The sequence below is a fragment of the Xanthomonas prunicola genome, from assembly GCF_002846205.1.
GTDB classification, from domain to species: domain Bacteria; phylum Pseudomonadota; class Gammaproteobacteria; order Xanthomonadales; family Xanthomonadaceae; genus Xanthomonas; species Xanthomonas prunicola.
In genome coordinates this window covers 1,308,515-1,363,239 of the sequence record NZ_PHKV01000001.1, presented here as the reverse complement: position 1 = coordinate 1,363,239, position 54,725 = coordinate 1,308,515, and the positions used below count along the sequence as shown (strand labels likewise).

Annotated in this window: 56 protein-coding genes, 1 tRNA gene and 1 pseudogene (2 of these 58 running past the window's edge); 25 read left to right on the top strand and 33 right to left on the bottom strand. The window is 65.6% G+C overall.

Features of this window, described 5'->3' with window-relative positions:
* From rhlB to rpoH, 6 genes are all read left to right on the top strand, one after another.
* On the top strand, nt 1-1,041 hold the 3' portion of the coding sequence (gene rhlB, locus XpruCFBP8353_RS06170; protein ID WP_101362352.1) for an ATP-dependent RNA helicase RhlB. 684 nt of this gene lie to the left of the window's left edge; the window shows 1,041 of its 1,725 coding nt (coding positions 685-1,725); its start codon lies beyond the left edge, outside the window; its stop codon occupies nt 1,039-1,041.
* Nucleotides 1,042-1,116: 75 nt separating this feature from the next.
* A complete protein-coding gene (gene ftsE / locus XpruCFBP8353_RS06165) occupies nt 1,117-1,803 on the top strand; it encodes a cell division ATP-binding protein FtsE (protein WP_003484499.1) in 687 nt (228 codons plus the stop codon).
* Entirely contained in the window at nt 1,800-2,750 is a 951-nt protein-coding gene (gene ftsX, locus XpruCFBP8353_RS06160; RefSeq protein ID WP_101362351.1) for a permease-like cell division protein FtsX, read from the top strand. The genes ftsE and ftsX overlap by 4 nt, the downstream gene beginning before the upstream one ends.
* 8 nt (nt 2,751-2,758) lie before the next feature.
* Nucleotides 2,759-3,601, top strand: coding sequence for a response regulator (locus XpruCFBP8353_RS06155; protein WP_162300956.1), 843 nt, complete (start codon nt 2,759-2,761; stop codon nt 3,599-3,601).
* Nucleotides 3,598-4,323 carry a uracil-DNA glycosylase gene (ung, locus tag XpruCFBP8353_RS06150; RefSeq protein WP_101362350.1) on the top strand — a complete coding sequence of 242 codons (726 nt, stop codon included), beginning with the start codon at nt 3,598-3,600 and terminating at the stop codon, nt 4,321-4,323. The genes XpruCFBP8353_RS06155 and ung overlap by 4 nt, the downstream gene beginning before the upstream one ends.
* Nucleotides 4,324-4,520: 197 nt before the next feature.
* On the top strand, nt 4,521-5,396 hold the full coding sequence (gene rpoH, locus XpruCFBP8353_RS06145; protein ID WP_101362349.1) for an RNA polymerase sigma factor RpoH: 876 nt from the start codon (nt 4,521-4,523) through the stop codon (nt 5,394-5,396).
* A gap of 144 nt (nt 5,397-5,540) precedes the next feature.
* Here the strand turns inward: rpoH and XpruCFBP8353_RS06140 are convergent, their stop codons facing one another.
* Nucleotides 5,541-6,155, bottom strand: a complete 615-nt coding sequence (locus XpruCFBP8353_RS06140) for a trimeric intracellular cation channel family protein (RefSeq protein WP_101362348.1) — start codon at nt 6,153-6,155, stop codon at nt 5,541-5,543.
* Between the two features lie 52 nt (nt 6,156-6,207).
* Nucleotides 6,208-7,500 carry an NAD(P)/FAD-dependent oxidoreductase gene (locus XpruCFBP8353_RS06135; RefSeq protein WP_101362509.1) on the bottom strand — a complete coding sequence of 431 codons (1,293 nt, stop codon included), beginning with the start codon at nt 7,498-7,500 and terminating at the stop codon, nt 6,208-6,210.
* Between the two features lie 118 nt (nt 7,501-7,618).
* On the opposite strand from XpruCFBP8353_RS06135, the gene XpruCFBP8353_RS06130 reads away from it, so the two are divergent.
* The 3 genes from XpruCFBP8353_RS06130 to XpruCFBP8353_RS06120 are packed head-to-tail and all read left to right on the top strand — an operon-like array spanning nt 7,619 to nt 9,656.
* On the top strand, nt 7,619-8,170 hold the full coding sequence (locus XpruCFBP8353_RS06130; protein ID WP_101362347.1) for a hypothetical protein: 552 nt from the start codon (nt 7,619-7,621) through the stop codon (nt 8,168-8,170).
* Nucleotides 8,167-8,997: an NYN domain-containing protein gene (locus tag XpruCFBP8353_RS06125; RefSeq protein ID WP_101362346.1), complete on the top strand. Its 831-nt coding sequence runs from the start codon at nt 8,167-8,169 to the stop codon at nt 8,995-8,997. Before XpruCFBP8353_RS06130 ends, XpruCFBP8353_RS06125 begins: the two co-directional genes overlap by 4 nt.
* Before the next feature lie 35 nt (nt 8,998-9,032).
* The gene (locus XpruCFBP8353_RS06120; protein ID WP_279327708.1) at nt 9,033-9,656 is read left to right on the top strand and encodes a glutathione S-transferase family protein; all 624 of its coding nucleotides are present in this window, start codon (nt 9,033-9,035) and stop codon (nt 9,654-9,656) included.
* Between the two features lie 146 nt (nt 9,657-9,802).
* Here the strand turns inward: XpruCFBP8353_RS06120 and XpruCFBP8353_RS06115 are convergent, their stop codons facing one another.
* Nucleotides 9,803-12,025 carry a primosomal protein N' gene (locus tag XpruCFBP8353_RS06115; protein ID WP_101362345.1) on the bottom strand — a complete coding sequence of 741 codons (2,223 nt, stop codon included), beginning with the start codon at nt 12,023-12,025 and terminating at the stop codon, nt 9,803-9,805.
* A 468-nt stretch (nt 12,026-12,493) separates the two neighbouring features.
* Between XpruCFBP8353_RS06115 and XpruCFBP8353_RS06110 the strand changes: the two genes are divergently transcribed.
* A complete protein-coding gene (locus XpruCFBP8353_RS06110) occupies nt 12,494-13,531 on the top strand; it encodes a hypothetical protein (RefSeq protein ID WP_101362344.1) in 1,038 nt (345 codons plus the stop codon).
* Nucleotides 13,515-14,117 (top strand): DUF3106 domain-containing protein, encoded by a 603-nt coding sequence (locus XpruCFBP8353_RS06105; RefSeq protein ID WP_101362343.1) that lies wholly within the window; start codon nt 13,515-13,517, stop codon nt 14,115-14,117. Before XpruCFBP8353_RS06110 ends, XpruCFBP8353_RS06105 begins: the two co-directional genes overlap by 17 nt.
* A gap of 191 nt (nt 14,118-14,308) precedes the next feature.
* Here XpruCFBP8353_RS06105 and XpruCFBP8353_RS06100 read toward each other — a convergent pair.
* Nucleotides 14,309-15,523 (bottom strand): annotated as a pseudogene (locus XpruCFBP8353_RS06100) (DUF3667 domain-containing protein).
* A 12-nt stretch (nt 15,524-15,535) separates the two neighbouring features.
* On the opposite strand from XpruCFBP8353_RS06100, the gene XpruCFBP8353_RS06095 reads away from it, so the two are divergent.
* Complete coding sequence (locus XpruCFBP8353_RS06095) at nt 15,536-16,912, top strand: MATE family efflux transporter (protein WP_101362342.1); 1,377 nt, start codon at nt 15,536-15,538, stop codon at nt 16,910-16,912.
* 84 nt (nt 16,913-16,996) lie between these two features.
* Nucleotides 16,997-18,898: a signal peptide peptidase SppA gene (gene sppA, locus XpruCFBP8353_RS06090; protein ID WP_101362341.1), complete on the top strand. Its 1,902-nt coding sequence runs from the start codon at nt 16,997-16,999 to the stop codon at nt 18,896-18,898.
* A gap of 180 nt (nt 18,899-19,078) precedes the next feature.
* Here the strand turns inward: sppA and XpruCFBP8353_RS06085 are convergent, their stop codons facing one another.
* The gene (locus XpruCFBP8353_RS06085; RefSeq protein WP_101362340.1) at nt 19,079-19,294 is read right to left on the bottom strand and encodes a hypothetical protein; all 216 of its coding nucleotides are present in this window, start codon (nt 19,292-19,294) and stop codon (nt 19,079-19,081) included.
* A gap of 106 nt (nt 19,295-19,400) precedes the next feature.
* Between XpruCFBP8353_RS06085 and XpruCFBP8353_RS06080 the strand changes: the two genes are divergently transcribed.
* Nucleotides 19,401-20,177: an SDR family oxidoreductase gene (locus XpruCFBP8353_RS06080; RefSeq protein WP_101362339.1), complete on the top strand. Its 777-nt coding sequence runs from the start codon at nt 19,401-19,403 to the stop codon at nt 20,175-20,177.
* Nucleotides 20,178-20,338: 161 nt separating this feature from the next.
* Here the strand turns inward: XpruCFBP8353_RS06080 and XpruCFBP8353_RS06075 are convergent, their stop codons facing one another.
* The 9 genes from XpruCFBP8353_RS06075 to XpruCFBP8353_RS06035 form a co-directional block, all read right to left on the bottom strand.
* Nucleotides 20,339-20,986: a DUF4124 domain-containing protein gene (locus XpruCFBP8353_RS06075; RefSeq protein ID WP_207759598.1), complete on the bottom strand. Its 648-nt coding sequence runs from the start codon at nt 20,984-20,986 to the stop codon at nt 20,339-20,341.
* A 23-nt stretch (nt 20,987-21,009) separates the two neighbouring features.
* A complete protein-coding gene (locus tag XpruCFBP8353_RS06070) occupies nt 21,010-21,783 on the bottom strand; it encodes a hypothetical protein (protein WP_101362337.1) in 774 nt (257 codons plus the stop codon).
* A 221-nt stretch (nt 21,784-22,004) separates the two neighbouring features.
* A complete protein-coding gene (locus XpruCFBP8353_RS06065) occupies nt 22,005-22,568 on the bottom strand; it encodes a Sua5/YciO/YrdC/YwlC family protein (protein WP_101362336.1) in 564 nt (187 codons plus the stop codon).
* A 10-nt stretch (nt 22,569-22,578) separates the two neighbouring features.
* Entirely contained in the window at nt 22,579-25,071 is a 2,493-nt protein-coding gene (locus XpruCFBP8353_RS06060; protein ID WP_101362335.1) for a DNA topoisomerase I, read from the bottom strand.
* Between the two features lie 182 nt (nt 25,072-25,253).
* Complete coding sequence (locus XpruCFBP8353_RS06055) at nt 25,254-26,531, bottom strand: RDD family protein (protein WP_101362334.1); 1,278 nt, start codon at nt 26,529-26,531, stop codon at nt 25,254-25,256.
* Between the two features lie 41 nt (nt 26,532-26,572).
* Nucleotides 26,573-27,295 carry a pilin gene (locus XpruCFBP8353_RS06050; protein ID WP_101362333.1) on the bottom strand — a complete coding sequence of 241 codons (723 nt, stop codon included), beginning with the start codon at nt 27,293-27,295 and terminating at the stop codon, nt 26,573-26,575.
* A gap of 40 nt (nt 27,296-27,335) precedes the next feature.
* Nucleotides 27,336-27,809: a DUF494 family protein gene (locus XpruCFBP8353_RS06045; RefSeq protein WP_003484452.1), complete on the bottom strand. Its 474-nt coding sequence runs from the start codon at nt 27,807-27,809 to the stop codon at nt 27,336-27,338.
* Nucleotides 27,810-27,851: 42 nt separating this feature from the next.
* Complete coding sequence (dprA, locus tag XpruCFBP8353_RS06040; protein ID WP_101362332.1) at nt 27,852-28,997, bottom strand: DNA-processing protein DprA; 1,146 nt, start codon at nt 28,995-28,997, stop codon at nt 27,852-27,854.
* A gap of 71 nt (nt 28,998-29,068) precedes the next feature.
* Nucleotides 29,069-30,205 carry a LysM peptidoglycan-binding domain-containing protein gene (locus tag XpruCFBP8353_RS06035; protein ID WP_101362331.1) on the bottom strand — a complete coding sequence of 379 codons (1,137 nt, stop codon included), beginning with the start codon at nt 30,203-30,205 and terminating at the stop codon, nt 29,069-29,071.
* 131 nt (nt 30,206-30,336) lie between these two features.
* Between XpruCFBP8353_RS06035 and def the strand changes: the two genes are divergently transcribed.
* The 5 genes from def (at nt 30,337) to XpruCFBP8353_RS06010 (ending at nt 36,701) form a co-directional block, all read left to right on the top strand.
* The gene (def, locus tag XpruCFBP8353_RS06030; RefSeq protein ID WP_101362330.1) at nt 30,337-30,849 is read left to right on the top strand and encodes a peptide deformylase; all 513 of its coding nucleotides are present in this window, start codon (nt 30,337-30,339) and stop codon (nt 30,847-30,849) included.
* 394 nt (nt 30,850-31,243) lie between these two features.
* Nucleotides 31,244-32,167 carry a methionyl-tRNA formyltransferase gene (gene fmt, locus XpruCFBP8353_RS06025; protein ID WP_101362329.1) on the top strand — a complete coding sequence of 308 codons (924 nt, stop codon included), beginning with the start codon at nt 31,244-31,246 and terminating at the stop codon, nt 32,165-32,167.
* Nucleotides 32,167-33,477: a 16S rRNA (cytosine(967)-C(5))-methyltransferase RsmB gene (gene rsmB, locus XpruCFBP8353_RS06020; protein ID WP_101362328.1), complete on the top strand. Its 1,311-nt coding sequence runs from the start codon at nt 32,167-32,169 to the stop codon at nt 33,475-33,477. Before fmt ends, rsmB begins: the two co-directional genes overlap by 1 nt.
* 50 nt (nt 33,478-33,527) lie before the next feature.
* A complete protein-coding gene (locus tag XpruCFBP8353_RS06015) occupies nt 33,528-35,249 on the top strand; it encodes an ArnT family glycosyltransferase (RefSeq protein ID WP_101362327.1) in 1,722 nt (573 codons plus the stop codon).
* A gap of 165 nt (nt 35,250-35,414) precedes the next feature.
* Nucleotides 35,415-36,701 (top strand): O-antigen ligase family protein, encoded by a 1,287-nt coding sequence (locus XpruCFBP8353_RS06010; RefSeq protein WP_101362326.1) that lies wholly within the window; start codon nt 35,415-35,417, stop codon nt 36,699-36,701.
* A 201-nt stretch (nt 36,702-36,902) separates the two neighbouring features.
* Here the strand turns inward: XpruCFBP8353_RS06010 and XpruCFBP8353_RS06005 are convergent, their stop codons facing one another.
* Nucleotides 36,903-37,727 (bottom strand): glycosyltransferase family 2 protein, encoded by an 825-nt coding sequence (locus tag XpruCFBP8353_RS06005; protein WP_101362325.1) that lies wholly within the window; start codon nt 37,725-37,727, stop codon nt 36,903-36,905.
* Between XpruCFBP8353_RS06005 and XpruCFBP8353_RS06000 the strand changes: the two genes are divergently transcribed.
* Nucleotides 37,728-38,786: a CDP-glycerol glycerophosphotransferase family protein gene (locus XpruCFBP8353_RS06000; protein WP_101362324.1), complete on the top strand. Its 1,059-nt coding sequence runs from the start codon at nt 37,728-37,730 to the stop codon at nt 38,784-38,786. It begins immediately after the preceding gene.
* Between the two features lie 160 nt (nt 38,787-38,946).
* Here XpruCFBP8353_RS06000 and XpruCFBP8353_RS05995 read toward each other — a convergent pair whose 3' ends face one another.
* From XpruCFBP8353_RS05995 to ribA, 3 genes are all read right to left on the bottom strand, one after another.
* Nucleotides 38,947-40,452, bottom strand: coding sequence for a PH domain-containing protein (locus XpruCFBP8353_RS05995; protein ID WP_101362323.1), 1,506 nt, complete (start codon nt 40,450-40,452; stop codon nt 38,947-38,949).
* Nucleotides 40,449-40,925, bottom strand: a complete 477-nt coding sequence (locus XpruCFBP8353_RS05990) for a PH domain-containing protein (RefSeq protein WP_101362507.1) — start codon at nt 40,923-40,925, stop codon at nt 40,449-40,451. Before XpruCFBP8353_RS05990 ends, XpruCFBP8353_RS05995 begins: the two co-directional genes overlap by 4 nt.
* A 138-nt stretch (nt 40,926-41,063) precedes the next feature.
* Entirely contained in the window at nt 41,064-42,197 is a 1,134-nt protein-coding gene (ribA, locus tag XpruCFBP8353_RS05985; protein WP_101362322.1) for a GTP cyclohydrolase II RibA, read from the bottom strand.
* Nucleotides 42,198-42,441: 244 nt separating this feature from the next.
* Between ribA and XpruCFBP8353_RS05980 the strand changes: the two genes are divergently transcribed.
* On the top strand, nt 42,442-42,963 hold the full coding sequence (locus XpruCFBP8353_RS05980) for a GNAT family N-acetyltransferase (RefSeq protein ID WP_101362321.1): 522 nt from the start codon (nt 42,442-42,444) through the stop codon (nt 42,961-42,963).
* Nucleotides 42,964-43,011: 48 nt separating this feature from the next.
* On the opposite strand, the gene XpruCFBP8353_RS05975 is transcribed toward XpruCFBP8353_RS05980, so the two are convergent.
* A complete protein-coding gene (locus XpruCFBP8353_RS05975) occupies nt 43,012-44,028 on the bottom strand; it encodes a lauroyl acyltransferase (RefSeq protein ID WP_207759576.1) in 1,017 nt (338 codons plus the stop codon).
* Between XpruCFBP8353_RS05975 and dtd the strand changes: the two genes are divergently transcribed.
* The 4 genes from dtd to XpruCFBP8353_RS05955 all read left to right on the top strand — a co-directional run bounded on the left by dtd (nt 44,027) and on the right by XpruCFBP8353_RS05955 (nt 47,485).
* Nucleotides 44,027-44,467, top strand: a complete 441-nt coding sequence (dtd, locus tag XpruCFBP8353_RS05970; RefSeq protein WP_101362319.1) for a D-aminoacyl-tRNA deacylase — start codon at nt 44,027-44,029, stop codon at nt 44,465-44,467. The genes XpruCFBP8353_RS05975 and dtd overlap by 2 nt on opposite strands.
* 107 nt (nt 44,468-44,574) lie before the next feature.
* Entirely contained in the window at nt 44,575-46,449 is a 1,875-nt protein-coding gene (gene rpoD / locus XpruCFBP8353_RS05965; RefSeq protein WP_101362318.1) for an RNA polymerase sigma factor RpoD, read from the top strand.
* A gap of 219 nt (nt 46,450-46,668) precedes the next feature.
* Nucleotides 46,669-46,962 carry a hypothetical protein gene (locus XpruCFBP8353_RS05960; RefSeq protein ID WP_243391048.1) on the top strand — a complete coding sequence of 98 codons (294 nt, stop codon included), beginning with the start codon at nt 46,669-46,671 and terminating at the stop codon, nt 46,960-46,962.
* Nucleotides 46,963-47,409: 447 nt separating this feature from the next.
* Nucleotides 47,410-47,485, top strand: a tRNA-Ile gene (locus XpruCFBP8353_RS05955).
* Between the two features lie 67 nt (nt 47,486-47,552).
* Here the strand turns inward: XpruCFBP8353_RS05955 and XpruCFBP8353_RS05950 are convergent.
* The 14 genes from XpruCFBP8353_RS05950 to XpruCFBP8353_RS05885 all read right to left on the bottom strand — a co-directional run.
* On the bottom strand, nt 47,553-48,740 hold the full coding sequence (locus tag XpruCFBP8353_RS05950) for a site-specific integrase (protein WP_101362316.1): 1,188 nt from the start codon (nt 48,738-48,740) through the stop codon (nt 47,553-47,555).
* Entirely contained in the window at nt 48,740-48,964 is a 225-nt protein-coding gene (locus tag XpruCFBP8353_RS05945) for a hypothetical protein (protein WP_016849275.1), read from the bottom strand. The genes XpruCFBP8353_RS05950 and XpruCFBP8353_RS05945 overlap by 1 nt, the downstream gene beginning before the upstream one ends.
* Complete coding sequence (locus XpruCFBP8353_RS23805) at nt 48,961-49,170, bottom strand: DUF7696 family protein (RefSeq protein WP_042826460.1); 210 nt, start codon at nt 49,168-49,170, stop codon at nt 48,961-48,963. Before XpruCFBP8353_RS23805 ends, XpruCFBP8353_RS05945 begins: the two co-directional genes overlap by 4 nt.
* On the bottom strand, nt 49,167-49,439 hold the full coding sequence (locus XpruCFBP8353_RS23800; protein WP_026006879.1) for a hypothetical protein: 273 nt from the start codon (nt 49,437-49,439) through the stop codon (nt 49,167-49,169). Before XpruCFBP8353_RS23800 ends, XpruCFBP8353_RS23805 begins: the two co-directional genes overlap by 4 nt.
* Nucleotides 49,436-49,660: a hypothetical protein gene (locus XpruCFBP8353_RS23360; protein WP_008572787.1), complete on the bottom strand. Its 225-nt coding sequence runs from the start codon at nt 49,658-49,660 to the stop codon at nt 49,436-49,438. Before XpruCFBP8353_RS23360 ends, XpruCFBP8353_RS23800 begins: the two co-directional genes overlap by 4 nt.
* Entirely contained in the window at nt 49,657-49,929 is a 273-nt protein-coding gene (locus tag XpruCFBP8353_RS05925; RefSeq protein ID WP_040260175.1) for a hypothetical protein, read from the bottom strand. Before XpruCFBP8353_RS05925 ends, XpruCFBP8353_RS23360 begins: the two co-directional genes overlap by 4 nt.
* Nucleotides 49,922-50,104, bottom strand: coding sequence for a hypothetical protein (locus XpruCFBP8353_RS05920; protein ID WP_101362315.1), 183 nt, complete (start codon nt 50,102-50,104; stop codon nt 49,922-49,924). The genes XpruCFBP8353_RS05925 and XpruCFBP8353_RS05920 overlap by 8 nt, the downstream gene beginning before the upstream one ends.
* On the bottom strand, nt 50,097-50,522 hold the full coding sequence (locus XpruCFBP8353_RS05915; RefSeq protein WP_162300953.1) for a hypothetical protein: 426 nt from the start codon (nt 50,520-50,522) through the stop codon (nt 50,097-50,099). Before XpruCFBP8353_RS05915 ends, XpruCFBP8353_RS05920 begins: the two co-directional genes overlap by 8 nt.
* 78 nt (nt 50,523-50,600) lie before the next feature.
* On the bottom strand, nt 50,601-50,873 hold the full coding sequence (locus XpruCFBP8353_RS05910; RefSeq protein WP_101362313.1) for a hypothetical protein: 273 nt from the start codon (nt 50,871-50,873) through the stop codon (nt 50,601-50,603).
* Complete coding sequence (locus XpruCFBP8353_RS05905; protein WP_101362312.1) at nt 50,873-51,160, bottom strand: hypothetical protein; 288 nt, start codon at nt 51,158-51,160, stop codon at nt 50,873-50,875. Before XpruCFBP8353_RS05905 ends, XpruCFBP8353_RS05910 begins: the two co-directional genes overlap by 1 nt.
* Nucleotides 51,157-51,375 (bottom strand): hypothetical protein, encoded by a 219-nt coding sequence (locus XpruCFBP8353_RS05900; protein WP_015472861.1) that lies wholly within the window; start codon nt 51,373-51,375, stop codon nt 51,157-51,159. The genes XpruCFBP8353_RS05905 and XpruCFBP8353_RS05900 overlap by 4 nt, the downstream gene beginning before the upstream one ends.
* 323 nt (nt 51,376-51,698) lie before the next feature.
* A complete protein-coding gene (locus tag XpruCFBP8353_RS05895) occupies nt 51,699-54,395 on the bottom strand; it encodes a toprim domain-containing protein (RefSeq protein ID WP_162300952.1) in 2,697 nt (898 codons plus the stop codon).
* 9 nt (nt 54,396-54,404) lie between these two features.
* Nucleotides 54,405-54,617 (bottom strand): hypothetical protein, encoded by a 213-nt coding sequence (locus XpruCFBP8353_RS05890; protein WP_101362311.1) that lies wholly within the window; start codon nt 54,615-54,617, stop codon nt 54,405-54,407.
* Nucleotides 54,614-54,725, bottom strand: the final stretch of a protein-coding gene (locus XpruCFBP8353_RS05885) for a hypothetical protein (RefSeq protein WP_101362310.1). 167 nt of this gene lie beyond the right edge of the window; only the last 112 of its 279 coding nucleotides appear in the window; the start codon falls outside the window, past its right edge; it ends in the stop codon at nt 54,614-54,616. The genes XpruCFBP8353_RS05890 and XpruCFBP8353_RS05885 overlap by 4 nt, the downstream gene beginning before the upstream one ends.

Here is a 54,725-nt window from a genome sequence, read left to right as displayed (position 1 = left end):
GCCGCGCGGGTGCGCCAGCGCATCTACTTCCCGTCCGACGAGGAGAAGCAGACGCTGCTGTTGGGTTTGTTGTCGCGTAGCGAAGGCGCCCGCACGATGGTGTTCGTCAACACCAAGGCGTTCGTCGAGCGCGTGGCGCGCACCCTGGAGCGCCACGGTTACCGGGTTGGCGTGCTGTCCGGCGACGTGCCGCAGAAGAAGCGCGAGTCGCTGCTCAATCGCTTCCAGAAGGGCCAGCTCGAAATCCTGGTTGCCACCGACGTGGCCGCGCGCGGTCTGCACATTGACGGCGTCAAGTACGTCTATAACTACGATTTGCCGTTCGACGCCGAAGACTACGTGCACCGCATCGGCCGCACCGCGCGTCTGGGCGAGGAGGGTGATGCGATCAGCTTCGCTTGCGAGCGTTATGCGATGAGCCTGCCGGACATCGAGGCCTATATCGAGCAGAAGATCCCGGTGGAGCCGGTGACCTCCGAGCTGTTGACGCCGTTGCCGCGTGCAGCACGCGTGCCGGCGGAAGGCGAAGAGGCCGACGACGACGCTGGCGACAGCGTGGGCACGATCTTCCGCGAAGCGCGCGAGCAGCGTGCTGCCGAAGAACAGCGTCGTGGTGGCGGGCGCAGTGGCCCCGGCGGCGGATCGCGCAGCGGCAGTGGCGGCGGTCGCCGCGATGGCGGCAGCGCCGGTGCCGATGGCAAGCCGCGTCCGCGCCGTAAGCCGCGGGTGGAAGGGCAAGCGCCTGCAACTGCGGCGCCGACCGAACATCCGGTGGTTGCGGCAGCAGCGGCCCAGGCACCTTCCACCATCGTGGCCGATGCCGAGCGCGCACCGCGCAAGCGTCGGCGGCGCCGCAACGGTCGTCCGGTCGAAGGCGCCGAGCCGGCAGTGGCCTCCACGCCGGTCGCCGCGCCTGCCGCGCCGCGCAAGCCCACCCAGGTGGTCGCCAAGCCGGTGCGTGCCGCGACCAAGCCGTCGGGCAGCCCGTCGCTGCTCAGCCGGATCGGCCGCCGACTGCGTTTGCTGGTCTCCGGCAACTGACCGTTTGCGGCACTGATCGCATCGCCGCGCATCGGCGATGCGACGCAAGCACTGGCGCTCCGGCATAATCGCTGAATGACCGTTCTGCGTTTCGACAACGTCAGCAAGCACTACGCCGGTGGCCACCAGGCGCTGACCGATGTCAGCTTCGAAGTGGCCGATGGCGAGATGCTGTTCGTGACCGGCCACTCCGGCGCCGGCAAAAGTACCTTGCTGAAACTGATCCACCTCAGCGAACGCCCGAGTCAGGGCGCGGTGCTGCTGGGCGAACGCAACCTGCTCAAGGTGCGTGGCCGGCAGATTCCGTTACATCGGCGCCAGGTGGGCGCGGTCTATCAGGACCACCGCCTGCTCAACGACCGCAGCATCGCCGAGAACGTGGCCTTGCCGTTGATCCTGCGCGGCACTCGGCGCGCCGAGATCGGCAAGCGCGTGCGCTCCGCGCTGGAACGTATCGGTCTGGCCCATCGCGAGAAAGCCTTGCCGTCGCAGTTGTCTGCGGGCGAGCAACAGCGGGTGGGCATCGCGCGTGCCATCGTCGGCGAGCCGCGCCTGCTGGTGGCCGATGAGCCCACTGGTAACCTCGATCCGGCACTGGCCGCAGAAATCATGCAGTTGTTTGCCGAACTTCCTGCGCGCGGCACCAGCGTGCTGGTGGTCAGCCACGACCTCGCCCTGCTCAAGCAGATGCGCAAACGCGTGCTGATTCTGGATCACGGCCGCCTGGTCGACGACATCTCGCCGCAGGACCTGGCCGAATGAGCAAGCCCACCAATACCGAAACCGTCGCGCCGTCGCGATTGGGCGTATGGATCGACCACCATCTGCACAGCATCGCCTTCAGCCTGGGCCGTGCGATGCGCAAGCCGTGGGCGACCTTGTTGACCATCGTGGTGATGGCCTTGGCGCTGGCGTTGCCGTTGGGGCTATCGATCGCGCTGGACAACGTCAAACTGCTGGCCGGCAGCGTGCAGCAGTCGCGCGAAATCAATCTGTTTCTCAAGGTCGAGGTGGCCGCCGATGCGGCGCAGGCGCTGGCCGGCGAGCTGCGCGCGCGTCCGGACGTCGCCAAGGTCACCTTGCGCACGCCCGAGCAGGGTTTGGCCGAGCTGCGCGAGAGCGCCAAGCTCGACGAGGCCGCCGATGCGCTGGGCGATAACCCGCTGCCCACCTTGCTCATCGTCACCCCCGCCGATCCGGCCGACGACGCGCAACTGGCCGGTGCCCTGCAGGCGCTGCCGCAGACCGATCAGGTGCAGCACGATGCGCTGTGGCGTAAGCGCCTGGATGGCTGGTTGCACTTCGGCGAGCGCCTGGTGCAGGTGCTGTCGGCCTTGCTTGGCATCGGTGCGGTGTTGGTGGTTGGGAACACCGTGCGCCTGGACATCCAGTCGCGGCGCGAAGAAATTGGCGTGCTGCAGTTGCTCGGTGCCAGCGATGGCTTTATCCGTCGCCCGTTCCTGTATCTGGGTGCGTGGTATGGGCTCGGTGCCGGCGCCGTTGCGCTCGCTCTGATCGCCGCCTCGGGCCTGGCGTTGCGTGCGCCCCTGGCGACATTGGCCGACAGTTACGCCAGTTCTTTTACCCTGCACGGGCTGGATCTGTTGCATTCTGCGATGGTGCTGGTCGGCACACTTGTGCTGGGATGGTTGGGTGCCTGGCTGGTGACCGGCCATTTCCTTCGCCAGACCCGTCCCACCGAGACCTGAGACCTGCCATGCATCCACCAGATCTCAAACACCTGATCAGCGACGCGCCGCGCGTGATGGTGGTCGATGGCTCCAAGCTGGTGCGCAAGCTGATTGCCGACGTGCTCAAGCGCGACCTGCCCAACGTGCAGGTGATCGGCTGTTCCAGCATTGCCGAAGCGCGTGAGGCACTGGAGGCCGGCGCAGTGGATCTGGTGACCACCTCGCTGTCGCTGCCCGATGGCGACGGCCTGACCCTGGCGCGCAGCGTGCGCGAGACTGCCGGGCAGGCGTATGTGCCGGTGATCGTGGTGTCCGGCGATGCGCAGCAGCATCTGGTGGAGCGCCGCTTCACCGAGTACGTCACCGATTATTTCGACAAGGCGTTGGGGCATGAAGCCCTGGCCACCTTCATCCGCGGCTACGTGCAGCCCGAGCCGGTGGTGGGTGCAACCGTGCTCTACATCGAAGACAGCCGCGTGGTGGCCGAGGCGACCAAGCGCATGCTCGAGCGCCAGAGCCTGAAAGTGGTGCATGTGCTCACCGCCGAAGATGCATTTGCATTGCTCACCGCCGAATCGCTGGGCCGCACCGAGCGCCGCATCGACGTGGTGCTGACCGACGTCACCCTGAAAGGCGAGCTCAACGGCCGCGACGTGGTCGAGCGTATCCGCATCGATTTCGCCTATGGCAAGCGGCGCCTGCCGGTGCTGGTGATGACCGGCGATACCAACCCGCGGAATCAGTCCGAATTGCTGCGCGCCGGTGCCAATGATCTGGTGCAAAAACCGATCGAAGAGCGCCTGCTGGTAACCAAGGTGTTGTTCCAGCTGCGCTTGGCGCGCTTGGAGGATCAGGCTGTCACGCTATGACTGAAGTGGAAGCACGTATCCAGCTGGAACCGTCGTGGAAGGCAAAGGTGGGCGACTGGCTGCTGCGCCCGGAAATGCAGGAGCTGTCCGCATTCCTGCGCCAGCGCAAGGCGGCCGGGGCGCGAGTGTTTCCGCCGGGCCCGCAGATCTTTGCGGCCTTCGACGCCACCCCGTTCGAGCAGGTCAAGGTGGTGATCCTGGGCCAGGACCCGTATCACGGTGAAGGCCAGGCGCATGGGCTGTGCTTTTCGGTGCTGCCCGGCGTGCCGGTGCCGCCGTCGCTGCTCAACATTTATAAAGAGATCCAGGACGATCTGGGTATCGCGCGGCCGGACCACGGCTACCTGATGCCCTGGGCGCGCCAGGGTGTGCTGCTGCTCAATGCCGTGCTGACGGTGGAGCAGGGCCGCGCTGGCGCGCATCAGAACAAGGGCTGGGAAGGCTTCACTGATCATGTGGTGGACACCCTCAACCGCGAGCGCGAAGGGCTGGTGTTCCTGCTCTGGGGCAGTTACGCGCAGTCCAAGGGCAAGGTCATCGACCAGGCGCGCCACCGCGTGTTCAAGGCGCCGCATCCCTCGCCGTTGTCGGCGCACCGCGGCTTCCTGGGCTGCCAGCATTTCTCCAAGACCAACGCGCATTTGCAGCGACGCGGGATCAGCCCAATCGACTGGTCGCTGCCGCCGCGCAGTGCGCTGCAGCCCACCCTCGCCAGTGCCTGAACAGTGCTGCCGGCAGCCCGTTTCGCAACCAAATTGTCACGGTTTACAGCGGGGCTGGTGGTAACGTAGGTGTCGAATTTCGAATGCCGGGCTGTAGAACACCGATGTCTTCAAAAGCTCTAACGTTCTATAAATAGAATTCTGGGAACTCTTTCTATACCCGGCAGTCCAATAGTTCGACTGCTAAGATGGTGCCTATGAACCAGACTACCTCGACTGCCCTTGTGGCAAACAATCTCCCGATTCCCAGTGCGCTCGGTTCGCTGGACGCCTACATCGGTGCCGTGCACCAGATTCCGGTGCTGTCGGTCGATGAGGAACAGGATCTGGCCCGCCGCTTCCGCGACGAGCTGGACCTGGACGCCGCGCGTGAACTGGTCCATTCCCACCTGCGCTTCGTGGTGCATGTGGCCCGCGGCTACAACGGCTACGGCCTGCCGCTGGGCGACCTGATCCAGGAAGGCAATATCGGCCTGATGAAGGCGGTCAAGCGCTTCGACCCTGAGATGGGCGTGCGCCTGGTCAGCTTCGCAGTGCACTGGATCCGTGCCGAAATGCACGAGTTCATCCTGAAGAACTGGCGCATCGTCAAGGTCGCCACGACCAAGGCGCAGCGCAAGCTGTTCTTCAACCTGCGCAAGTCAAAGACCCGCCTGGGCTGGCTCAATGCGTCCGAGGTGACTGCGGTCGCCAAGGACTTGAACGTCTCCGAGCGTGAAGTGATGGAGATGGAATCGCGTCTGTCCGGTCGCGATATCGGTTTCGATGCGTCGTCGGACGACGACGACGATCACGGCCCGCCGTCGCCGGTCAGCTACCTGGTGGCCAACGAGGAAGATCCGTCGCAGGCCTACGAGCGGCACGACAGCGAAGACAACCAGCTGCAGTTGCTGCGCGAAGGGATGGCCGGTCTGGATACGCGTTCGCGCGACATCGTCAAGCGTCGCTGGCTGGATTCGGATTCGAAGGTAACGCTGCAGGAGTTGGCCGACGAATACGGCGTGTCGGCCGAGCGTATCCGCCAGATCGAAGCGAACGCGCTGAAGAAGATGAAGGCGCTGTTCGTCGCCTGATCGGTTCGACAAAACGACATGTTGCAAAAAACGGCCCGGTTCTCCGGGCCGTTTGCGTTGCAGGCGTGCAGGATTCAGGTCCTTCAAGACGCTGACGAACTGTCCGGAGCATGCGGCCGGGATCGTCGCTTTGGCCGACGGCGGCTATTCCGGCAGGCGCGCCACCGGCAGATGCCAGCCATAGCGGATGGCCATGAAGCGCAGGCCGAAACACACGCCGGCGCCGGTTGCCAACGACCAGGCTTGCGGCACGCCGAGCACATGGCCGATGGCCACCAGGCCGCCGCCGGCAAGCGCGGCCACCGCATACAGTTCGGCCTGCAACACCACTGGCGTGCGTGCGACCAGTAGGTCGCGCGCGATACCGCCGCCGATACCGCTGAGCATGCCCAGCAGCGTCGCGCTGAGTGGACTGAGGTGATAGTCCAGCGCCTTGCTGGTGCCGTAAACCGCAAACAGCGCCAGCCCGGCCGCGTCGAAGATCTGCACCGGGTTGCGCAGACGCTCCACCGCTGCGTGCCAATAGAACCCGGCAACGCCGGCCAGGCAGGCGACCAGCAGATACTGTGGATGCACCAGCGCGGCCGGTGGGGTGGCGCCGATCAGCACATCGCGCACGATGCCGCCGGACACCGCCGCCGCGCACGACAGCACCAGCACGCCGAACAGATCCAGGCGGTTGCGCACCGCCACAGTCGCGCCGCTCAGGGCAAACACGAAGGTGCCGAGCAGATCCAGCAGGAACAGGACGGTTGCCACGATCAGGTCGTCGAATCAGGCCGCACAGCATCGCGCACGGCCTGCGCCGCTGTCACCCGTCCTTGCTGTTGGGCGGCGGGTCGTCGGTGGCGCCACCGAAGATGATGCGGGCGGCGCGCTGGTAGCTCCAGTACGCCATCGCCCAGTTCACCAGCACCACGAAACGGTTGCGGAAGCCGATCAGGAAGTAGACGTGTGCGGCCAGCCAGAACCACCAGGCGACGATGCCGGAGAGCTTGAGTTTGCCGACATGCACGATGGCGGCCATGCGGCCGATGGTCGCCAGGTTGCCGAAGTCCTGATAGCGGAACGCGGCCGCGGCCTGGCCGCGCTGACGTGCGCGGATCGCCTTGGCGATGTGCTTGCCCATCTGCTTGGCCGCCGGCGCCACGCCCGGCACCGGGCGACCGTCCTGCTGCACCGACGCCAGATCGCCGCCGACGAAGATCTCCGGGTGGCCGGGCACGCTCAGGTCCGGCTCCACCAGCACGCGGCCGGCGCGATCCAGCGGCACGCCCAGCGTGCGCGCTAGCGGTGAGGCCGCCACGCCGGCGGCCCATACCACGGTGCGCGCCGGCACGAACGTGTCGCCCAGCTGGTAGCCCAGTGCATCGATATGCGTCACCGGCGTGCCGGTGTGCACTTCCACGCCCAGTCGCTCCAGCTGCTTGCGCGCCTTGTCGGTAAGATCGTGCGGGAACGATGGCAGCACGCGCGGGCCGGCTTCGACCAGGCGCACGCGCGCCTGGCGCGGGTCGATCTGGCGGAATTCGTTCTTGAGCGTGTGGCGGGCGATCTCGGCCAGGGTGCCGGCGAGCTCGACCCCGGTGGGGCCGCCGCCGACCACCGCAAAGCTCAGCCAGGCCGCGCGGGCGGCGGGGTCGGATTCGGCCTCGGCGCGCTCGAAGGCCAGCAGCAGTTTGCGGCGCAGGACCAGCGCGTCGTAGAGGGTTTTCAGGCCGGGCGCATGTTCGGCCCACTGGTCGTTGCCGAAGTAGGCATGGGTGGCGCCGGTGGCCAGAAGCAGCATGTCGTAGCCGAGCGTCTTGCCATCGGCGAGCAGCACTTGACGACGGGTTGGAACGATTTCGGCCACATCGCCCAGCAGCACTTCGACGTTACGTTGCTCGCGCAGGATGTGCCGCAGCGGTGCGGCAATGTCCGGCGCTGACAGGCCGGCGGTGGCGACCTGATACAGCAGCGGCTGGAACAGATGATGATTCTGACGGTCGATCAGGGTGATGCGGATGTTGGGGTCATCGAGCGCACGGGTCGCCCATAAGCCGGCGAAACCGCCACCAACCACAACAAGATGCAGCGGAGCTTGGGAGAGGGGAGAGGTCATCGTAAGGTCCGATGGATTGCGACGCGGGCTCGACAGCATGCCGCATCGGCAATGAACACGCCGCGTCAGCGCGGCCCTGCTGCGGCATCATGTCGCATCTCCCGCTTCCGGTTACCGCATGTCGTCGCTACCGCCCCCGTTGCCGCCATTGTCGTCTGTGCCGCCCGCTGCGCCGCCGCTGGCTTCATCAGCGCCTGCCGCCAAAAAGTCACTCAGTGGCGTTGCGATCGGGCTGATCGGCGTGGTGACCTGTGTGGTGCTGTTCGGGATGCTGGTGCTCGGCGCACTCATCTGGCTGATGGCGATCGGCTGGTCGTTGTTTGCCGATCAGGCACGGAGCGCGCTGCAGGCCGATGCCGTGGTGCAGGAACATATCGGGCAGATCCGCGACATGCGGGTGGATCTCTATCGCACCAGTCTGACACCGGGTAGCGACGAGTTTGTATTCGATGTGGAAGGCGATCGCGGCACCGGGCGCGTGCATGCCACTTGGATCAGTGACGGCGCAGAACGCGAGATCCTGAGCACGGGTGTGCTCACGCTGCGCGATGGCACCGAGTACACCTTGCCGGCAGAGGCGGACGTGGACGCCGACGAAAGCGACATGGAGACAGACGCCGACAGCCAGACCGATATCAAGACCGAATCTGCTGAATCACTGGAGCAATGAGCATGATCGACAATCCCGACAAACGCATCGCGCTGCTGATCGACGCCGACAACGCGCCTGCCGGCAAGATCGACGTGGTGCTGGCCGAAGTGGCGCGCTACGGCGCGGCCAACGTGCGCCGGGCTTACGGCAACTGGAAGAGCCCGCACCTGAAAGGCTGGGAAGCAGCGTTGCACGATTACGCGATCCGGCCAATCCAGCAATTTGCCTACAGTTCCGGCAAAAATGCCTCGGACATGGCAATGGTGATCGATGCGATGGACCTGTTGTACGCGCGCAATCTGGATGGATTCGCAATCGTCTCCAGCGATGCCGATTTCACGCCGTTGGTCATGCGGCTGCTGACCGACGGCATGAAGGTGTATGGCTTCGGTGAGAAGAAAACACCGGCGCCGTTCGTCAATGCGTGCTCCAAGTTCACCTACGTCGAAGCGCTCGGCGAACAGGCTGCTGCTGCCAGCGGGACCGCTGCTGGCCGCAAGGACGCCACCGCATTACGCAGCGATACGCGCCTGGTGCAGATGCTGCGCAACGCGATCGTCAGTGCCTGCGAAGACGATGGCTGGGCACTGCTGAGTGCAGTCGGGAAACAGGTCGCCAACCAGGCCTCGTTCGATCCACGCAACTACGGCTATCGCAAGCTCAGCGATCTGGTGCGCGCGATCGGCTTGTTCGAGATCAAGCAAGACGAACAGGCATTGTGGGTGCGCGACACCCCCAAGGGTGGGAGCGCCAAACCAGTGCAGCCCGCCGCTGCGAAGGCGCAACCGGCAACGGCTGCCAAGCGTCCGGCGCGCGCGCCAGCCAAACCTGCAGCAGAGGGCTGAGCATGACGCAGAACGCACATGTGCCCACCGCAGCGATGCCTGCCATCACGATCTGGGGTCGGCGGAATTCCAGCAATGTGCGCAAGGTGGTGTGGTGCGCCGAAGAAGCCGAGGTGGCCTACACCTCGATCGAAGTGGGTGGCGCGTTCGGTGGCAACGACACGCCCGCCTATCGTGCCTTGAATCCGAATGGCGTGGTGCCGACGTTGCAGGATGGCGCGCTGGTGCTGTGGGAATCCAATGCGATCGTGCGCTATCTGGCCGCGCAGTACGCGCCGGCGTTGTATGCGCACTCGCCGGCCGAGCGTGCGCTGGGTGATCGCTGGATGGACTGGACCACCTCCACCTTCGCCGGCGTGTTTCGCGATCTGTTTTGGGGCGTGCTGCGCACCCCGGAGGCCGAGCGCGATCACGCACGCATCGCTGCGGCGCTGACCCGGTCGGGCGAGTTGCTCGCACGCGCGGATGCGGCACTGGCGCAGCAGCCGTATCTATCCGGCGAGCAGTTCGCGATGGGCGATATTCCACTGGGGAGCTTTATCTACGCATGGTTCGAAATGCCGATCGAGCGTCCCCAATTGCCGCATCTGCACGCATGGTACGAACGCTTGCGCGCGCGGCCGGCGTACCAGCGCGCAGTGATGACGGCATTGACCTGAACCGGCTAACAAGACGTGCTGAGCAGTCGCCGGTAGGAGCGCATTCGTGCGCGAAGGCACTGCGGGTAACGCGGTAACGCTGCATCGCACGCAAGCGTGCTCCTACAACACGTGAGCACACCGCACGGTGGTCAATACGCCGTGCGCTAATACAAATCGATCGGGTCCACATCCAGCGACCAGCGCACGCGGCGGGCTTGCGGTAGCGCATAGATCGCCGGCAGTTGCGTATCGAGCAGGCGATGCAATGCCGAGCGTTGTTGTGCCGACAACAACAGCTGGGTGCGCTGGAAACCGGCGCGGCGCGGCATCGGTGCCGGCATCGGGCCGTAGCATTCCACTGCGGCCAATGCCGGCGATTGCGGACTGGGGTCGGCGCTGGTCAAACCACGCACCGCCAGCAGGAACTGATTGGCCGCCGCCACATCCTTGGCTTCGGCACGGAACAAGGCCAGGTGCGCGAACGGCGGAAATCCGGCCGCTTCGCGCTGCTGCAGTTCGGCATCGGCAAAAGCGTGGTAGCCGCCATTGACCAGGGTCTGCAGCAAGGGGTGTTCGGGGTGATGGGTCTGCAGCCAGACCTCGCCCAGGCGATCGGCACGCCCGGCGCGTCCTGCCACCTGGATCAACTGCTGGGAGAGCTTTTCTGCGGCGCGGAAGTCGGCCGAGAACAGCCCTTCGTCGATGCCGACCACCACCACCATGGTCAGCCGTGGCAGATCGTGGCCTTTGGCCAGAATCTGCGTGCCGACCAGGATGCCGGCTTCGGTGCCGAGCCGGGCGAGCTGGGTTTCCAATGCGTCGCGGCGCTGGGTGGTGCTGCGGTCGATGCGCACGACCGGGACGTCGGGAAACGCCTCGGTCAGGCGTTCTTCCAGCCGCTCGGTGCCGATGCCCTGCGGCTGCAAGGCCAGGCTGGCGCAGGCCGGGCAGGCCAGCGGAGCCTGCTGGCGCGCACCGCAGTGATGGCACTGCAGGCGCCGGCCGCCGGCATGCACGGTCATCGGGGTCTGGTGCAGCGGCGTGCTGCAGCGCTGGCAGGCCGCAGTCCATCCGCAGTCGTGGCAGAGCAGCACGGGCGCATAGCCGCGGCGGTTCTTGAACACCAGGACCTGTTCGCCGCGCGCCAGGGTCGCGCCGATGCCTGCCAGCACCTCGGGCGACAGGCCGTCCTTGAGCGGCCGCTTGCGCACGTCCAGCACGCGCACACGCGGCGGGCGCGCCTCGCCGGCGCGCTGCGACAGGCGCAGATGCTGATAGCGGCCGGAGTAGGCGTTGTGCAGGCTTTCCAGCGACGGCGTGGCGCTGCCCAGGATCACCGGCACATCCAGCGCCTTGCCGCGTACCAGGGCAAAGTCGCGGGCGTGATAGCGGATGCCGTCCTGCTGCTTGTAACTGCCGTCGTGTTCCTCGTCGATCACGATCAGGCCGGCGTTGGGCAGCGGGGTGAACACGGCCGAACGCGTGCCGACGATCAGCTTGGCTTCGCCACGCCAGGCCGCCGCCCACACCCGCGCCCGTTCGCCGTCGGACAGCCCCGAATGCAGCGCGTGCACCGGCACGCCCAAGCGCGCGCGGAAGCGGCCTAATGTCTGCGGGGTCAGGCCGATCTCCGGTACCAGCACCAGCGCCTGCTTGCCGGCGGCCAGGCAATCGGCGATCGCCTGCAGATAGACCTCGGTTTTGCCGCTGCCGGTGACGCCATCGAGCAGATAGGTGGCAAAACCGCTCTGCGCGCGGATCGCGGCGGCGGCGGCCTGTTGTTCGTCGTTGAGCGGGGGGCCGCTGCTCGGACGCGGTGAGATCGTGTCGGCTGGTACCGCCACGCGTTCGGCATGGCCGCGCTTGGCCAGACTGCGTGCGGCCTCGCGCCACTGCGGCAGCAGCGGGTCCAGTTGCTCTTCGCCCACTGCACCGGTGAGTAGAAGAGCGGCCAGCAGGGCAGGGCGGCTGCCAGCGCGCAGGCTGGCGGCACCGCTGCGGCCGGCTTCGGTCAGCTGCCAGGCCCAGGCGTGGGTGTCGGCCAGCGGCTCGCCGCGACGCAGGGGGCCTGGCAGGGCGCTGGCCTGGGTCTCGCCGAGCGGGGCGTGGGTGTAGCGCGCCAGCCACTGCAGCGAGCGCGCCATTTCATCGACCAGTAGCGGCGCCTGGTCGCACCAGGCCAGTGCCGGGCGCAGGCCGTCGGCCGCGAGCAGCTGGCCGATCTCCACCACCACCCCGACCAACTCGCGCGGCCCAAACGGCACCCGCACCCGGCAGCCGACCCGCCCCGGGTCGGTCAGCGGCGCATCGGCCGGGGGCAGATAGTCGAATAACTGGGGCAGCGGCACCGGCAAGGCGACGCGCAAGGTGGCGACGGTCGAAGACATCCGATCAGTCTACCGACCCTGTCCAGAGGCGGGCAGCCGACCCAAACCGGGTCAAATCGGCGCCGGCGCTGCGGACGCGTTTCTGTGACGGAAGTGATAAATCCGACGTAAACCTATGTGAGGGTTAAGGAAACAGGTTTATCCACACTGCCTGTGGATAAAGCTGTGAATTAGTCTTGTGCTCCACGCTGTGACGATGGATTCACTAGCCTCTGCAACCTCTTGGACATTTTTTAGCCAACATCCATAACTTCATAATTTTCAATTACTTAGGCGTGAAACACGATTGCAACAAAGAAAAAACAACAGTTGACAGACGCCTGCGTATCGGTATGTCTGCCGCTGTGCACAACCCACGGCAGCGACCGGCTCGGGTTGTGTGAAGGCGAAGCGCGGCCGGGCCGATCTGTCAAGCCATCGGCGGGGGCCAATCGCGTCGGTATCATGCCGGCCGATGCTGGAGTTCTCATGACCGTAGTCCCCGACGCCCCCGTGACCCCTGCCGCGCTATCTGCCTTCTTGCGCGGTGTTGAACGCCGGGGTCTGGTGCTCGCACAGTTGCAATGCGGCGACGTGGCCGCCGCCGAGCGCGCCCTTGCAGCGGCCCTGCGCGCCTTTAGCAGCCAGGCGGCAGGTCGGCCGATGGCTGGCTGGCCAATGCGCTTCTGGAGCTTGCTGGCCACCGCGCCACCGCTGCGACGCGAACCGATGCCGGGCACCTGGCTGCCCCCATTCACCGCGTTGGGCCGGATGCAGACCGCCGATCGCCTGGCCCTGCTGCTGCGGATCGTGGCCGGGCTGGAAGAGGACGCCGCCAGCGAAGTGCAGGGTGTCGAGGCGGCGGACTACCGGCAGTCGCTGGCCCGTGCCTGCCCGCGCGATGCTGCCGGCAACCCGGATGCACAGGCATGGCGGGCCCTGGCCGAGGCAGCGCAAGTGGAACTGCGCGACCTGACCCCGGCCCAGTTGACCCGGCTCAGCCAGCTACGCGATTCGGCCCTGGCCGGGATGTCGCTGCAGACGGCCGTGCCTGCCGCCTCAGCACCGGCGCCGCAGCGTCCGGCCACCGCACGCACGCGCCCCAGGCGGCAATGGCAGTGGCCGCAGCTCGAGCGTCGCCACGTAGGCATGGCGCTGGGCGTGCTGGCCTTGGCCCTGTTGCTGACCGTGCTGGGCTGGTGGTGGACCCACCGCCGGCCGGCGCTACCGCCCGAACCCGTCTCGCAGGCACCTGCCGGCGTGCTGCATGTGACCGACGCGGCGCCGGTCCTGGTGGAAGAACTGCCCGCGGCCGACCTGCCGGATGCAGTGGCCAAGCCGGGCCTGGACCCGCGCGACCAGACGATGCTGGCCGACCCAGATTTGGAACTGGCCCGCTCTGCGGACTTCTATGCCTGGTATGCCGCCGGCCACCCGGTGCCGGTCGATGAATCCAGCGCGCATGCCACCACCGCGGCCGAGCAGTCTTCCGCCCCTCTGGAGACGGTCGATGATGAAACCAACTAACTGGTGCAGCCTGTTGCTGTGCGCGATTGCCGGCGTTGCCGGCGCCCAAACCTTGCCGACACCGCTGGAAGAATCCGCCGCTGCGCCGTCCGCATCCATCGCGGTTGCCGCAGCGCCGAGTACACCCCCGAGCGCTGCGCAGCAACGCGCGCGCTGGGAGGCGATGACGCCCGCGCAACAGGCCGAGTTGCGTGCCCGCTACGCAGCCTGGAAGGGACTGACCGCCACCGATCGCGTGGTGCTGCGTCAGGCGCGCGAGCGCCTGCAGGCTTTGCCTGAGGATCAGCAACGTGCGTTGCGCACGCAGTTCGGCGCGATGGATCGCCTGCATCGCGACGGCTGGCGCCTGGGCTCGCAGGTGGGTGCGTTCTATGCGCAATTGCAGCCGCTGATCGGCTACGTGCCGCCCGCGCAGCGCGACGCCATGCTGGCCGCGCTGCGCAGCCTGGATGCCGGTCAGTTGGAGCAACTGGCGGTGCTGGCACAGCGCACCCCGCCCCAAGAGCGCGACGGTTTACGCGATGCCTTCCTGGCCGAAGCGCCTGCCACGCGCAGCGCGTGGTTGAAGCGGCAACTGGCGCGTTGATCGGCAGCGGCACGATGTCGGCGCTGTCGGCGTACGCGCAATGGTCTCAATTGCGCGCGCGGTCTTGATTCCAACGGCTGTTGGTATCAGATAGCGGCAGCCATGCTGCGCATCATGTGCACGCCCCCAGCATCCATGCGTCAAGCTGCAATGTGGGTGTTATCGCCCAGACGCATCCGAATTTGCCCGCATCAAAGACGCGCCAGGCGCGCCACCATCAACAGCGCGGCGGCAACCGTCGCAAACGCGAGATACACCGCGCCCAGGCCGATGTGCTTGGGCACGGTAACCAGCCGGTAACCAGCCAGGACTGCGCATTCACGCGTCGCTGCATCCAGAGCAGATACACCGGCATCCACCGTGTCACGCCGAACTGCACCCGTCCAACACTCCAGGTGATCGGGCTGGCGACGTGCGCCAAGGCATCGCTGAGCAGTGACAACAGCCGTCAGCAGGTTCAGGCATAGGAACGCGTGGCTAGCGCCACCACCGGATGCTCCAGATACACCTGCCCGCTGCGCACATGGAACACCCGCAACAGCAGCGCGAACAGCGGCACCAGCACCAGCGGCGCAGACGGCACCGCCGCGATGAACGCATGGTAGAGCCGCTGCGGATTGCTGCGCCGGCGCGGCACGTTGTCACGGATGTGGCTGATTGCATGTTGATCCAGCGGTTGGCGAACTGCGGCGCCGCCGCATGGTCCAGCGGATTGCTCACCGGGTCCCATGGCGTGCCCATCACCGAAAAGACGTGCTGTGGCTGTCTGCCTCTGCGGTGTGCATGGCGCTGGTCGGGCGCGCATCGGCCTGTAACTGCGTCAAGCGCCGTTGCGCTTGGGCATTGGTGCGTGCAATCCCGGCGTCCACGCTGTCGCGTGCGATGCCGGTCGGCACCACCGTGCGCGTCTGCATCAGCGTGTCGACCAATTGCCTGCGTAGCGCTTGGACCTGCGTCGGCGCGCCTGCATGTACGACATCCTTGGGCACTGCGGTCTGGCTGGTAGCTGGCACCGCGGCGATATCGCTGTCTGCATCGGAGGTATCACGGCGATGCGCGCGATGAAAAACGTCAATAGGCTCAGCACCAGGAATCGCCGCACCGGCGCGACGTAACGCACGCGTTGGGCGCTCAGAAAACGCAGCGCCAGGCGTCCGGGCACCAGCAACTCGCGCACGGTGCGGAAGATGCGCCCCTCCAGATGCCAGAACGATGGCGCACGCGTGCAACGGTATCCCGCGCTGGCCCGGTAGCCGCCGCCTTCGCGTTTTCTGCCCGCACGCGCTCGGGCGAGCGGCAGGCTCTGCCCGTGTGCACGACAAGGCCGTAGTCGGAAAGTAGGCGTAAGATAGCCAGCCCGCGCGACCCGGTGCCAGCGCCTCCCGGCACGGCCGTAGTCCGCGCAGCGATCGGTTTTCATGTCTGCTTCTTCTGCACCCCCGTCCGCGACGCCAGGCTTCGCCTCGGAAGTGCGCACCACCGGCCTGCTTGCGTTGCCGCTGGTGCTCGGCCACGTCTCTACCGGCCTGATCGGTTTTGTCGACAACGTCATCGCCGGCCACCACGGCACCGCCACGCTGGCAGCGGTGACCATCGGCACCTCGTTGTTGTGGTTGCCGATGCTGGTGCCGATCGGCACATTGATCTCATTGACCGCCTCGGTGTCGCAGCTGATGGGCGCCGGCCGCGAGCGCGAGATCGGGCCGCTGTTCCGGCAGGCGCTATGGCTGTCGCTGGCACTGAGTGCATTGATGTTCACGTTTCTGAGCGTGGTGCCGCCGCTACTGCCCACGTTCGGGATTGCGCCGGACATCGTGCCCGGCGCTACCGATTTTCTGCATGCGGTGCGCTGGGGCGTGCCGGCGCTGACGTTTTACTTCTGCATGCGCTACCTCAGCGAGGGCATGCACTGGACGTTGCCGACCATGCTGCTGGGCTTTGGCGGTTTGCTGGTACTGGCACCGCTTGGCTATGCGCTGACCTATGGCAAGTTCGGCTTTGCCGAGCACGGTGCCGAAGGGCTGGGCATGGCCTCGGCCATCACCATGTGGGTGCAGGCGAGCGTCTTTGCGCTGTACCTGTGGCGTGCGCGGCGCTTTGCGCATCTGCAATTGTTCACCCACCTGGAAGGCCCGCGCTGGCGCGCCATTGGCGAGTTGCTGCGCACCGGCTTGCCGATCGGCATCACCGTGTTGATGGAAGGTGGGTTGTTCATCGTCACCGCGTTGTTGATCGGCCGGCTGGGCTCCACCGAAGCGGCCGCGCACCAGATCGCCATCAATGTCGCGCAACTGTGTTTCATGATCCCGATGGGCGTGGCCGAGGCCACCACCGTGCGCGTTGGCCATGCGGTGGGACGCGGCGACCCGCTGGGTATGCGGCGTGCAGCATGGGCCGGCTATGCCATCGTGCTGGGCACCCAAGCGCTATCGGCCAGCGCATTGCTGATGGGCCACGATGCCATTGTCGGCGTCTATACCGACGACGTGGCCGTGGCCGCGCTGGCTTCGGTATTGCTGCTGTTTGCCGCCACGTTCCAGTTTCCCGATGGCATCCAGGTGCTCTCTGCCGGCGCGCTGCGCGGGCTCAAGGACACCCGCGTGCCGATGTTCCTGGCGATGTTTTCGTACTGGGGCGTGGGCATGCCGATCGGCGCCGGGCTCGGCCTGGGGCTGGGCTGGGGACCGAAGGGCATGTGGGTCGGCCTGATCCTCGGCCTGACGGTGGCCTCGATCCTGATGGGGCTGCGCTTCCGCCAGACCAGCCGCCGGCTGACCGCCACCGCGACACCCTGACTTTCAGCGCATGCCGCGCGCGCTGCGCAGCCGGTATGCTGGGCACCATCGATCTGTATGCAGCGTCTTTCGACGGAGTTTTCCATGAACCACCCCGTGCGTCGCAGTCCCATCGCCAGTTTCTTCGTCGGCCTGTGGGATGTGATGAATTTCACCCGGCGCCTCATTTTCAACCTGGTGTTCTTCGGTTTCCTGTTTTTGCTGCTGCTGTTGTTCGTGGTGGCGCTCGCGCGTGGCGACGGCACCAAGCCGCTGGCTGAGCGCACCACCTTGGTGATCAACCCGGAAGGCACGCTGGTCGAGCAGTTCAGCGCCGACCCGGTGAGTCGGTCGCTGGCCAAGGCAGTGGGCGACAAGAGCGCCGAAGAAGTGCAGCTGCGCGACCTGGTGCGGGTGATCGAGGCGGCCGGCAAGGATCGCAAGATCGAGCGCGTGTTGTTGAATCTGGACAAGTTCCAGCCGTCCGGTTTCGCCTCCCAGCGCGAGGTGGCCGCTGCGCTGCAGAAGTTGCGTGCCTCCGGCAAGCAGATCGTGGCCTTCAGCGAGAGCATGAGCCAGGGCCAGTATCTGCTCGCCGCGCAGGCCAACGAGGTGTACCTGGATCCGATGGGCAGCGTGCTGCTGGAAGGTCTTGGCCGTTATCGCCAGTATTTCCGCGAAGGCCTGCAGGACAAGCTCGGCGTGGACGTGCATCTGTTCCGCGTGGGCGAGTACAAGTCCGCGGCCGAGCCCTACATCCTCGACGCGGCCTCGGCCGATGCCAAGGAAGCGGACCTGTTCTGGATGAACGACGTGTGGCAGCGCTATCTGGCTGACGTTGGCACCGCGCGCAAGCTGAGCCCGGCGCAGCTGACCGCCGGTATCGACACGCTGCCCGAAGGTGTGGCCGCAGCCGGTGGCGACCTTGCCAAGTTCGCGCTGCAGCAGAAGTTGGTGGACGGGCTCAAAACCCGCGAAGAAGTCGATGCATTGCTGGTCAAGCGCGGCGTGGCCGACAGCGATGCCGACAGCGGTTTCCGTAATATCGGTTTCAACGACTATCTGAGCCAGTTACAGGCACAGGGTTCGCCGATGGACAGCCGCCCGCAGGTGGCCGTGGTGGTCGCAACCGGGGAAATCAGCGGCGGTGAACAGCCGGCCGGACGCATCGGTGGCGAGTCCACTGCGGCGCTGCTGCGCCAGGCGCGTGACGACGAGAAAGTGAAGGCGGTGGTGCTGCGGGTGGATTCGCCCGGCGGCGAAGTGTTCGCCTCCGAGCAGATCCGCCGCGAAGTGGTCGCCCTCAAGCAGGCCGGTAAGCCGGTCGTCGTGTCGATGGGCGATCTGGCGGCTTCCGGCGGTTACTGGATCAGCATGAATGCCGATCGCATCTATGCCGACCCGTCGACCATCAGCGGTTCCATCGGCATTTTCGGCATGGTGCCGAATCTGACCCGCGCGCTGGACAAGATCGGTGTGCACACCGACGGCGTAGGCACCACGCGGTTCGCCGGTGCGTTCGACATCACCCGTCCGCTGGATCCGGCCGCCGGCCAGGTCATCCAGGCGGTGATCAACAAGGGCTACGCCGACTTCACCGGCAAGGTGGCGCAGGCGCGTCGCCAGTCAGTGGACGCGATCGACAAGGTTGCGCGTGGTCGTGTGTGGAGCGGCGCGCAGGCCAAGGAGCGTGGGTTGGTGGACGCGTTCGGCGGCATGCAGGAAGCGGTGGCCGATGCGGCCGACCGCGCCAAGCTGAGCCGCGGCAAGTTCCGCGTGCGTTATGTGGAAAAGCCGGCCACGCCGTTCTCGCAGTTCATGAGCGGGTTTGCCGGCAGCCGCATGGGTGCCTGGATGCTGAGCGACTCGGGCATGGCGCGCGCATTGGTGGCCCGCTCGTTGCCGGAAGTGGACACGCAGCTGCGCTTTGTCGAAAGCGCCGTGCACGACGGCAAGGCAGGCGGTACGCCGGTTAAATCGCTGGCGTATTGCTTCTGCGGATTCTGACCGAGCGCGTTTAAGCAGTACCTGATGCATCGACGCCGCCGGCCGTGTGCCGGCGTTGTTGTTTTGCAGGCGGATGCTGCAGTGTGCGACGGCCGGACGAAGCAAGCAGACGGCAGAATGCTCGATTCAATCGTCCGGCGCTCACATCAGGGCACGAGGTCACCTGTTGCTGACGGTCCGCTACTGCGTGGCTGCGTCGATCGCCTTGCGCTGATCTTCTGCCGCCTGATCGGTCGCAGCCTGCACCGCGTGCGCCTTGTTCAGCGGTGCCTGGATGTGGTCGCGCAGAGCGGTGGCCTGCGGGTCGGGCTTCTGTTCGGTGGGCGCGGGCTGCGGCCGCTGACAGGCGCTCAGCGACAACGCCAGGCTGGCTGCAAGCATGCAATGCATCTTCATCGTCGTGACCTCGCTCGGGGTGGCGGTATCCTAACGCTCAGGCCGGCTCTGCGCGTCAACTGCGCAGCAGCGGCCGTTTTCCTGCGGATTGAAGAGGATCACCCACGTGACAATGCACCGTTGGCGGCTGGATGGACAGACCGCCCTCATCACTGGCGCCAGCGCCGGGATTGGCCTTGCCATTGCACGCGAACTGCTCGGCTTCGGCGCCGATCTGCTGATGGTGGCGCGCGATGCCGACGCCCTGGCGCAGGCGCGCGATGAACTTGCCGAGGAATTTCCCGAGCGCGAACTGCATGGGCTGGCCGCCGATGTGGCCGACGATGAAGAGCGCCGCGCGATCCTGGATTGGGTGGAAGACCATGCCGATGGCCTGCATCTGTTGATCAACAATGCCGGTGGCAACCTCACCCGCGCCGCCATCGATTACACCGAGGACGAGTGGCGCGGCATCTTCGAAACCAATGTGTTTTCGGCATTTGAATTATCGCGTTATGCGCACCCGTTGCTGACGCAACATGCTGCGTCGGCCATCGTCAATGTCGGCAGCGTCTCGGGCATCACGCATGTGCGTAGCGGCGCGCCGTACGGCATGACCAAGGCGGCGCTGCAGCAGATGACGCGCAACCTGGCGGTGGAGTGGGCCGAAGACGGCATCCGCGTCAACGCGGTGGCGCCGTGGTACATCCGCACACGCCGCACTTCCGGGCCATTGTCGGATCCTGATTACTACGAGCAAGTGATCGAGCGCACCCCGATGCGCCGCATCGGCGAACCGGAAGAAGTTGCCGCCGCGGTGGGGTTTCTGTGTCTGCCCGCTGCCAGTTACATCACCGGCGAGTGCATCGCGGTGGATGGCGGATTCTTGCGCTACGGGTTTTAGCGCGGGCAACAAACCACCGGCGACGCGATGGTAGAAGGCGCAGGAGAGTCGAGCGGCCTGTTCTTGCACATGCTGGTAAGGGCGCGCGTCTGGCGGAGTAACGCTGGCGATTGCTCGCCATTGGTCCAGGGCCCGCTGCCTCAATCACAGCACAGATGTGCTTAGGGCGTTGCGGCCGGATTGGCGCAGCGGCTTTCGTCGAGTACCCGGCGCATCTGATCAAAGCGCTGTTTGCGTTCGGCCGATTGCGCGTCGTCGGAGAAGCGCCAGGTGGATTCGGCCTGCTCGGCGCGTTTGCGCCAGGCGTCGCACAGGCTTTGGTCCGGTACTGGTGCGCAGCGGTCTGTGACCACTTCACACGCGCTACCGCCACCAGTCGCCGGGCCGCCGGCCAGGTTGGTGGTCTGCATCGGCAGGCAGCGCGTGGCTGGCTCGCGATCTTCAGTGAAGTAACGCCCGTTGTCGTGCGTGGTGCACTCAAACAGCGGTGGGGGCGGCAGCGTCGAGGTGGAGGTCACCGCCGGTGCGGGTGGTGCGGCGGGCGTGGTTGATGCAACCGGCGCCGATGCAGCGGCTGGCGCAGCAGCCCGTGGTTGCGCCGCTGGCGCCGCCCGTACCGGCGACGCGGTTGCTCCGCCCGGCGCGAATGGCACCGCCGCCGGTGCGGTCATCAGTTTTTTCTGTTGTTGCATGCCTTTCGGGCACGGCATGTTCTGCACCGTCAGCGCACCGGTGGGATCGGTGCAGCGGTAGATCGTCACGTCCTGTGCGTCGGCCAGCGAAGCCATCACGGTCATGCTCAACGCCATCATGCCCAACAGCAGGCGGCGCCTCATGCGCCGCCACAATCGCGTTGCTGGCGCGCTTCGATACCGCGCTGTTCACGGCTGAGATCCTCGCGCTCGCTCTGCAGCGCGCTGTTATAGCGGCGGATCAGCTCCCAGCGGCGGTCGGCCAGGCGCGCGCAGACTTCCTGTGCAGGCAGGGCATGGCATTCGTCGCGGATCTGCACACTGCCGTACGGCACGATCACCGTACCGCCGTAGCCGCCGCCGTTGTAACCACCCGGATAGTCCCCCTGGTAAGTGTCTGCGCCGAAGCTTGCGCTGCCGCGGATACTTCCTCGTCCAGAGCCACCCTGCACCGATATTGCCGGGCGCGGGCGCACCGAAATCGGCGGACGCTGGATGCCGCCTCCGCTGATCGGCGGACCAACCGCATTGCCCACATAGGCCGGCCCCCAGGTCGGCACCCAGCGCGGATTGCCTTGCGGGCTGTCGCTTGTGTAACGGTTGCCGTCTTCCGTGGTGCACTCGTACATCGGCTGCGGCGGTTGCACGGTGACAATGCGGACCTCGCGCGCGGGCGCTGTGGCGACCGGTGCCGGTGGCTCCGCACGTGCCGGACGCGGCGGTGGGTCTTGTGGGCGCTGCATGTCCAGCACCTGCTGGCGACCGCTGCTACACGGCGCATCCTGCAGGGCGACCGTGCCGGTGCTGCTCACGCAGCGATAGACCCGCACATTCGGGTCGGGTTTGCTCGCAGAGGTGGCGGCCGACGCAGGCAGCGCCGCGGCCAGCAGCAGAAGAGTCAGGACGGTACGCATGGCCGCAGTGTGCGCGCCTGTGCGGCTGCCGCAAAGTGGCGTGGCTGAATGGCGTGCGGGATAGAGGCGATAAGGCGCCATTTGGCGTAGGACCGCTGCCGTAACGGCAGGCAGCCCGTCGAGCGGGGATGACTGCACGACGACCGGGATGTGCGAGCGACATGCTGCACCGAACAGAACCACACGCAGCGCGTGGCTGCGCCGTCGTTCGTCAGCTGCGCTCAGTCGCGCAGGATCTGGCCGCTGCGTGCGTCGCGGATCTGGGTTGGCTGCGCCAGCGCGCCCACCTCGCCGTCCATCACGCCATCGATCGTCGCCAGCAACGCAGGATCCAGCGCAGCGCGGCTGCGCGCTGGAGGCTCGCCGGCCAGGTTGGCGCTGGTCGACACCAGTGGCGCCCCCCAGGCCGCGCACAGCGCTGCCACGACAGGATGGGCGCTGATGCGTACCGCCAGTCCGTCATGCTCGCCGGTGACCCAGCGCGGCGCCCGTGCGGTGACCGGCAAGATCCAGGTATGCGGGCCGGGCCAGCTGGCCAGCACGTCCTGCCGACGTGCCGGCCCCAGCGCGTCGATGTCGACCCAGTCGCGTAGCACCTCCACGCTCGACGCCACCACGATCACGCCCTTGTCGACCGGGCGCCGCTTGATCTCCAGCAGCCGCAGCAAGGCCGCTTCCTGGCGCGGATCACAGCCCAGGCCCCACACCGCTTCGGTGGGGTAGGCGATCACGCCGCCCTGGCTCAGGGTGGCGACAGCGTTATCCAGGGTGAGCGTGCGGGTCATGCTGCGCCTCTCAGCCTGCGGCCTTGCTCACGGTCTTCTTGACCACGCGCTTGGCTGCTTTCTTGGCAGCCGCCTTCTTGGCCGGCGCTTTCTTTGCAGCGGTCTTGCTGGCCGCCGTCTTGGTCGCGGTCTTCTTGACCGCAGGCTTCTTCGGCGAGGAATCCTTGACCGTGTTCTTCTTCAGCGTGGCCTTCTTGGCGCCAAAACCCTTGCGCACCGGCTTGCCGGTATCGGCCAGCAGCTGCTGCACTTCTTCGAACGTCAACGACGCCGGCTCGCGATCCTTGGGGATCTTGCCATTGAGCTTGCCGTCGCTGATGTACGGACCGAAGCGGCCATTGAGCACCTGGATGTCGCTGCCTTCGAAGTCCTTGATCACGCGGTTGCGCGCAATCTCTTCCTTCTCTTCGATCAGGAACACCGCACGCGCCAGGTCGATGGTGTACGGGTCGTCTTCCTTCTTCAGCGAGGCGTAGACGCTGCCACGGCGCGCAAACGGCCCGAAGCGGCCGATACCGACGCTGACGTCCTGGTCCTTGTCCTGGCCCAGCGCGCGCGGCATCTTGAACAGCTCCAGCGCGTCTTCGATGGAGATCGAATAGATGCTCTGGCCCGGACGCAGCGAGGCGAAGGTCGGCTTTTCCTCGTCTTCCACGGTGCCGATCTGCACCATCGGGCCGAAACGGCCGATGCGCGCGCTGACTTCCTTGCCGCTGACCGGGTCGGCGCCAAGCACGCGCACGCTACCGGCGTCGGTCTTGTCCAGCGAATCCTTCTTGTCCTCGACCAATTCCTTGAACGGGCCCCAGAACTTCTCCATCAACGGAATCCACTCGGCTTCGCCGCGCGAGACCGCATCCAGATCGTCTTCCAGATTGGCGGTGAAGTCGTAGTCCACGTAGCGGGTGAAATGCCCGGACAGGAACTTGGACACCGCACGGCCGACGTCGGTGGGGCGGAAGCTGCGGCCTTCCATTTCCACGTACTTGCGGAATTGCAGGGTCTGGATGATCGAGGCATAGGTGGAGGGACGGCCGATGCCGTATTCCTCCAGCGCCTTGACCAGCGCCGCTTCGGTGAAGCGCGGCGGCGGCTGGGTGAAATGCTGATCGGTGACGATGCGGTCCAGCGGAATGTTGTCGCCGGCCTTCATCAGCGGCAGTTTGCGGCCTTCGTCCTCGTCCTCGCTGCTCTTGGTGTCCTTGCCTTCCTCGTAGACCGCCAGAAAGCCCGGCACCACCACGGTGGTACCGCTGGCGCGGAACACGTGCTCGCTGCCGGCCGAGAGATCCACACTGACGGTATTGAGCGTGGCCGGAATCATCTGGCAGGCCACCGCGCGACGCCAGATCAATTCGTACAGGCGGCGCTCGTCGTCGGACAAAAAGCGCGCCACCTGCGCAGGCGTGCGCAACGCGGAGGTCGGGCGCACCGCTTCGTGCGCTTCCTGCGCGTTCTTGGATTTGGTGGTGTAGGCGTTGGGTTGGTCCGGCAACGAGGCGGTGCCGAAGTCACGCGCGATCACGTCGCGGATTTCCGACAGCGCGTCCTGCGAGAGGTTCACCGAGTCGGTACGCATATAGCTGATCAAGCCGACCGAGCCTTCGTCGCCCAGCGCCACGCCTTCGTACAGCTTCTGCGCCACCTGCATGGTCTTGCGGGTGGTGAAGCCGAGCTTGCGCGAGGCTTCCTGCTGCAGCGTGGAGGTGGTGAACGGCGGGGCAGGGCGGCGCTTGCGCTCCTTGCTGGCCACGTCGGTGACATGCAGCACGCCTTGCGCGGCCTGCTGGATGCGCAGGCGCGCGGCCTCAGCAGTGTCGCCGTCGGTGACGGTGAACTGCTCGAACTTCTGCCCGTCCAGCTTGATCAGGCGCGCATTGAACGGCTGCGACGGATGCCGGCAATGCGCATCGATGGACCAGTATTCGCGTGCGATGAAGGCTTCGATCTCTTCTTCGCGCTCAACGATCATGCGCAACGCCGGCGACTGCACACGGCCGGCGGACAAGCCGCGCTGCACCTTGCGCCACAACACCGGCGACAGGTTGAAGCCGACCAGATAATCGAGCGCGCGGCGCGCCTGCTGCGCATCCACCAGATCGGAGGCGATCGCGCGCGGCTTGAGCATGGCTTCCTTGATCGCGCGCGGCGTGATTTCGGTGAACACCACCCGCTGCATCGGCTTGTCCTTGAGCAGGCCGCGCTCTTTCAGGATCTCGGCGATGTGCCAGCTGATCGCCTCGCCCTCGCGGTCCGGGTCGGTCGCCAGAAAGATGTCGTCGGCGCTCTTGGCGGCACGGGCGATGGCTTCGACATGCTTCTCGTTCTTCTCGATCAGGTCGTAACGCATCGCAAAGCCGTTGTCCGGATCGACCGCGCCTTCCTTGGGGACCAGGTCGCGCACGTGCCCATACGAGGCCAGGACGGTGAAGTCCTTGCCGAGGTATTTATTGATCGTCTTGGCCTTGGCGGGCGATTCGACGATGAGCAGGTGCTTGGGCATGGTGGCAACTTCTTGGGGCGGAGCCCGGGGGGCAGGTAGCGTGGCCTAATTGGCCGGTCGAGGGAAGCAGATCGGCCGTTTCCCACACGTTAACGCCCGGGAAATGCTCCCGGGCGTTCAGTTCTCTTATTAGAAAGATCACGGCGGACGCCGCCGTGTCAAGCGGCCAGCGCCGCCAACTGTCAGCTGCGGCTCATTCCGATCGCCGCCAGCATGAAGGCCACGACCACCACCGACAGCACCAAGATCACTCCGTAAATGGCTAGAACCACGATGGAGACGGTATCCAGGCCCCTGGATTGCCGTTCCGGATATTCGGTGAAGGCCCAACGGTCCACGACCAGGGTGTCGCAGACCTTGTCGTGCGGAGCCTGCTTGCGCTCGGTCATGCCGGCCATGAAGGCCGCCACGATCACGCCGATACCCAGGGTGAGCACGCTGATCAGCATGTAGGCCAGATAGCGCAGCACATTGCGCCAGAATCCGACCCGGCCTCCATTGCTGTCGGCGCGCACCAGCTTGATGCCGCAGGCGAGCTTGCCCAGGCTGGCCTGGTGCCGGCTGGACTGCATCCAGGCGAAATACAGCGTCGGGATGGCCAGGCCGATGCCGTAAGACATCACCACGATCGCGATGCCGAGCGCACTTCCGTCATCCAGCGCCGAACCCGAATCGCCGTGGGTGGTCGCCAGCGCGATCACGAACACCAGCGGGATCACGATCAGATACACCGCAAAGCTGGTGATCAGACTATCGAGAATGCTGGCGGCCACGCGCCGCCACAGGCCGGCGTAGACCACCGGCGCATCGTGCAGCGCGACGCCTGCCGCGGGCGCGGCGAGGACGGGAGCGTCCCAGGCGCTTGGAAGCGACGCGGTCGCTGCTGCCGGGGGGGATCCCGGTGCCGATGTCGCGTCCGGGGGGGTGCTAAGGGCCGGACCTGACGTCAGCGGCGTGGTCGTTGTGTCTGTCGGCGCGGTGGACCACGCCGACGAATCCGATGCTGGGCCCTGGTCGCGTGGCGGGTGTAGCGGGGAGTCGACGGCTGGGTGGTGGTTGGCACGGTCAGTCGCGGCGGCCTCACTGGCACTGGCAGTGAGGCCGCCGCCAGCAACTGCCGGCTGCCACGGCGATGTCTCAGCAGCATGGTCGTGTGGCTGTGAGGTCGCAGCTGGCGACGCTGTGGCTGGGACGCTGTCGCCGGAATGCCCAGCCGACAATGGCGCCTCGCTCGGCGCGTCCGCAGGTGTCGGCCCGCTGGCCGCTGCTGTCGCCGACACGGCGCTGTCCAGGCCCAGTTCGGCCTCGACCTCGTGCAGCGCCACCCATTGCGCCAGACCTTCGCGCCAGACCAGGCTGGAACGGTCGATGATGCCTTGCGCCAGGCGCGCGCGAAGCGTGTCCGTGTCCACCGGCCCCTGGCGCTGCCGCTGTGCGTCGGCGTAATACCACTGCGTCATGTTGTCCCCTTAACGTGTAGCGATCGGCATGCAGCTGGCGGTCAGCCGCGGCAATTCGGTGGAAGTTGGGTGTCGTCGATTTCGGAACTGCAATGCCAGCTGCCGGCATCTGCATCCAGCTCCAGCCACAGCGCCTTGCCATCGATTCTGGCCGACTTGGGCGCATGGATCACGGCTTCGATACCGCATTTGCTGCTCTCGAAACGGCCGATGCGCACGCTGCTCAACCGCTCGCTCGCATACTGCTCGGGCGGCTTGAAGCCGGGGTCGCCATTGACCGGGCAGCGGCCCTCGCTCGCGAGAAATTCGGCGATCTGCGGCTTTAATGGCGTCAACTCACGCATCACCTCGGCCAGCTTGGCGCGGCCCAGATAATCGTTGTAAGCCGGAAACGCGATCGCGGCGAGGATGCCGATCACGCCCACCAGCACAAAGACCCCGACCACCGCGCCGAGCACCGCAACCAGCGGCCAGCCAGGGCGGTTGCCGCGCGGTTGCGCTGGACCTACGGACGAAGGGGAAAGCGGAGTGTGCGCCGCAGCAGGCGGCAATGGCGGCGGAACCGCGGCTGCACGCACATCAGTGGAAACGGGTGGGCCAAGCGTGTCGGCACAGGCAGACAGTGGCAACCAGTGGTCCAGACCTTCCCGCCAGACCAACGTATCCAGGGCGATCGCGCGATCGCGATACAGCCCCCGCAACGTGTCGTCGGCCACCGGACCGTGCCGATGGCGGTGGACATCGGCGTAATACCAACTGCGCATCCCCGTCCCCTTGCACGCACATCCGTGGCGGCTTCAACGCTCAGTGTACGGGTTCAGGCTCGTCCAGGAACATCTGGGTTTCCATCCAGGCGTAGGCCGCTTCGGCGCCGGGCTGGTTGAACAACACCATCAGCACCACCCACTTGAGGTCGTCCAGATCCAGTTCGTCCTGGTCCAGCGCCATGGCGCGGTCCAGGACCAACTCGCGCTGGTCGGCGTCGAGAATGCGGTGTTGCTCGAGGAACAGCAGAAATCCGCGGCAGTCCACATCGAGTTTGTCCAGCTCCGGCCCGTGATAGATACGCACCGGTCCATCGACATGCGGGCGCGCAACGCTAGGCCGCTGCTCGGAAAGCGCGTCCAGCCAATCGAAGGCTTTGCTGATTTCCGCGGGGCTGAAACCGGCCTGGATCAGGCCATTTTGAAGCGAGTCACGGTCACGGACCAGGTCCGCGTCTTCGCTGAAATAATGTTCAAACAGGTACAGCAGCACATCGAGAATGCTCTCTTTCATTGCCCTCGGCCTGCGTCGCGCGACGCTGTGGAGGTGAAGAAACTAAGGATTGCGGGTATAGCGACCGTGCTCGGTGACCACGTCTCCCTCGAGTTCCATGATGAGCAGCATGGAGGACAGCGCGGCGGCCGTCAATCCGGTGCGCTGCACCAATGAATCCATAGGGGTTGGGTCGTGGCCCAGTGCTTGCCACAAGCGCTGGTAGTCAGGATCGGAGCGGGCAGGACCGGCGCCAGCGCTGGTCGTTGTCTTCCTGGGCAACTCAGTGGGGGCGGCCAGGCGCTCGCGCAAGGCGCTGGCCAATTCGCCCGACAGCTGGCCCAATCCCTCAATGACCTGTGCGGGCTCCTGCGCCAGCGTGGCGCCCTGCCGTATCAGGTGATGGCAGCCGCGTGCGAGCGGATTGTGCAAGGAGCCGGGTAGGGCGAACACCTCGCGGCCTGCTTCGGCCGCCAGCCGCGCGGTAATCAGTGCGCCCGAGCGCATTGCCGCTTCGACCACCAGCGTCCCCAATGCCAACCCGGCGATGATGCGGTTGCGGGCCGGAAAGTGCGCCGCGACCGGGGCGGTGCCCGGTAGGTACTCGCTGACCACCGCGCCGCGTTCGGCGATGCGATCGCGCAAATCCTGGTGCCGTTCGGGATAGGCCACATCGGTGCCGGTGCCGACCACTGCCACGGTGATGCCATCGCGCTGGGCCAGTGCAGCTTCGTGCGCGATCGCGTCCACCCCTGCGGCCATGCCACTGACGATGCTCAGCCCTGCACCGGCCAGGCTGGAGGCGAATGCGTGGGTGTGGTCGCGGCCGCCGGCAGTGGCCGAGCGGCTGCCGACCACCGCCACGCCCGGATGCCAGAGCGCATTGGGGTCGCCGTCCACGAACAACGCCATTGGCGGGTTGGCGATATGGCGCAACAAGACCGGGTAATCCGGATCGTGCCAGCCGATCAGGTGGTGCCCGGGTTGCTCGCACCAGCGCAGCGCTGCGTCCAGCGCATGCGGGTCAGGGGTTTGCAGTAGCGCAGATTGCAACGCATCGCAACCGGCGAAGCGCCACGCTTCAGGTCCGGCTGCCAGCATCTCGGTCGCTGATCCGAACGAGCTCAGCAGTTTTCGCCGCGGTGGGCTGCGGCCGCCTGCCAGCAGCAGGATCAGGAATGCGCGCACGTCGGGAGCGGTCAGGGCCATGCATCCAGGCTAGGCCGCAAACGACGACGGCGCCCTCGGGCGCCGTCGCGTTGATGCATCGGAACTTTCGCTTACTGCGCGTCAGGATGCTTGACGAAATAACCCAGGCCGGTCGGCTTGACGCTTTCCATCACCAGCGCATAGCTGACCTTGTCGAAGGTGCGGAACACCATCGCATGCGAGGCGTATTCGTCGGGCAGGCCCACGGTGGAACCGCCCGGGCCGCTGAAATCGTCGTCGGTCCGCGAGAAGCGCGAGTGCTTGACGCGGTCGCTGACGGTACGGCCCTTGCGCCAGATCGAGAACACCGTGCCGTTGTTGATGCCTTCGCGGGCGCCGCCGGAGATGGCGATCACATCGCGGCTGCCGCCGACGGTGAAGGCATCGGAGATGGCAAGCACACGCAATTCGGTCTGCAGCGCCTGTTCCGACGGCGGATGCGGGATGAACTGCAGGTCGTACGGCTGCGCTTCGACCGCGACGATGCGATCGCCGGCCCGCACTTCGCGGCCGCTGTCCTGCAACAGCAAGGTCGCTGCCTTGGAGTTGCCGCCTGCCGCGCTGCGGGTGATGGTGCCAATGTTGACCTGCGCCAGCTCATAGCCGAGGAACTCACGGCGCGTGCTCGGCGCGATGAAGCTCTTCCAGATGTTGCCGGAGCCGGCGGTGATGTTGCCCGCCATATCCAGGTCTTCGTTGTGCTTGGGCAGGCTGAACTTCACGGTCGGGCGCACCACCGCAAAGCGTTGACCCGGCTGTGCGTTTTCCAGCCCGACCACATAGGCGACCTGGCCAGTGGTGGCACGCGAACGCCCGCCTTCCAGACCCACCACATAGGGCAATTGGTCGAAGTCGTCGACCACCCGCAGGTTCTTCAGGAATGGCTCGACGTCTGCCAATGGAATGGCATTGATCGGCGCTTCCTGGCGCGGGCCGGGCTGGATCGTGCCTTTGCCGACACGGTCCAGGTAGGCCAGGCTGATCACGTCACCCGGATAGATCAGGTGCGGATTCTGGATTTGCGGATTGGCTTGCCAGATTTCCGGCCACAGCCATGGTTTTTGCAGGAAACGCCCAGCGATGTCCCACAGGGTATCGCCCTTGCGGACCACATAGGTGTCTGGATGCTCGCCCACCGCTTGCGCGGCAGCGTAAGTCGCGACGGTCAACATCGCCGCAGCGACGACCGTACGAAGTCGGATTAACATGAGTACCTTCTTGCCTGATTCCCCAACAGGTCCGCGCACTATAGTCCAGAACCAGGGGCGCCACGCAAGCATTGCGCTAGAATGACACCGTCTTGCCGGCGCCGCGCCGGTGTTTCCAGACGGGTAACCCCATGGCATTGCTCCCAATACTCGAGTTTCCCGACCCGCGGCTGCGTACCAAGGCCGTACCGGTCGATGCTGCCGAGCTCACCAGCCCGGCGTTCCAGGCGCTGCTGGATGACATGTTCCAGACCATGTACGAGGCGCCGGGCATTGGCCTGGCTGCCAGTCAGGTGGACGTGCACAAGCGTTTCATGGTGATCGACATCAGTGACGAGAAGAATCTGCCGCAGGTGTTCGTCAACCCGGAGATTGTGAGCAAGCAGGGCGAGCAGCTGTATCAGGAAGGCTGCCTGTCGGTACCAGGCATCTATGCCGATGTCAGCCGCGCCGATGCGATCACGGTGCGCTATCTCGATCGCCAGGGTCAGGCGCAGGAACTGCACACCGCTGGCCTGCTGGCCGTTTGTATCCAGCACGAGATGGATCACCTGGACGGCAAGCTGTTCGTGGATTATCTCTCGCCGCTCAAGCGCGAAATGGTGCGCAAGAAGCTGGCCAAACAGCGCAAGCACGTGGCTTGAGGGCTGGGGGTGGGGGTTCGGGAATTGGGATTGGCAAAAGCGGATGTTTGCAGTGCTTTGACTCCGCTGGAGTCGACTCTTCGAATGCGCGGTCTGCTGCGATCTGGCGCATGGGCTTTGCCGGCGCATCGCGATGCCGGCCAGTCCGCAGACGGATGGTCTTGAAGATCGGGATTCGGCATTGGGTAAGGCATTGCCGTCGCAGGCATCGAATTGCCTGCTGCGACTTGCGCTTTTCAATTGCGCTCGTTGATGACGGGCAACGCCGGTTCTGGCGCCAAATTTCCGAATCCCGCACAAATCTGCTTCCACCTTTCAGCTCCACGCCGCTCTCGCCCCGGCCAGCACGCCCGCCGTTGCGACTCCCCACTCCCGAATCCCGACTCCCAGCCCTATGAGAATCATTTTTGCCGGTACGCCGGATTTTGCTGTCGCTTCGTTGCACGCTGCCGCGCAGCGGCATGAGGTGGTGGCGGTCTACACCCAGCCGGATCGGCCCGCCGGACGGGGCCGTGGGTTGACGCCCTCGCCGGTCAAGATCGAGGCGATTGCGCGCGGCATTCCGGTCTTCCAGCCGCAGACGCTGCGTTCGCCCGAAGCGCTAGCCACGCTGCGTTCGCTCAATGCGGACCTGATGGTGGTGGTGGCCTACGGATTGATCCTGCCCAAGGCGGTGCTGGCCGCGCCAACCCATGGTTGCTGGAACGTGCATGCCTCGCTGCTGCCGCGCTGGCGTGGCGCTGCGCCGATCCAGCGCGCGATCGAAGCCGGCGATACCGAAACAGGGGTGTGCCTGATGCAGATGGAAGCCGGGTTGGATACCGGACCGGTGCTGCTGTCGCAGCGGATCGATATTGGCGAGCAGGAAACCGGCGGCCAGCTGCACGACCGTCTGGCCGCGTTGGGTGCGCAGGTGTTGTCCGACGGCCTGGGTCTGTTGCGCGCCGGCATTCGCCCGGTGCCGCAACCGCAGCCGGACGAAGGCGTGACCTACGCGCACAAGCTGGACAAGGCGCAGGCGCGGCTGGATTGGGCGCAGCCGGCGCAGGAACTGGCGCGGCGCGTGCGTGCGTTCAACCCGTGGCCGGTCGCCGAGGCGATCCTGGCGGGTGAGCGCGTGCGGCTGCATGGCGCAGTGGCGTTGGAGTTGGCGCATCAGCAGCCGCCCGGCACCCTGCTGGCCGCCAGCAAACAGGGTATCGATATCGCCTGCGGTCAGGGGGCGCTGCGGGTGCGGGTGCTCCAGCGCGAGGGTGGCAAGGCGATCACCGCCGCCGATTACCTCAACGCGCGGCGCGACCTGCCGGCGCTGCGCTGATGTCGGCCGACACCGCGACCGCCGGCGTCGCCTCGCGCCTGGCAGCCGCACACGTGCTGACCGCGGTGTTCGATCAGGGGCGCTCGTTGAAGGCCGAACTGGCCGCGACCCTGCCCGGTATCGGTGATCCGCGCGACCGCGCACTGGTGGAGGCGATCTGCTTTGCGGTCATCCGCCGCCGCCCGGCGTATGACGTCGCGCTGCGGCAATGGCTGGAACGTCCGTTGCCGCCACGCGATGCCGAACTCAAGGCGCTGCTGACGGTTGGTTTCGCTCAGCTCGATGTGCTGCAACTGCCCGCACACGCCGCGTTGTCGGCCACGGTAGATGCGTGCCGCGCGCTGGGGCGACCGCGTCAGGCCGGCATGGTCAACGCGATTTTGCGGCGCGCCCAGCGCGAAGGATTTCCGGCCGTATCGGATGACGCCGGCTGGCCGTCGTGGCTGCGCAAGCAGTTGCGCGCCGACTGGGGCGATCGTGCCGAAGGCATCTTTACCGCGAGTGCGCAGATGGCGCCGATGTGGCTGCGTGTGCAGCACGCGCGGATTGACCCAGCGGCCTACGTCGCACGGTTGGCCGAACTGGGCATCGCCGCGCAGCCCGACGCGGTATTGCCGGATGCGGTGCGCCTGGACAGCGCAGTCCCGGTGAGCCAGTTGCCAGGCTTTGCCGAAGGCGATGTTTCGGTGCAGGACGGCGCTGCGCAGCAGGTAGCCGATGCGCTGATGCTGGCGCCGTCGGCACGCGTGCTCGATGCCTGCGCCGCACCAGGCGGCAAGGCGGCGCATCTGCTGGAGCGTCAGCCCGGGTTGCAGCTCACCGCGTTGGACGTGGATGCACGCCGCCTGGAGCGCGTGCAGCAGACCTTGCAGCGCACGGTGCCAAACGCCACGGTCGCCTTGCATGCGGCCGACGCTGCCGATACGGGTGCATGGTGGGACGGCCAGCCGTTCGATGCGGTGTTGCTGGACGCGCCCTGTTCGGCCACCGGCGTGGTGCGCCGTCAACCGGATGTGCTGCTGCACCGGCGGGCCGACGATATCGATGCACTGTGTGCGCTGCAGGCGCGGTTGCTGGATGCGACCTGGCGCACGCTGCGTCCGGGCGGGCAGTTGCTGTACACCACCTGCTCGCTGTTGGCGCGCGAGAACCAAACCCAGGTCGACGCATTCCTGCAACGCACCGCCGACGCACAGGCGCAGCCCTTGGGTGCGCAGTTCGGGCATGCGGCCGGCCCCGGACGTCAGCGGTTTCCAGGCGAGCAGCACTGCGACGGATTTTTCTACGCGCTTTTGCTAAAAACCTCCTGACCACGCGCGACGTTCAGCGCTCCACCCCCTGCGTCCGACTGCCGCCCGACATGCTCAAAAATCGCGCTTCCACCGATGTCTGGTTGCTGGCCATTACCGCCGTGCTGGTGATCGGTGCCGGCCTGGGTTTGCGTGACCCGTGGCCGGCGGACGAGCCGCGCTTCGCGCTGGTGGCCAAGCAGATGGTGCTGAGCGGCGACTGGTTGTTCCCGCATCGCGGCAACGAGCTGTATTCGGACAAGCCGCCGATGCTGATGTGGCTGCAGGCGCTGTTCTATACGCTGCTGGGCAACTGGCGGGTTGCGTTCCTGCTGCCGTCGTTGCTGGCCGCGCTGGGCACGCTGGCCTGCGTCTACGATCTGGGCCGGCGGCTGTGGACCCGCCGCGTCGGCGTTTACGCGGCCTGGATGCTGCTGTTTACGCTCCATTTCACCTTTCAGGCCAAGAAGGCGCAGATCGATCCGCTGGTGGTGTTCTGGATCACCCTGGCCAATTACGGACTGCTGCGCCATCTGCTGATGGGCCCGGCCTGGCGCTGGTGGACGCTGGGCTGGTTCGCCGCCGGCTTGGGTGTGATCACCAAGGGCGTGGGCATCATCGCGCTGCTGATGCTCATCCCGGCCGGGATTGCTGCAGCACGTGGCTGGCCGGGCGTGGGCGTGCATGTGCGCGACCGGCGCTTCTGGTTGGGGCCGCTGTGTTTCTTTGCGGCGATCCTGTTGTGGTTTGTGCCGATGATGGTGACCGCGCTGACCGCCGGCCAGCCCGAATACCGCGTGTATCTCAACGACATCCTGCTGCGTCAGACCGCCAAGCGCTATGCCAGCTCCTGGGATCATGCGCAGCCGGTCTGGTACCACCTGCAAAGCATGGCCACGATGTGGCTGCCAACCATCCTGCTGTTGCCGTGGGCGATCCCCGCGTGGCGACGCCGGCTCAAGCGGCACGATCCGCGCTACCTGTTGCCGCTCGCCTGGTGGCTGCTGGTGCTGGTGTTCTTCACCATTCCCAGCGGCAAGCGCGATGTGTACATCCTGCCGGCGCTGCCGATGTTCTGCCTGGCGCTGGCGCCGCTGGTGCCAGGCCTGCTGCGCCGGGCTGGCGTGCAGCGGCTGCTGTTCGCGTTCGGGCTGTTGCTGGCAGTGGTGTTCAGTGCGGGTGGCGCAGCGATGCTGATCGGCCATCCGGGCTTCGAGCAGAAGATCATGGACAGCCGCGGGGTGGGCAGCGAAGCCACCGATCCGCTGGGCTGGCTGCTGCTCGCGGTAGGCACCTGGGGCATCGCCAGCCTGTTGCTGATGCGCGTGCGTCGTTCCGCGTTTGCGCTGGTTTCGCTGCTGGGTGCGTGGTGGGTGGCGTTCGGGCTGGTCTGCTACCCGATCTTCAACGATTCCAGTTCGGCTGGCGCGGTGATGCGCGAGGCCGGGCGCCGCATCGGCCCGGATGCGCAACTCGGCCTGGTGGCATGGAAGGAGCAGAACCTGCTGATGGCCGACCGCCCGGCGCAGACCTTTGGCTTCAAGGTGCCATGGGAAACCCAATTGCAGCGCGGCGTGGCCTGGCAAGCCGAGCAACCCGGCCGGCGCTGGCTATTGGCGCAAGAGACCGCACTGCTGGCCTGCGTGGATCGCAGTCGCAGCCAGTTGGTGGGCGTGGCCAACCGCCGGCGCTGGTGGCTGGTGCCGGCCGACGCAGTGCATGGCGAGTGCGTGGCTAGCTCCAGCGAGCGCGCGGTGGAAGCAAAGGAACAGGGCAACCTGGACACCGAATGAACCAGCGGACCCTGCAGGCACGCGCACATACCAGGCGCCATCGGCGCGGAAACCATGCCGTTGCCAGTGGCTGTCTAGCAGGGATTCATGCGTCGCATCGTTAGCTTGGCCGGCGTTGCCGAACCCCGGCCACTGCGGTGCCTCCCTTATCCCACCGATCTTTAGATGAATTCCTTGCACCCCCAACCTGCTTCGCTGTCGCCCTCTGCCCCGACGACCTCGCGGGCGGGCGGGCGCATTGCCGAGCTGGGCGCCTTCGCATTGACTGCGCTGGTAGTGAGCATGCCGAGCGGGCTGCTGCCGTTCGGCCTGTGCCTGCTGCTGGGTTCGCTGGTCGGTTGGCGTCACCTGCGTGACGGCATTGCGGCGCGCGACTGGTCGTTGCGCGTGGTGGGCTGGCTGACGGTGGCGGTGATTGCAATGTCGCTGCTGTCGATCGCCTTGTTCGAACACGGGCTGCGCGATGTGGGCAACCGCTCGCGTTTCCTGGTGTTGCCATGGGCGGCGCTGTGGGCGTATGCATTGCAGCCGCGCCAGATCTGGCTGTGGCGCGGCGCCTTGGTCGGCGTGTTCGCGGCCATGCTGATCGCGCTGCTGCAGGTGATGAACGGCGCCGACCGCGCCGAAGGCTTCACCAACGCAATTGTGTTTGCCGACATCGTGCTGATGTTGCTGGTGGTGGCGGTGTTCTCCCGCCCGGACGGCAATGTGCGTTGGCTGCTGGGCGCTGCGGTCGCTACCGTGGTGGTGATCGTGCTGAGCGGAAGCCGCGGGGTGTTGTTGGCATTGCTGGCGACGCTGGGCGTGCTGATCTGGGGGGCGCCATGGCATAGCGCGCGCGCGCGCTTGCTGACCTTCATCGGCGGCGCGGTGCTAGCGGTGGGCATTGCGCTCAGCGTGCCGGCCCTGACCGACCAGATGCGCCTGGGCGAATTGCAGAGCGACCTGCAACGCTACGAAGTAGGCGACACCGATTCGTCGGCCGGTGCCCGCATCGAACGCCTGCATGTGGCTTGGGACACCGTGAAGGCGCATCCGCTGACCGGTGTGGGCGTTGGACGTTTCGACGATGCGATGCACGACCTGCCGGCCTGTGCCGCCGACCCGTCGTTGTACCGCTGCCAGCTGGGGCACGCGCACAACGATCTGGCCGAATGGAGTGCCACCCAGGGCGTGCCTGGCCTGTTGCTGCTGATTGCCGTGTATGGCGTGCCGCTGTGGATGTTCGTGCGGCTGCATCGGCGCAGTGGGCAGAAGCAGTTCCGTGGCCCGGCTGCGGCCGGAGTGATGCTCGTAATCAGTTATGCGTTGTGCGGGCTGACGCAATCGATGTTCGCCCACCAAGTGGCGGCGAGCTTCTACACGGCCATGGTCGGCGTGTTGACGGGTCTGGCGGGTCTGGCGGCGCGGCAGGCGCAACAGTCCGAGCCGGGTGTGGCGAGCACTCGGTAGCGGCGGATGCGCCAATGGCTGCATGTGGCGCATGCGCCAATGGCATGTGCTTTGAGTGGCCGATCCAATACATGCGCACAATCAAAAATGGGTGCAGTCGTTGCTGGAATCGGCGTGTGTCACTCGGATATGCCGGCCTCTAGGCAGCGTCCGCGCCCTTCGGAGTCGCTTTAAGGCAGCTCTCGACGTTTCCATCCGAACTTATTCGCTGCGCTGATCCGGCGCGCGTGGCGGGTCCTGCACCGGCTGGTGGTGCTGCAGCAGCCACAGCATGATGGTCTTCTGGCGCACGTAATTGGCGCGCACATAGGCGTAGATCAGCCCATGCCAGCCATCGCGAAAGCCGCCGCGCAGCAGATAACCACGCCAGAAGCGCCAGGCCGGCGCCAACACCAGCTTGCTCCAGGTGGCGCGTTTGCCGCGTGCGTGTTCGTGTTCGGCCATCATCTGCGCGTAGCGCTGGGTCTTGGCGAGTTGCTGCATCAGCGAGCGGTACGGGTAATGGATCAGATCGCCCGCCAGTGTCGCGACGGCGCCATCCACGCTGGCCGCCTCGTGGATCTCGCGCTTGCCGCGCCAGCCGCCCCGGCGACGGTCGAACAAGCGCAGCACCCGGTCCGGATATGCATTGCCGTGGCGCAGGAAGCGGCCAAAGTAGTCCGATAAACGTGCAAAGCGATAGCCGGCCGCAGTGGCGAAACCGGCATCGCGCGCAGCGATGATCGAGGTGCGCAGGTCATCGCTGACGCGTTCGTCGGCGTCCAGACACAACACCCAGTCATGGCTGGCCTGTGCCACGCAGAATGCCTTCTGGCTGCGGTAGCCATCGAAGGCGCGTTGCAGCACACGCGCACCGTGCGCGCTGGCGATGTCCGCAGTGGCGTCGGTGGAGCCGGAGTCCACCACCACGATCTCGTCGCAGAACGCCAGCGAGGTCAGACAGTCGCGTAGGCGATCGGCCTCATTGAACGCGATAATGCAGGCCGAAATGCGAGGCCGTTCGTCGGGTGCGGTCGAAGAGGACATGTGATGGCCGATTACCTGCTGTTCGCAACGGAGCGTTACGCGTTGCCTATTCTGGCGCCATTGGCGCAGGCATTACAGGCCTCCGGGCACGCGGTGTCGGCCTGGTTCGAAGGCGGCGCGCGCGGACTGGCGCTGCCGGGCGTGCGCCAGGTTGGCCTGCGCGAGGCGCTCGCCTTGCGTCCGCGCGCGGTATTTAGCGCGGCCAACTGGGTGCCGCCGTTTGTGTCGGGCGCGAAAGTGCAGCTGTTCCACGGCTTCAATGTGCAAAAGCGCGAGGACAACCGCGGCCATTTCCGCGTGCGCGGCCTGTTCGATCTGTATTGCACGCAAGGCCCGGCCACCACCGCGCCGTTCCGCGCGCTGGCTCAGCGCGAGGGCCATTTTGCGGTGGTGGAAACGGGCTGGCCCAAGCTCGATCCGGTCTTTCGCGACGATGGTGGACGCAGCGCCGCCTTGCGCGCGCCAGCCGCTGGCCGCCCGGTAATCCTGTTCGGTTCCACCTTCACCGAGCGGCTGAGCGCAGCGCCTGCGCTCTATGACCAGATCGCTGCCGACATCGCGCGCGGCGCGCACTACTGGCTGCTGACCTTGCACCCGAAGTGCGCTCCAGCGTTGTTCGAGCGCTATCGCGCACTGGCTGGTGCCAACGCACGCTTCATCGAGCCCGAAGAAGTCATGGCAGCGCAACGCGCGGCCGACGTGCTGGTCTCGGATACATCCTCGATCGTGTCCGAGTTCGTGGTGCAGCACAAACCGGTGGTGACCTTTCGCAACCGCGTGCCGCAGCCGCACATGCTGGACTTCCAACAGGCCGAGCAGTTGCCGCAACAGCTGGCGCGCGCGCTGGCCCCGGATGCAGCATTGCGCAGCGCACTTGCCAGCTACGCCGATGCGATCCATCCGTACCGCGACGGGCGTTCCTCCGAGCGCGTGATTGCAGCCACCGAGGACTTTCTTGCCGGCACGCTGGGCAAACTGCGGCGCAAACCGCTGGGCGCGGTGTGGCGCAGGCTGCAGATCCGTCGTGAGCTGGGCTACTGGGGGCCGGCGCAACGCTGAGCATGATCAGCGGTCACGAGCGCGGGGATGACGATCGGCGACGCCTTGCCGGACCTGGTCGTTGTCATCGAAAAGTGCAGTAGCGCGCGTTGCCGAAGCCGCTCAACAGCACGGCTGATCGCCGATGTTGATCAGTGCAACCACTGATCGCGAGCGTTGATCACCAGCGCAACTTGCGCCGCGCCAATGCGGCAGCGAGTTGCGACTGCAATGCCTGCGCTTGGGCAAACGGCACGAAACGCAGACGCAATGCCGGGCCGGTTGCACTGGCGCCGGCCGTATCCAGCCATAGCGTGGCAGTGCCGGAAAGCCGATCCAGCGGCGAGCGTTGCAGTTGCAACGCCTGCAACTTGTCCAGCTCGGCCAGCCGCCACCAGCGCTTCCACCAGCCACCGCGCACCGCGACGAAACGCGCATCCACTGCGTAGGCCATGCGCTGCACCTGGCGCTGTGCCTTGAACGCGCTCCACGGCAGCCACGCCAGCAACCACAAGGCCTGGCTGCCGAACTGCCACGCCAGGGCCGCCACCAGGGGCAGGAGCATCAGCGCTGTGGGCAGACTCAATCGCCACCAGCAATGCGTGGCGATCGACTGCCACTGCGCCGGCGGCCATGCGATACCCGGCAGCAGGCGTTGCAGCAACGCATCGCAATGTTGCGGGTCGGCAATGGGGGCGAGCTCCTTCAGTGCGCTGCCTTCGTTATCGCCTCTGCCGGCCACTGCGGTATCCACCCGCAACTGGCGACGACCGAACAGGCGGTGCAGCAGTCCTTCGTACAACGTCCAGGACTGGATCCGCCGCAATGCCACGCTGCTGCGAATCCGCGTCAGCAGCCCGCGCTCCACGGTGAGGCGGCGCTCGGATTCGCTCAGATGGAAGCCGTGGTACTGCGTCACTGCCAGGGCCACCGACAGCGCGCGCATCGCCACAAGCACGGCAAGCGTGGCGATCGTCACCAGCGTTGCCGTGACCGCGACGCCGGGATGGATCTGGCTGACGTAGCGATAGGCCAACTCGCCATTGTGCTCGACGAAGTTGGACACCGTGCGGCGCGGAATCATCTGGTAGATCACGCCGAAGCTGGCGGCCACCACCACCATGCCGCGATTGGAGATCAGCCCCAGCCGGATCACCTCGGCCATCGGCAGGCGCAACAGGCTGCCGCTATCTTCTTCGATGTGCGGTGCCGGGACATCCGCGTCCGTCGCGCGGCGACGGATCAGATCTTCCAGCGCCAGTGCCTGATCCAAACGCAGCACGCGCATCTCCGCTTCCGGCTTGTGCCCGCCGGCCGATTCCAGGCGGACCTCGGCCACGCCGGCCAGGCGGTGCAACAGCGATTGATGCACCACCACGTTATGGATGCGTGCAAACGGAATATCGCGCCGGCTGCGTTCCAGCAGACCACTGCGAATCGCCACGCCATCGCGGCCGATCCGGTAGCGGTAGGTGAAGTAACGCAGCACCGAAATCGCCACCAGCACCGCAATCACCACGCCGGTGGCGATCTGGTCGGCAAAATCGCTACTGCCGTCGCGGCTGCCGAACAGGATCAGCGCGGCCAGCGGAATCAGGAACTGACGGATCTGCTGTAGCAAGACGAACACCCACGACAACGGATGCAGGCGCTGTTCGTCGTTATCGGGGTGTTCGATGGCGCTCATAGCGCGTCGTCGTCGTGATCGAGCTGGCGGGCCAAGCGATCACGCAGGCGTTCGGCATCGTCCTGATCCAGCCCCGACAGCGCCACGGCATTGAGGCGGCTGCCGGCGGTATGTACCACCAGCGTGGTCAGGCCAGTAGCGCGTTCGATCGGCCCGCGGCGGAGGTCCACGTGCTGCACGCGCGAGATCGGAACGCGTGTATCGCTTTGCCACAGATGGCCGCGCTGCAGCGCCAGACCATGCTGATCGAGTTTCCAGTGCGTCAGCCGGTGTCGTTTGACTGCAAACCACGCACCCAGCAGCGCGATGACCGCGGTTACGCCCAGCACCGCCGGCCACTGATGCCAGGCGTGCAGCCAGACAGCCGTGACGCCGCCTGCGATCAGGCCCGCACATCCGCCGCCGAGCGCGCCGTTGGCTGCGGCCACATAGGCACCACGACGCGGCAGCGACTGCCATTGGCTGTGGTTCACGGCTGACGCTGCTGCCGGAGCAGGCTGGACGATGACGTCGGGGTGCGGCGGTGGAGCGTCGTGCACGAGGCTAGCCTGCAGAAGCGGTTCGCAAGCATAGCCGGCCGCCGAGTGCAGGCACATCCGGCGCCGGGCGCGCTACTGCGCGGCCAGGATCAATGCATCCACATCCAGCGCATGTCCGGCGCGTGCGGCCTTGGTGCGCAGGTACTGCTCGTTTTCGGCGGTGATGTCGCCGGTAATGGCGATGCGATCTTCGACCGCGATGCCGGCCGCGCGCAAGCGCTCGGCCTTGGCCGGGTTGTTGGTCAACAGCCGGATCCGGCTAATGCCCAGCCCGCGCAGCATCGCCACCGCACTGCCGTAACGGCGCTCGTCCGGGCCGAAGCCCAGCTGCGCGTCGGCATCAATCGTGTCCAGGCCAGCATGCTGATAGCCGTAGGCGCGCATCTTGGCGGCGATGCCGGTGCCGCGTCCTTCCTGATCCAGGTACAGCAGCACGCCGCCGCCGAGTTCTTTCAGCTTGGCCAGTCCGTGTCGCAGCTGGTCGCCGCAATCGCATTTGAGCGAGCCGAACAGGTCGCCGGTCAGGCACGACGAATGCACACGCACCGGCACGGCACTCGTCAGGTCCGGCTGGCCGACCACGATTGCCACCTGGTCGCGCTGCGCCACGCCGCCACGAAACACCACAAATTCGCTCATGCCCAGGCCGCGCAACGGCACCGGGGTGCGGGTCACCAATTCGTAGCCGGCGGCCGCGGAGGTGGCGCAGCCGCGGCTCAAATCCTCCAGCGCCAACGACTGGCAGCCGGCGAACGCGGCATGGTCGTGCACATCGCGCAGTTCCACCGCCAGCAATGCCGGCAGCAGCAAGCCAAGCCGCGCGATTTCCACGCCGCCGGCATCCAGCGCATCGCCGGCCGTCCATTGGGTGGGCACCGGGGTGTCGCGCAGGTAGGCAAGCGCGGCGAGCCGGTCGTAGCTGTGATCGATCAAGCCCACGCGCGCGCCCTGTGGCGCGCTCAAGCCCAGCACCTGGGCGCGGGTCGGCGTCACGAACAGATAGTGGCGGCCCTGTGCGGCGCGGGCGAACGCGGCGTACGACTTCGCCGTGCTGCTGTCCACTGCCAGCACCGCCCGCGCTTGCCCATCCGCCGCCGTCAGCAGTACCGGGCGCCCGGCGCGCAACTCGGAAGCGGCGCGCTCACAGCGAATCGCCGCCGGATCGCCGAAGGCCTGTGCGCTGGGGGAGGGGACGAGGCTGCTCATGCACGACTCCAAATGGGGATTGCCACGGCCGCTTCAAGGCGGACGCCGCTGCGGTCACTATGGGATCGCGTCTGCCCATTGTCGCGCGCCTGGCAACAGGCAGTCGCCACGACCGGGTAGAACGCTGCATCCAGCCGCTGCCGGTTGAGTGGCGCGCCATGCGCCGATTGGTTGCCTACGTCCCGCGTTGTTCAGCGCCTGGCAATGCTTTCTAATCGGGCCACTTCCACGGTCGTCGGGCCCCATGCACATTGTCGATTGCAGCCACGCGCGCCACGCTGGCGCCATTCTGGACATCTTCAACGAAGCCATCGCCAATTCCACTGCGCTGTACGACTATCGGCCACGGCCACCGGAAAGCATGGTCGGTTGGTTCGCCACCAAGCAGGCGGGCGGCTTTCCGGTGATTGGCGTGGAGGACGCCGACGGCACTCTGATGGGCTTTGCCAGCTATGGCACCTTTCGCGCCTGGCCGGCGTTCAAGTACAGCGTCGAGCATTCGATCTACGTGCATCGCGACCATCGCGGTAAAGGCCTGGGGCGCCTGCTGCTGCAAGCATTGATCGCAGCGGCGCAAGCGCGCGGCGTGCACGTGCTGGTGGGCGGCATCGATGCCAGCAATCAGGCCAGCATCGCCTTGCACGAACAGTTCGGCTTCACCCATGCCGGCACCGTGCGTGAAGCTGGTTTCAAGTTCGGGCGCTGGCTGGACCTGGCGTTCTACCAACGCATTCTGGCCACGCCTGCAGACCCGCACGACGACTGATGCACCCAACCCGGTTGCCGCGCTCGATCAGGTTGCGCGGGGCGGCGATCAATGCGGATGCCGCTCGGTCGCATACGGGTTGGGCTCGCCGCTGCCCGGCGGGCGCAGCGTGTAGCGCTTGTAGGTCCACTGGTATTGCGCCGGGTCGCGCCGGGCGATCTGTTCGATGCCCGCGTTGAGCGCGCTGGCGGCGCGCACCGGGTCGGCGTCGGCCACTGCCGGGTCGGCCGGCTGCACATGCAGCGCGAATTGCAGGTCGCCGCCGGCGCGTTCGCACCAGCCGTACAGCACGGTGGCGCCGGTGCGCTCGGCCAGCCGATTGACCAGGGTCATGGTCAAGGCCGGGATGCCGAAGAACGGCGCAAACACGCCATCGCCCATCTTCGGCTGCTGGTCGGGCAGGATGCCGACCGCGCCGCCGTCCTTGAGCACCTTGAACAACTGCCGCACCGCAGGGCCCTCGGCACGCACCTGGCGCACGTTGTCGCCGCCGCGCGCCAGCTGCAGGAAACCGTCCACCGCCTCGGACTCGGGCGGCCGGTAGACAATCGCGATGGGCCCGCGTTCGGACAGCCACTGGTTGAGCAGCTCCCAGTTGCCGAAGTGCGGCGCCGCCACGATCACCCCACGCCCGGACGCCAGTGCCGCGTCGTAGAGCTCTTGCCCATTGCGTTGCAGGCGCGCGAGATTTTCGGCCGGCGGGCGGGTCCAGGTGCGCAGGACCTCCAGTGTCTGCCGCGCAGTCGATTGCAGGATCTGTGCGTGCAACTGCGCGCGCTGCTCGGCACTCAGTTCCGGATACGCCAGTTCCAGATTGCGGAGCGCCACGCGGGCTTCGCGCGCATTGAGCTTGCGCCAGCTCCAGGCCAGCGCATCGGCCAGGCGTTTGAGCAACGGCCACGGCAGGCGGCCCACGGTGGCGGCGGTGGCATAGAGCAGTCTGGCGCGGACATCGGATTTCATCCGCACAATTCTAAACAGCGCAGTCGGCGAAGGCCCGCGCGTGACAGTGCGAACAGCGCTAGGCATGCTGCGCGACACAGTTTGCTGCCCGCCCATGCCCATGCTTGCACTGATCCAGCGCGTCACCCGCGCCAGCGTCACGGTCGATGACCAGATCGTCGGGCAGATCGGTCCCGGCCTGCTGGCCCTGATCGGCGTGGAGCCCGGCGACAGCGACGCGCAGATCCGGCGCCTGGCCGAGCGCCTGCTCAGCTACCGCGTCTTCGGCGACGACGCCGGCAAGATGAATCGCTCACTCACCGATACCGGCGGCGGACTGTTGCTGGTGAGCCAGTTCACCCTGGCTGCAGATACCCGCTCCGGCAACCGCCCAGGTTTCAGCACGGCGGCACCCCCCGAGGAGGCTGAACGGGCGTTCAATCAATTAGTGGGTATTTGTCGCGAAAAACACCGCGGCGGGGTGGAAACCGGGCGATTCGGTGCCCATATGGTTGTCGACCTGGTCAATGACGGCCCGGTGACCTTCCTTCTCAGACCCTAGAAACCCACGTCCACCAGCGGTCCCGTCTTGATTCCGGCAGACCGGGCTTCACGCTGGTATAATGCTAGGTTCTCTTTCCAATCTCAAAGCCGGTGGCGCGAGCACTCATGGCCAACGAACGTCCTGCCCAGCAATCCGACATCAAGCTACTGATCAGCAAGGGCCTGGAACAGGGCTATCTGACCTACGCCGAAGTCAATGACCATCTGCCCGACGACCTGGTCGACCCGGAGCAGATCGAAGACATCATCAGCATGATCAACGGCATGGGCATCGATGTCCATGAAGTTGCGCCCGATGCTGAAACCCTGTTGCTCAACGATGGCAACACCGGCAACCGCGAGGTTGACGACACCGCAGCCGAAGAAGCTGCCGCCGCGCTGACCGCGCTCGACACCGAAGGTGGTCGTACCACCGACCCGGTGCGCATGTACATGCGCGAAATGGGCACGGTCGAGCTGCTGACCCGCGAAGGCGAAATCGCCATCGCCAAGCGCATCGAAGAAGGCCTGAGCCAGGTCCAGGCAGCGCTGGGCGTGTTCCCGCTGTCGACCGAAATGCTGCTGGCCGATTACGAAGCGCACAAGGAAGGAAAGAAGCGTCTGGCCGAGATCGTGGTTGGCTTCAACGACCTGATCGAAGAAGCCGATGCCGCCGCTGCTGCGCTGGCCGCCGCCGGCCCGGTCGCCGTCGACGAAGACGCGGTCGATGAAGACGACGACGAAGACGGCGATGACGACGCTGCCGAAGAAGAGGCCGGCCCGACCGGACCGGACCCGGTGGAAGTGGCCACGCGCATGGAGAACCTGGCCAACGAATACGCCAAGTTCAAGAAGATCTATGCCAAGAACGGCGCCGAGCACAAGCTGGTGGTCAAGGCGCGCGAAGACATGGCCGCCATCTTCACCACGCTCAAGCTGCCGCTGCCGCTGACCGATGCGCTGGTCACCCAGCTGCGTGGCGTGGTCAACGGCATCAAGGAACACGAGCGCAAGGTGCTGCACCTGGCCACCACCGTGGCGCGCATGCCGCGCAAGGATTTCATCCGCTCCTGGGAAGGCAACCAGACCAACCTGGAATGGGTGGAAGACGCACTCAAGCGCAAGCAGAAGTGGTCGTCGGCACTGCGCGACGTCAAGGACCAGATCGTCTCCGAGCAGCAAGGCTCGATCGAGATGGAGAAGGCCAGCTACCTGACGCTGGGCGAGATCAAGGAAATCAGCCGTGCGATGGCCTATGGCGAAGCCAAGGCGCGCAAGGCCAAGAAGGAAATGGTCGAGGCCAACCTGCGCCTGGTCATCTCCATCGCCAAGAAGTACACCAACCGCGGCCTGCAGTTCCTCGACCTGATCCAGGAAGGCAACATCGGCCTGATGAAGGCCGTGGACAAGTTCGAATACCGTCGCGGTTACAAGTTCTCGACGTATGCAACGTGGTGGATCCGTCAGGCCATCACCCGTTCGATCGCCGATCAGGCGCGCACCATCCGTATTCCGGTGCACATGATCGAAACGATCAACAAGTTGAACCGCATTTCCCGCCAGATGCTCCAGCAGTTCGGCCGCGAGGCCACGCCGGAGGAGCTGGCCAAGGAAATGGACATGCCCGAGGACAAGATCCGCAAGGTGATGAAAATCGCCAAGGAGCCGATCTCGATGGAAACCCCGATCGGCGACGACGAGGATTCGCATCTGGGCGACTTCATCGAGGACACCAATGTGGAGTCCCCGATCGACAACACCACCAACATCAATCTCTCCGAGACGGTGCGGGACGTGTTGGCAGGGCTGACCCCGCGCGAGGCCAAGGTGCTGCGGATGCGCTTCGGTATCGACATGAACACCGATCACACGCTGGAAGAAGTGGGCAAGCAGTTCGACGTCACCCGTGAGCGGATCCGTCAGATAGAGGCCAAGGCGTTGCGCAAGCTGCGTCACCCGAGCCGTTCGGAACAGCTGCGCTCGTTCCTGGATATCGACTGACCCCTCGGTCTTACCCGTGCAGTGATCACCCAGCAGCCCCGCTCATGCGGGGCTGTTGCGTTGTGGGTGCGGCAGTTTCCTATCTCGGCTTTTAGGCTGCGGCCGCATGCAATACACCACGCACCGGTGACGCGGGCGTTGAGGCGTTCACGCAATGGCGACGAAGCCACACGGCCATGCAACATTAAACAGATGTTTCCGTAAACCTCACGTCGCGTTTTGACCGCGACTTCTAACGTGACGGACGAACGGAAACGGAATCGTCTTATGAGCAGGCAAAGCCGCTTCGAAACAACCACGTATCGCGAGCACGAGATCCGCGTACGCGTCGAGCAGGCTTCCCCGGATGCCAAGTGGACGCTGTGGGTGGATGTTTACGCACTTGGCGGCAAGCGTCAGCCGCGCATCGCCGTTAACGGGCCAGGCCATGCGACGTACAAGGAGGCCATCGCGCACGGGTTTCGTGCGGGTCGGCAGTTGATTGACGGTCAGTTCGAGACGATGGATGCGTGAGAGGCGGGAATTCGGGATTGGTGATTTTGGGAGTAGGAAGTTCTGCCGGTTGCTTCTAGATCGCGCGTTTGCCAGCGCCACCCCACGCGTTATCCCGATCATCGCGCTCGCCGCCCCAGCGTCCTGATCGTCATGCTGCGATCCACTGCCAACCAAGCCAGCCTCGGCAACACCAAGCTCCCACACCGTGCCGCAATCTGCTCGGGTGCGTCGGTCCGTTGGAGATAGCTGTACAACGGTGGCGCAACGGAACTCTGAAATGTGATGCGCAAAGCCCAGCCGCTGCTGGGCTTTTTCGTTGTCGCCGCCGCTACCTGATCTCAAGGCTATAGATACTTGGATCGCTGCAGGCACACGCGACCTAGCAGACAGGGCGAGGCACAGACGGGTAAACTTTCGCGTCCGCTGCACGGCCCGACAGGCTTGCCATCTCGCCGCCGCACACACGGGCCTATAGCTCAACGGTTAGAGCAGAGGACTCATAATCCTTTGGTTGAAGGTTCGAATCCTTCTGGGCCCACCATAAAATCAAGGGCTTAGCTTGTGCCAAGCGCCCTGATTTGAGGCTGTCGGGAAAATTGCCGGGAAAATTAGCTGCGCTTTGGCGGCTTTACCACTGGCAGTGCATGGTCATAGCGACCTGTCGTTGCTGGTGTTACGTGCCCTGCAGCATCTTGTTTGTCGCCCCGGTTGCCAACTGTGTCGGTAATGCCGCGATGCTTGAGGCCATGCAGAGAAAAGCGCTCCTGCTTCGTGATGATCCCTTCGGTCATTGCGAGCGTGATGAATCGTTGCCAGGCACTATCCAGAGATGACTTAGCCATGGGGCTACCAGTCTGTTCAACGAGTAGCCGCCGATCCTCAGCCTTGATAGGGACTGGAAAGGTTCGGCCTTTCTTAGTCCAGATCGCGGTACGCCGCGCTGCGAGGAAATCCCACGCTTCGATCATCTCAGGATCCCACTCGGTAAGCGTGTCGCGTGATCCTTTGCGCCGCTGAGCATGTATGCCTGTTGGCTGCTTATGTGTGTCGTTGAGGGTGCACACCTCGATGCCGCGTAGGCGCGCGCTATACGCGAGCACCATGACTGGCGCCAGGTAGCTCGGGCAACTGCCCTTTGTGTGTGGTGGACGGGAGCCGCGTTCACGAGCGAAGGTCAACACCTTGTCGAATGCAGCCGGCGTTGGCATACGGTGCTTCTTTGCTTCGCGTGCTTGCCTCACGCCGATGGCTGGATTTGATCTACATAGCCCGACACGCATGCCCCATGCGAGTGTGCGACGTAAGTAGCGGTGAAGGTGATTTGCTTTACTGGGCGTTGCAGGAAGCGCGGGTTGGTGACCGTTGGCAAGCCGTCCCATTGCGAAAACTTCCACGAGTCGCTGGATCACAGGCGTCGTGATGCGATCAACCTGGACCGAGCCCAATTTCGATCCGTCCTTGCGCAGATAGTCGGCAATGGAGTTGGCATAGCGCTTGTAGTCATCTTGCGTGTCGGTCGCTAGTTCCTTGAACTCCAACGACTCATGGAAGCGATCAAAGAGATAACGCAACGTGCCTCGCATGCCCTTGCCTGCACGTTCCTCAATGATTCCGTGCAATTCCGATAGACGAGCTCCAGCGTAGGCCACGGTTTGCTTTCGTCTGTTTCCACCTTCGGGATGCGGCTCGACGACGTACCACCGGCCATCCCCCCAATAAAGGCCGCGCGGGAGCGCGGCCTGATCAATGTGAGATGGTATGAGGGGATTGAATTTGCGCTTGCGGCCTCTTGCCATTACATCAGCTCCTGTTCTGTATCCATCTCGATGTCGTTGTGTTGCTGCAATCCCAGCGCGGCGTTGAGAGCGTCTAGCGTTGTCCAGATACCCCCTCGACCGTCGTATTTGTATCGGATGCCCTGATCATTGGCCCAACGCACGACGGTCGCGGTACGGGGCGAGGGTCCAATCGGTGCGCATAGCCGCCGCAGATCCTCAAACGTCAGTACCTCACCGCTCATGCATCTTGCTCCTTGGTCCACTCCCGCCTGTGCCGCCATTGCTCGCGCATTTCTTCCACGAGCAAGTCAGCAGCGGCATAGCCGCGCTGAGCAGCGATGCGGAGCCGTAGCTCTCGCACCTTGGCTGCATCCGTGTAGCCCTGCCGTAGCCAGTGACGCGCCTCGCACGCCCTGCGAAACCCTTCCATATTTGCGCCATCGATCATCGCTGGTGTGTGCCGGTGAATCGCAGGCCGAGCTGCACAACGTTATGGGCGCGGGGCCGCGGCTCACGAGGGGTGCGGATGCGATGAGCACGCCGCCATTCGGTCATGGCCAACTCGAAGCTGGGGTGCTTCTGCGTGCGCCCACACACGCACTCGATGAAATGCCCGCCGCCCGCCTCGGGGCGGCGGGCGTCGAGCATGTGGCGAGCGAGGTGGCCGTTCGTGCACGGCGGCAGAGGACTGTCGTGGTCGACCTGACGTTGCGTCACGGTACCTCCAGGCGCAGCACGCGCTCGGCGTCCCGAAGATGTTGCGCGGTGTCGGAGTCGATCCGGTCCAACGCCTGGGCGATGGTGTAGCCCATTTCGGCCAGCCAGTCGTGGCGATTGAGCACCAGAGCGGCGGTGAGTGCCTCCCCGGTGGACAAGGGGCCAGGCTCTCCCAAACGCGCTGCGGCGCGCGCAATCTCGATCGTGCGCTGCAGGTTCATGGTTGCGTCCTCCATGCGGCGCCGAGCTGGGCACGTGCTTCCTCGACACGCATGAGGCGCAAGCCCCAGCGCACCGACCAGGTGTGGGCCTGCTGCTCGTTGCAGGTCAGGATCAGCTGCCCGACCGGCTCCAGGCGATCAGCGCGGAACGTAAACAAGACATCCTCAAGCTCGATGACCTCCTGCAGGCCGAGCTCCTGCCGCAGAGCCTCGGCGTTAAGTGATTTTGCGCTGCCCTGCGGGCCGAGAAGGATGACGGACTCAGCCATGAGCAGCCTCCCGCCGCACAGCCATGCGGGTGCGGCGACGTAGGCGCTGCGGCACCTGTCCGACCGCCAGGCCGGTCTGAGTCAGGCGCGGACGGCGCGTCGTCCACAGCTTATAGACCAGCGCGCCACCGGCCGCCGGCGCCAGGACCACCATAAGAGCGAACAACTCAACCATGCGCCACCTCCCGTGCGGCTAGCGCGACCGCAGCTGCAGCCGCTGCAGTCGGCCTGCGCGGCAGCATGTTGGCCAGGTCGAAGGGGAAGTCCAGGCCGTCCATGAACTCAGCCAACTCGGTGCTGATGCGGTCTTCCACCGTCGTCCACAGGCGAGGCCCGTCGATGAGTTTCCAGCCGGTGCCAGTGCCACGCCGCCGCTCCCACGTTTGGCGAGCCTCGCGTAGAGGTCCCATGTTCAGGGTGGCGGTGACCACAACGGCACCATGCGTGACGTGCATGGTGATGGTCGCTGAGCAGTCGCCCATGCTGCGGTCGTAGGCGGCGACGGCCGGCGTGGTAGCCTCCGGGCCGGGTCCGGTGCTCAAAGCCAACGGACGTGCTGCCGTGGCTGGACGTGTTCCAGTGTGCTGTTGCATATCGACTCTCCTGAGTTGCGTTGGTGGAGGGCCTTGGGGCGGTGTTCGAGCACCGCCCGCCGGCCCGCTGGTGCGGGGTTAGATCAGGTCGGCGCCGGATGGCGGAATGCTTGGGTCGGCGTCGCGCAGACGCTGCGCGCCGCTGAGGACATCAAGCAGTTCGTGGCGGATGTACTCAGCCACTGCCGCTGGTCCGTCTTGATTGATGCCAGCCTCGATCGCGATATCGTTCGTCAGCGCGGCAAGCAACGCGGCGGCGTGATACGCGCGCCAAAGGCGGGATTGATCTTCTTCACTGATCGAGAAGTCAGCGTCCTCTGGCAACTGCGTGTTCGGGTGAGCGGCGTCCATCACGCCACCTCCGATGCAGGCATGCGCTCGATGATCCATTCCTGCAGCGCGGCGGCCTCGGCTTCCGGCATGACCACGTGCAACGAGCCGATGACCAGGCCAGTTCCGTCATCGACAAGAAACAACGCGCTCGGCTCGTCGATCGCGCTGCAGGCGAACATCACCGGTGGGCGATCATGCAGACCGTCGGCGTACAGTTCGGCCAGCACGTCGGTCGCCCGGATCTGCAGCAGCAGGTAGACGCCGGGAGCCACGCGCAGCGTTTTGTGCAGGTCGCGCCGGCTCACTGGCGCACCTCGGCAAGGTCGGCATTGATGCTGGAAATGGCGGCCTCGACATCGGCCAAGGTCAGCGCCTCGGGCGCTTTGCCCATTGCCTGCAGCTTCGCCTGCAGGGCGAGCCAGGCGGTGTGGTTCCAGTCGAGGGTGTCGGCGATCAGGCCGAAGTAATGGGCGATCTGACGCGCGGCATTAGCCGGCGCTTCTTGAGCGTCGTAGGACATGCGGAACTCCGTGTTTTGACAGGAATCCGCCGCCCCGACGCCAATCGGGGTGGCGGACGATGCGGGTTGGCGTACCGGATACACGGAACCGGCGGGCCTTGCGGCCCCCACACATCGCCCGCCATAGAACTGGCAGGCACGCGCCCGAGCGAATGCCGGGCGAGAAAAAAGCGCCAGGCATCGATCGATGGGCGCTGTTGCGCCGTGTAAATACGGGACGCCAATCCCGGTCGCCGATTGTGCGGCGACGCGGTAATAGTTGCTCCGCTGCTGGGTAGAAGTCAACGAAAATTTCCTGAAATTTCCAACATGAGAAAGCGCGCTCATTTGGCGAACACCCAGCACTTCACGGTGGTGCCGACGCCAGTCAGATCGTCCTTGAGGACGGCGCTGTTGACAGCCACGTTCGCGCCGATGAACTTGTGCCGGCGCGAGTCACCGAGCAGCGCACGCAGCACCTTGAGGTCGGGCACGGACTGACTGAACTGCGCGGCCCGTGCCGCGAAGTGGTTGAGGTTGATTGCAATCCGCTGTGCGTCGCGGCTGTGATTGACGACAGCTTTACCGTGGCCGGTGGCTTCGAGGTATTCGTAGACCTCCCAGAACTCGTTGACCATCGCGTGGTCGGCGCTGATTGCCTTCTGCCGCTCCAGGGCCATGTCCAACAGCGCGAGCCGCGTCTGCTCGACCATGTCGTCAGGGATGGTGATGACCAGGCGCAGGCAGTCGAACAGCGCCAGCATCTGCGCGTGGTTCTTGATGACGCGCTCCAGGCGCAGATCCTGCTGCGCGCGCAGCTTGGCCTCGAAGACCTTCACCCGCTCGGCGAACAGATCGAGGATGGCGCGCTCCTGGCGAATGGCACGCACGAGGAAGTGGCTGACTTCTTCGACCTGCAGCGCGTTGAGGTTGTCGGCCGCGATGCGGCTCTCGGTGGTGACCTGCGGGCGTTTGAAGTGCAGCTTGACGATGCGCGTCAGGATCGCTTCGCTGGCGTCCACCGCAGCGTTCTGGGTGATCACGATCGTGCCGCGAAACGGCGGCTCGTAGGTCTCGTTGCCGCCATTGCGCACGCCGCGTGTTGCCAGCGTGCCGCCGCCGAAGAAATCCTTCAGCTCATCCCACTCAAACGTCTTGGAATGCGCCTTGTCTGGCTCGCTGCGATCGGCTTCCAGCAGGACGACGGGCATGCCCGACACCTGGCCCATGGCGCGTGCACGGCCGGCCTTGGATGACTTGGCCGGGTCGAAGCCCTCGTAGTCCGAGCGGCCCAGTAGCTTCCACAGGAACGTCAGCAGCGTGGTTTTACCGGCGCCTGCTTCACCGGTGGCTTCAAGGAACGGAAAGCTCTTGTGCCCAGCCCGGATCTGCTCGGCGAACAACGAGCCGAACCAGAACGTCATGGCGACCATGCCGTGCGTTCCGAAGCACTGCCACAGCCACGGGAGCCAATCCACGCGGAACGCATCGGCGTCGCGTTGGATCTCCAGACGGATGGACTTCTGCGTGGTCTTCAAACGCAGCTTGTCGAACTCGAAGTAGTCCTCTTCATTGGCCGTCACCAGCTCTCCGTCGCGCACGGCCATATCGCCGAGTAGGTAGGCGCGGTGTTCCTTGCTGTAGCCCACGAAGTCGATGGCGTCGACCGTCTTGATGGCCTCGGTCTGCTCTTCGATCAGGCGGTCCAGCTGGTGGCCGGTACCGGTGAACATGGCGCCGGCGGCCAGGGAGATCAGGCGCTTCTTGAACTCGGAGGCGCTAGCGACGTGACCACCTGTAAAGGTGCCCTTTACGCTGGGGCCGTCGTGCGGAAAATCGACGCGGAAGTAGTACCAGCTTTCGTCGGTGACCTCTTGGCGCTGGAAGTACAGGGCTTCCGGATAGCAGTTGGCGATCTTCTGGACGGAGCACGCGGCACGCTTGATCTTCTTCAGATCCTCGGCCGCAACCTCATCGCCGTCGTCGGCATCGATGTCGCCCAGCTTCTCCTTGCGCAACTTGTCGAAGCGCTGCGTATCGAAATCGAACCAGTACAGGCGAGAGCGGTAGTCCAGCCAGAAGTCGTTGCGGCCGTCGTGCTCGAACATCAGCAGGCCTTTGTCCACCGCCGAGCGAGCCACAAGCAGGTCGCCCTGGTAGCGAGCTTCGTTGACGTCGTTGTCCCACTGCCTGGGATCATCGGACGCGATAGCGCGCAGATGCAGGTCGTTCCAGTCGGTCTTCTTGCCATCGCGCTGGACGATCTGCGCGGCCCGCGAGTCGAAGCCCAGCGCTGCTGCGCGCTTGATGTGCTTGTGCGTGTACGCACGGGCGCCCGGCTCGTTGTCCAGCGCCCACACCAGCGTCGGAAGGTCGGCCATGCGTGCCTTTGCCAGCTCGCGTAGCGATTCCTCCGGAAATGCGTTGGAGGACATGGCCGACACTGCGCACATGCCGTGCTGCAGGAGCGCGATCGCATCAAAGATGCCCTCCACGATCCACACCTCGCGTGCCGTCTGCATGGCTGTCAGCGCGGCAGGCGCCGCCCACCACACCCCCGCATAGCTCTGGCCTGGCGCAAAGCGCGCCTTCTGCTTGCCGAAGCGGTGCGGGCGATCGATCAGGCGCTCCCACCAGCCGCCCTTGATCAGCGCAAAGCGCACCGTCGCGGTGCCGGCGCTGATTTTGCGGTCGTAGTGGCTGTCCTGGGTGTAGAGACCTTTCAGCGGTGCCAGGTCAAAGCCACGCGAGAACTGCAGGTAGGCATCGGCCGCAGCGTTGGGGGCTGCAGGCGTTGGCTGGAAGCGCTTGGACCAGTCGTCGAACAGGTCGTCGTACAGATCCTTGACGTGCAGTTCGCGCCCGCACTTGGATTGCCGGCCGCACTTCACCACCCATGGCTTGAGATGGTTGGTGTAGAGCTCTTTCTTGCTGCATGACGGGCATTTGCCACCGCGCATGTACTCGGTGCCACTCCGGTGCTTGAGTCCGTAATCCCGTTCTAGTCGGGACAGCACCTGTTGCCGCAGATCCTCTTGCATCGAACTTCCTTAGACGCCGAGCCAGCGCCGAGGCGCGTGCGGAGATGGGGCGTTATCGATCACGACGTAAGCACCGCCGGCGCGACGGTGTGCGTCAACGGCGGCAGCGAGCAGGCGGGCCTCTTCGTGCTTGGCGTGCGGCGCGATGCGCTGCGGCGCATTGCTGGCCGCATCGACGAATCGTGGCTCCTGTGCGGTGAACCAGCTGTTGGCATTCCTCACGAACCGACCTCGGTGTTTCTGCGTTGGAAATGGAACAAAGTGGTGGCGGCATCGGTCAGCACGACCAGGCGCTCATCGAAGGCGTCAGAGGTGGCAAGCCCATCACGC

Bases quoted from the DNA above. Each gene is read 5' to 3' on its own strand.
- ftsE (WP_003484499.1), top strand. From the start codon at position 1,117: ATGACCGTTCTGCGTTTCGACAACGTCAGCAAGCACTACGCCGGTGGC.
- ftsX (WP_101362351.1), top strand. From the start codon at position 1,800: ATGAGCAAGCCCACCAATACCGAAACCGTCGCGCCGTCGCGATTGGGC.
- XpruCFBP8353_RS06155 (WP_162300956.1), top strand. From the start codon at position 2,759: ATGCATCCACCAGATCTCAAACACCTGATCAGCGACGCGCCGCGCGTG.
- ung (WP_101362350.1), top strand. From the start codon at position 3,598: ATGACTGAAGTGGAAGCACGTATCCAGCTGGAACCGTCGTGGAAGGCA.
- rpoH (WP_101362349.1), top strand. From the start codon at position 4,521: ATGAACCAGACTACCTCGACTGCCCTTGTGGCAAACAATCTCCCGATT.
- XpruCFBP8353_RS06135 (WP_101362509.1), bottom strand. From the start codon at position 7,500: ATGACCTCTCCCCTCTCCCAAGCTCCGCTGCATCTTGTTGTGGTTGGT.
- XpruCFBP8353_RS06130 (WP_101362347.1), top strand. From the start codon at position 7,619: ATGTCGTCGCTACCGCCCCCGTTGCCGCCATTGTCGTCTGTGCCGCCC.
- XpruCFBP8353_RS06125 (WP_101362346.1), top strand. From the start codon at position 8,167: ATGAGCATGATCGACAATCCCGACAAACGCATCGCGCTGCTGATCGAC.
- XpruCFBP8353_RS06120 (WP_279327708.1), top strand. From the start codon at position 9,033: ATGCCTGCCATCACGATCTGGGGTCGGCGGAATTCCAGCAATGTGCGC.
- XpruCFBP8353_RS06115 (WP_101362345.1), bottom strand. From the start codon at position 12,025: ATGTCTTCGACCGTCGCCACCTTGCGCGTCGCCTTGCCGGTGCCGCTG.
- XpruCFBP8353_RS06110 (WP_101362344.1), top strand. From the start codon at position 12,494: ATGACCGTAGTCCCCGACGCCCCCGTGACCCCTGCCGCGCTATCTGCC.
- XpruCFBP8353_RS06105 (WP_101362343.1), top strand. From the start codon at position 13,515: ATGATGAAACCAACTAACTGGTGCAGCCTGTTGCTGTGCGCGATTGCC.
- XpruCFBP8353_RS06095 (WP_101362342.1), top strand. From the start codon at position 15,536: ATGTCTGCTTCTTCTGCACCCCCGTCCGCGACGCCAGGCTTCGCCTCG.
- sppA (WP_101362341.1), top strand. From the start codon at position 16,997: ATGAACCACCCCGTGCGTCGCAGTCCCATCGCCAGTTTCTTCGTCGGC.
- XpruCFBP8353_RS06085 (WP_101362340.1), bottom strand. From the start codon at position 19,294: ATGAAGATGCATTGCATGCTTGCAGCCAGCCTGGCGTTGTCGCTGAGC.
- XpruCFBP8353_RS06075 (WP_207759598.1), bottom strand. From the start codon at position 20,986: ATGGCGTTGAGCATGACCGTGATGGCTTCGCTGGCCGACGCACAGGAC.
- XpruCFBP8353_RS06070 (WP_101362337.1), bottom strand. From the start codon at position 21,783: ATGCGTACCGTCCTGACTCTTCTGCTGCTGGCCGCGGCGCTGCCTGCG.
- XpruCFBP8353_RS06065 (WP_101362336.1), bottom strand. From the start codon at position 22,568: ATGACCCGCACGCTCACCCTGGATAACGCTGTCGCCACCCTGAGCCAG.
- XpruCFBP8353_RS06060 (WP_101362335.1), bottom strand. From the start codon at position 25,071: ATGCCCAAGCACCTGCTCATCGTCGAATCGCCCGCCAAGGCCAAGACG.
- XpruCFBP8353_RS06055 (WP_101362334.1), bottom strand. From the start codon at position 26,531: ATGACGCAGTGGTATTACGCCGACGCACAGCGGCAGCGCCAGGGGCCG.
- XpruCFBP8353_RS06050 (WP_101362333.1), bottom strand. From the start codon at position 27,295: ATGCGCAGTTGGTATTACGCCGATGTCCACCGCCATCGGCACGGTCCG.
- XpruCFBP8353_RS06045 (WP_003484452.1), bottom strand. From the start codon at position 27,809: ATGAAAGAGAGCATTCTCGATGTGCTGCTGTACCTGTTTGAACATTAT.
- dprA (WP_101362332.1), bottom strand. From the start codon at position 28,997: ATGGCCCTGACCGCTCCCGACGTGCGCGCATTCCTGATCCTGCTGCTG.
- XpruCFBP8353_RS06035 (WP_101362331.1), bottom strand. From the start codon at position 30,205: ATGTTAATCCGACTTCGTACGGTCGTCGCTGCGGCGATGTTGACCGTC.
- def (WP_101362330.1), top strand. From the start codon at position 30,337: ATGGCATTGCTCCCAATACTCGAGTTTCCCGACCCGCGGCTGCGTACC.
- fmt (WP_101362329.1), top strand. From the start codon at position 31,244: ATGAGAATCATTTTTGCCGGTACGCCGGATTTTGCTGTCGCTTCGTTG.
- rsmB (WP_101362328.1), top strand. From the start codon at position 32,167: ATGTCGGCCGACACCGCGACCGCCGGCGTCGCCTCGCGCCTGGCAGCC.
- XpruCFBP8353_RS06015 (WP_101362327.1), top strand. From the start codon at position 33,528: ATGCTCAAAAATCGCGCTTCCACCGATGTCTGGTTGCTGGCCATTACC.
- XpruCFBP8353_RS06010 (WP_101362326.1), top strand. From the start codon at position 35,415: ATGAATTCCTTGCACCCCCAACCTGCTTCGCTGTCGCCCTCTGCCCCG.
- XpruCFBP8353_RS06005 (WP_101362325.1), bottom strand. From the start codon at position 37,727: ATGTCCTCTTCGACCGCACCCGACGAACGGCCTCGCATTTCGGCCTGC.
- XpruCFBP8353_RS05995 (WP_101362323.1), bottom strand. From the start codon at position 40,452: ATGAGCGCCATCGAACACCCCGATAACGACGAACAGCGCCTGCATCCG.
- ribA (WP_101362322.1), bottom strand. From the start codon at position 42,197: ATGAGCAGCCTCGTCCCCTCCCCCAGCGCACAGGCCTTCGGCGATCCG.
- XpruCFBP8353_RS05980 (WP_101362321.1), top strand. From the start codon at position 42,442: ATGCACATTGTCGATTGCAGCCACGCGCGCCACGCTGGCGCCATTCTG.
- dtd (WP_101362319.1), top strand. From the start codon at position 44,027: ATGCTTGCACTGATCCAGCGCGTCACCCGCGCCAGCGTCACGGTCGAT.
- XpruCFBP8353_RS05975 (WP_207759576.1), bottom strand. From the start codon at position 44,028: ATGGGCATGGGCGGGCAGCAAACTGTGTCGCGCAGCATGCCTAGCGCT.
- rpoD (WP_101362318.1), top strand. From the start codon at position 44,575: ATGGCCAACGAACGTCCTGCCCAGCAATCCGACATCAAGCTACTGATC.
- XpruCFBP8353_RS05950 (WP_101362316.1), bottom strand. From the start codon at position 48,740: ATGGCAAGAGGCCGCAAGCGCAAATTCAATCCCCTCATACCATCTCAC.
- XpruCFBP8353_RS05945 (WP_016849275.1), bottom strand. From the start codon at position 48,964: ATGAGCGGTGAGGTACTGACGTTTGAGGATCTGCGGCGGCTATGCGCA.
- XpruCFBP8353_RS23805 (WP_042826460.1), bottom strand. From the start codon at position 49,170: ATGATCGATGGCGCAAATATGGAAGGGTTTCGCAGGGCGTGCGAGGCG.
- XpruCFBP8353_RS23360 (WP_008572787.1), bottom strand. From the start codon at position 49,660: ATGAACCTGCAGCGCACGATCGAGATTGCGCGCGCCGCAGCGCGTTTG.
- XpruCFBP8353_RS05925 (WP_040260175.1), bottom strand. From the start codon at position 49,929: ATGGCTGAGTCCGTCATCCTTCTCGGCCCGCAGGGCAGCGCAAAATCA.
- XpruCFBP8353_RS05920 (WP_101362315.1), bottom strand. From the start codon at position 50,104: ATGGTTGAGTTGTTCGCTCTTATGGTGGTCCTGGCGCCGGCGGCCGGT.
- XpruCFBP8353_RS05915 (WP_162300953.1), bottom strand. From the start codon at position 50,522: ATGCAACAGCACACTGGAACACGTCCAGCCACGGCAGCACGTCCGTTG.
- XpruCFBP8353_RS05910 (WP_101362313.1), bottom strand. From the start codon at position 50,873: ATGGACGCCGCTCACCCGAACACGCAGTTGCCAGAGGACGCTGACTTC.
- XpruCFBP8353_RS05900 (WP_015472861.1), bottom strand. From the start codon at position 51,375: ATGTCCTACGACGCTCAAGAAGCGCCGGCTAATGCCGCGCGTCAGATC.
- XpruCFBP8353_RS05895 (WP_162300952.1), bottom strand. From the start codon at position 54,395: ATGCAAGAGGATCTGCGGCAACAGGTGCTGTCCCGACTAGAACGGGAT.